Origin of the sequence: Streptomyces sp. NPDC050147 (assembly GCF_040660195.1) — a bacterium.
Classification (GTDB): Bacteria; Actinomycetota; Actinomycetes; order Streptomycetales; family Streptomycetaceae; genus Streptomyces.
Genome location: NZ_JBFALJ010000039.1, coordinates 1 through 56,345 on the forward strand (window position 1 = coordinate 1; position 56,345 = coordinate 56,345).

Annotated in this window: 50 protein-coding genes and 10 pseudogenes (1 of these 60 running past the window's edge); 36 read left to right on the plus strand and 24 right to left on the minus strand. The window is 69.1% G+C overall.

Annotated elements, in window-relative coordinates; genetic code table 11:
• Positions 1-361: 361 nt before the first annotated feature.
• Positions 362-950 (minus strand): annotated as a pseudogene (locus AB0I94_RS39005) (transposase); the annotation flags it as partial.
• A gap of 105 nt (positions 951-1,055) precedes the next feature.
• Here AB0I94_RS39005 and AB0I94_RS39010 point away from each other — a divergent pair.
• The 9 genes and pseudogenes from AB0I94_RS39010 to AB0I94_RS39050 form a co-directional block, all read left to right on the plus strand.
• Positions 1,056-1,448, plus strand: a pseudogene (locus AB0I94_RS39010) (leucine zipper domain-containing protein); the annotation flags it as partial.
• A gap of 66 nt (positions 1,449-1,514) precedes the next feature.
• Positions 1,515-2,808, plus strand: a pseudogene (locus AB0I94_RS39015) (IS3 family transposase).
• 162 nt (positions 2,809-2,970) lie between these two features.
• Positions 2,971-3,450, plus strand: a complete 480-nt coding sequence (locus tag AB0I94_RS39020) for a hypothetical protein (RefSeq protein ID WP_363314555.1) — start codon at positions 2,971-2,973, stop codon at positions 3,448-3,450.
• A gap of 202 nt (positions 3,451-3,652) precedes the next feature.
• Positions 3,653-4,474: a DUF1963 domain-containing protein gene (locus AB0I94_RS39025; RefSeq protein ID WP_363314556.1), complete on the plus strand. Its 822-nt coding sequence runs from the start codon at positions 3,653-3,655 to the stop codon at positions 4,472-4,474.
• 718 nt (positions 4,475-5,192) lie between these two features.
• A pseudogene (locus tag AB0I94_RS39030) lies at positions 5,193-5,294 on the plus strand (winged helix-turn-helix domain-containing protein); the annotation flags it as partial.
• A pseudogene (locus AB0I94_RS39035) lies at positions 5,291-5,500 on the plus strand (IS630 family transposase); the annotation flags it as partial. The pseudogenes AB0I94_RS39030 and AB0I94_RS39035, both read left to right, overlap by 4 nt.
• A 414-nt stretch (positions 5,501-5,914) precedes the next feature.
• A complete protein-coding gene (locus tag AB0I94_RS39040; protein WP_363314557.1) occupies positions 5,915-6,772 on the plus strand; it encodes a lamin tail domain-containing protein in 858 nt (285 codons plus the stop codon).
• A 178-nt stretch (positions 6,773-6,950) separates the two neighbouring features.
• Positions 6,951-7,568, plus strand: coding sequence for a dihydrofolate reductase family protein (locus AB0I94_RS39045; RefSeq protein WP_363314558.1), 618 nt, complete (start codon positions 6,951-6,953; stop codon positions 7,566-7,568).
• 7 nt (positions 7,569-7,575) lie between these two features.
• Positions 7,576-8,418 carry an alpha/beta hydrolase gene (locus tag AB0I94_RS39050; RefSeq protein ID WP_363314559.1) on the plus strand — a complete coding sequence of 281 codons (843 nt, stop codon included), beginning with the start codon at positions 7,576-7,578 and terminating at the stop codon, positions 8,416-8,418.
• 852 nt (positions 8,419-9,270) lie between these two features.
• Here the strand turns inward: AB0I94_RS39050 and AB0I94_RS39055 are convergent.
• Positions 9,271-10,031 (minus strand): annotated as a pseudogene (locus AB0I94_RS39055) (SDR family NAD(P)-dependent oxidoreductase).
• Positions 10,032-10,187: 156 nt separating this feature from the next.
• Here AB0I94_RS39055 and AB0I94_RS39060 point away from each other — a divergent pair.
• The 3 genes and pseudogenes from AB0I94_RS39060 to AB0I94_RS39070 form a co-directional block, all read left to right on the plus strand.
• A pseudogene (locus AB0I94_RS39060) lies at positions 10,188-10,298 on the plus strand (helix-turn-helix transcriptional regulator); the annotation flags it as partial.
• Between the two features lie 94 nt (positions 10,299-10,392).
• Positions 10,393-10,596: pseudogene (locus AB0I94_RS39065) on the plus strand (ISKra4 family transposase); the annotation flags it as partial.
• Positions 10,597-10,883: 287 nt separating this feature from the next.
• Entirely contained in the window at positions 10,884-11,327 is a 444-nt protein-coding gene (locus AB0I94_RS39070) for a nuclear transport factor 2 family protein (RefSeq protein WP_363314560.1), read from the plus strand.
• Between the two features lie 90 nt (positions 11,328-11,417).
• Here AB0I94_RS39070 and AB0I94_RS39075 read toward each other — a convergent pair.
• Positions 11,418-11,834, minus strand: a pseudogene (locus AB0I94_RS39075) (transposase); the annotation flags it as partial.
• Positions 11,810-12,043: a hypothetical protein gene (locus tag AB0I94_RS39080; protein ID WP_363314604.1), complete on the minus strand. Its 234-nt coding sequence runs from the start codon at positions 12,041-12,043 to the stop codon at positions 11,810-11,812. The gene AB0I94_RS39080 and the pseudogene AB0I94_RS39075, both read right to left, overlap by 25 nt.
• A gap of 360 nt (positions 12,044-12,403) precedes the next feature.
• Here AB0I94_RS39080 and AB0I94_RS39085 point away from each other — a divergent pair, with 360 nt between their 5' ends.
• Complete coding sequence (locus AB0I94_RS39085) at positions 12,404-12,571, plus strand: hypothetical protein (RefSeq protein ID WP_363314561.1); 168 nt, start codon at positions 12,404-12,406, stop codon at positions 12,569-12,571.
• A gap of 27 nt (positions 12,572-12,598) precedes the next feature.
• Here AB0I94_RS39085 and AB0I94_RS39090 read toward each other — a convergent pair whose 3' ends face one another.
• The 8 genes from AB0I94_RS39090 to AB0I94_RS39125 form a co-directional block, all read right to left on the minus strand.
• Positions 12,599-14,041 (minus strand): aldehyde dehydrogenase family protein, encoded by a 1,443-nt coding sequence (locus tag AB0I94_RS39090; RefSeq protein WP_363314562.1) that lies wholly within the window; start codon positions 14,039-14,041, stop codon positions 12,599-12,601.
• Positions 14,038-15,180: an NAD(P)-dependent alcohol dehydrogenase gene (locus AB0I94_RS39095; RefSeq protein ID WP_363314563.1), complete on the minus strand. Its 1,143-nt coding sequence runs from the start codon at positions 15,178-15,180 to the stop codon at positions 14,038-14,040. The genes AB0I94_RS39090 and AB0I94_RS39095 overlap by 4 nt, the downstream gene beginning before the upstream one ends.
• Positions 15,181-15,261: 81 nt before the next feature.
• The gene (locus AB0I94_RS39100) at positions 15,262-16,848 is read right to left on the minus strand and encodes a bifunctional 3-(3-hydroxy-phenyl)propionate/3-hydroxycinnamic acid hydroxylase (protein WP_363314564.1); all 1,587 of its coding nucleotides are present in this window, start codon (positions 16,846-16,848) and stop codon (positions 15,262-15,264) included.
• Positions 16,845-17,945 (minus strand): alcohol dehydrogenase catalytic domain-containing protein, encoded by a 1,101-nt coding sequence (locus AB0I94_RS39105; RefSeq protein ID WP_363314565.1) that lies wholly within the window; start codon positions 17,943-17,945, stop codon positions 16,845-16,847. Before AB0I94_RS39105 ends, AB0I94_RS39100 begins: the two co-directional genes overlap by 4 nt.
• Before the next feature lie 19 nt (positions 17,946-17,964).
• The gene (locus AB0I94_RS39110; protein WP_363314566.1) at positions 17,965-18,951 is read right to left on the minus strand and encodes a hypothetical protein; all 987 of its coding nucleotides are present in this window, start codon (positions 18,949-18,951) and stop codon (positions 17,965-17,967) included.
• A gap of 48 nt (positions 18,952-18,999) precedes the next feature.
• On the minus strand, positions 19,000-19,731 hold the full coding sequence (locus AB0I94_RS39115) for a dienelactone hydrolase family protein (protein ID WP_363314567.1): 732 nt from the start codon (positions 19,729-19,731) through the stop codon (positions 19,000-19,002).
• A gap of 51 nt (positions 19,732-19,782) precedes the next feature.
• Complete coding sequence (locus tag AB0I94_RS39120; RefSeq protein WP_363314568.1) at positions 19,783-20,502, minus strand: class II aldolase/adducin family protein; 720 nt, start codon at positions 20,500-20,502, stop codon at positions 19,783-19,785.
• 8 nt (positions 20,503-20,510) lie between these two features.
• Positions 20,511-21,491 carry a TAXI family TRAP transporter solute-binding subunit gene (locus AB0I94_RS39125; RefSeq protein ID WP_363314569.1) on the minus strand — a complete coding sequence of 327 codons (981 nt, stop codon included), beginning with the start codon at positions 21,489-21,491 and terminating at the stop codon, positions 20,511-20,513.
• A 170-nt stretch (positions 21,492-21,661) separates the two neighbouring features.
• Here AB0I94_RS39125 and AB0I94_RS39130 point away from each other — a divergent pair, with 170 nt between their 5' ends.
• Together AB0I94_RS39130 and AB0I94_RS39135 are read left to right on the plus strand one after the other, a co-directional pair.
• Positions 21,662-21,964, plus strand: coding sequence for a hypothetical protein (locus tag AB0I94_RS39130; protein WP_363314570.1), 303 nt, complete (start codon positions 21,662-21,664; stop codon positions 21,962-21,964).
• Positions 21,961-22,416, plus strand: coding sequence for a MarR family transcriptional regulator (locus tag AB0I94_RS39135; protein WP_363314571.1), 456 nt, complete (start codon positions 21,961-21,963; stop codon positions 22,414-22,416). Before AB0I94_RS39130 ends, AB0I94_RS39135 begins: the two co-directional genes overlap by 4 nt.
• Before the next feature lie 48 nt (positions 22,417-22,464).
• On the opposite strand, the gene AB0I94_RS39140 is transcribed toward AB0I94_RS39135, so the two are convergent.
• Positions 22,465-23,304, minus strand: coding sequence for a fumarylacetoacetate hydrolase family protein (locus tag AB0I94_RS39140; RefSeq protein ID WP_363314572.1), 840 nt, complete (start codon positions 23,302-23,304; stop codon positions 22,465-22,467).
• A gap of 108 nt (positions 23,305-23,412) precedes the next feature.
• On the opposite strand from AB0I94_RS39140, the gene AB0I94_RS39145 reads away from it, so the two are divergent.
• Positions 23,413-23,907, plus strand: coding sequence for a VOC family protein (locus AB0I94_RS39145; protein ID WP_363314573.1), 495 nt, complete (start codon positions 23,413-23,415; stop codon positions 23,905-23,907).
• Positions 23,908-23,956: 49 nt separating this feature from the next.
• The gene (locus AB0I94_RS39150; RefSeq protein WP_363314574.1) at positions 23,957-24,760 is read left to right on the plus strand and encodes an IclR family transcriptional regulator; all 804 of its coding nucleotides are present in this window, start codon (positions 23,957-23,959) and stop codon (positions 24,758-24,760) included.
• A 494-nt stretch (positions 24,761-25,254) separates the two neighbouring features.
• On the opposite strand, the gene AB0I94_RS39155 is transcribed toward AB0I94_RS39150, so the two are convergent.
• Positions 25,255-25,398: a hypothetical protein gene (locus AB0I94_RS39155; protein ID WP_363314575.1), complete on the minus strand. Its 144-nt coding sequence runs from the start codon at positions 25,396-25,398 to the stop codon at positions 25,255-25,257.
• Here AB0I94_RS39155 and AB0I94_RS39160 point away from each other — a divergent pair.
• Positions 25,397-25,846 (plus strand): hypothetical protein, encoded by a 450-nt coding sequence (locus AB0I94_RS39160; protein ID WP_363314576.1) that lies wholly within the window; start codon positions 25,397-25,399, stop codon positions 25,844-25,846. The two genes, AB0I94_RS39155 and AB0I94_RS39160, sit on opposite strands and share 2 nt — an antisense overlap.
• Before the next feature lie 54 nt (positions 25,847-25,900).
• On the opposite strand, the gene AB0I94_RS39165 is transcribed toward AB0I94_RS39160, so the two are convergent.
• A complete protein-coding gene (locus AB0I94_RS39165; protein ID WP_363314577.1) occupies positions 25,901-26,800 on the minus strand; it encodes a LysR family transcriptional regulator in 900 nt (299 codons plus the stop codon).
• Between the two features lie 130 nt (positions 26,801-26,930).
• Between AB0I94_RS39165 and AB0I94_RS39170 the strand changes: the two genes are divergently transcribed.
• From AB0I94_RS39170 to AB0I94_RS39185, 4 genes are all read left to right on the plus strand, one after another.
• Complete coding sequence (locus AB0I94_RS39170) at positions 26,931-27,059, plus strand: NAD-dependent epimerase/dehydratase family protein (RefSeq protein ID WP_363314578.1); 129 nt, start codon at positions 26,931-26,933, stop codon at positions 27,057-27,059.
• A gap of 98 nt (positions 27,060-27,157) precedes the next feature.
• Positions 27,158-28,126 (plus strand): DMT family transporter, encoded by a 969-nt coding sequence (locus tag AB0I94_RS39175; RefSeq protein WP_363314603.1) that lies wholly within the window; start codon positions 27,158-27,160, stop codon positions 28,124-28,126.
• 68 nt (positions 28,127-28,194) lie between these two features.
• Entirely contained in the window at positions 28,195-29,565 is a 1,371-nt protein-coding gene (locus AB0I94_RS39180) for an amidohydrolase family protein (protein WP_363314579.1), read from the plus strand.
• 772 nt (positions 29,566-30,337) lie between these two features.
• Positions 30,338-30,568 (plus strand): hypothetical protein, encoded by a 231-nt coding sequence (locus tag AB0I94_RS39185; protein ID WP_363314580.1) that lies wholly within the window; start codon positions 30,338-30,340, stop codon positions 30,566-30,568.
• Positions 30,569-31,202: 634 nt separating this feature from the next.
• Here AB0I94_RS39185 and AB0I94_RS39190 read toward each other — a convergent pair.
• The 3 genes from AB0I94_RS39190 to AB0I94_RS39200 all read right to left on the minus strand — a co-directional run bounded on the left by AB0I94_RS39190 (position 31,203) and on the right by AB0I94_RS39200 (position 33,659).
• Complete coding sequence (locus AB0I94_RS39190) at positions 31,203-31,715, minus strand: hypothetical protein (protein ID WP_363314581.1); 513 nt, start codon at positions 31,713-31,715, stop codon at positions 31,203-31,205.
• 30 nt (positions 31,716-31,745) lie between these two features.
• On the minus strand, positions 31,746-32,522 hold the full coding sequence (locus AB0I94_RS39195) for a hypothetical protein (protein WP_363314582.1): 777 nt from the start codon (positions 32,520-32,522) through the stop codon (positions 31,746-31,748).
• Between the two features lie 66 nt (positions 32,523-32,588).
• Positions 32,589-33,659, minus strand: coding sequence for a hypothetical protein (locus tag AB0I94_RS39200; RefSeq protein ID WP_363314583.1), 1,071 nt, complete (start codon positions 33,657-33,659; stop codon positions 32,589-32,591).
• Between the two features lie 433 nt (positions 33,660-34,092).
• On the opposite strand from AB0I94_RS39200, the pseudogene AB0I94_RS39205 reads away from it, so the two are divergent.
• Positions 34,093-34,299 (plus strand): annotated as a pseudogene (locus AB0I94_RS39205) (transposase); the annotation flags it as partial.
• Between the two features lie 8 nt (positions 34,300-34,307).
• On the opposite strand, the gene AB0I94_RS39210 reads toward AB0I94_RS39205, so the two are convergent.
• Both AB0I94_RS39210 and AB0I94_RS39215 read right to left on the minus strand, forming a co-directional pair.
• Complete coding sequence (locus tag AB0I94_RS39210; RefSeq protein WP_363314584.1) at positions 34,308-34,583, minus strand: hypothetical protein; 276 nt, start codon at positions 34,581-34,583, stop codon at positions 34,308-34,310.
• A 184-nt stretch (positions 34,584-34,767) separates the two neighbouring features.
• Positions 34,768-35,409, minus strand: coding sequence for a histidine phosphatase family protein (locus AB0I94_RS39215; RefSeq protein WP_363314585.1), 642 nt, complete (start codon positions 35,407-35,409; stop codon positions 34,768-34,770).
• A gap of 991 nt (positions 35,410-36,400) precedes the next feature.
• On the opposite strand from AB0I94_RS39215, the gene AB0I94_RS39220 reads away from it, so the two are divergent.
• From AB0I94_RS39220 to AB0I94_RS39260, 9 genes are all read left to right on the plus strand, one after another.
• Positions 36,401-37,318: a conjugal transfer protein gene (locus AB0I94_RS39220; protein WP_363314586.1), complete on the plus strand. Its 918-nt coding sequence runs from the start codon at positions 36,401-36,403 to the stop codon at positions 37,316-37,318.
• Entirely contained in the window at positions 37,315-37,647 is a 333-nt protein-coding gene (locus AB0I94_RS39225) for a hypothetical protein (protein WP_363314587.1), read from the plus strand. The genes AB0I94_RS39220 and AB0I94_RS39225 overlap by 4 nt, the downstream gene beginning before the upstream one ends.
• Positions 37,644-38,255, plus strand: coding sequence for a hypothetical protein (locus AB0I94_RS39230; protein ID WP_363314588.1), 612 nt, complete (start codon positions 37,644-37,646; stop codon positions 38,253-38,255). Before AB0I94_RS39225 ends, AB0I94_RS39230 begins: the two co-directional genes overlap by 4 nt.
• On the plus strand, positions 38,255-40,939 hold the full coding sequence (locus AB0I94_RS39235; protein WP_363314589.1) for an ATP-binding protein: 2,685 nt from the start codon (positions 38,255-38,257) through the stop codon (positions 40,937-40,939). The genes AB0I94_RS39230 and AB0I94_RS39235 overlap by 1 nt, the downstream gene beginning before the upstream one ends.
• Positions 40,936-41,310 (plus strand): hypothetical protein, encoded by a 375-nt coding sequence (locus AB0I94_RS39240; protein WP_363314590.1) that lies wholly within the window; start codon positions 40,936-40,938, stop codon positions 41,308-41,310. Before AB0I94_RS39235 ends, AB0I94_RS39240 begins: the two co-directional genes overlap by 4 nt.
• Positions 41,310-44,048 (plus strand): hypothetical protein, encoded by a 2,739-nt coding sequence (locus AB0I94_RS39245; protein WP_363314591.1) that lies wholly within the window; start codon positions 41,310-41,312, stop codon positions 44,046-44,048. Before AB0I94_RS39240 ends, AB0I94_RS39245 begins: the two co-directional genes overlap by 1 nt.
• On the plus strand, positions 44,048-45,217 hold the full coding sequence (locus AB0I94_RS39250; protein ID WP_363314592.1) for a bifunctional lytic transglycosylase/C40 family peptidase: 1,170 nt from the start codon (positions 44,048-44,050) through the stop codon (positions 45,215-45,217). The genes AB0I94_RS39245 and AB0I94_RS39250 overlap by 1 nt, the downstream gene beginning before the upstream one ends.
• A gap of 8 nt (positions 45,218-45,225) precedes the next feature.
• Positions 45,226-45,852 carry a hypothetical protein gene (locus AB0I94_RS39255; RefSeq protein ID WP_363314593.1) on the plus strand — a complete coding sequence of 209 codons (627 nt, stop codon included), beginning with the start codon at positions 45,226-45,228 and terminating at the stop codon, positions 45,850-45,852.
• 280 nt (positions 45,853-46,132) lie between these two features.
• Positions 46,133-48,421, plus strand: a complete 2,289-nt coding sequence (locus tag AB0I94_RS39260; RefSeq protein WP_363314594.1) for an ATP/GTP-binding protein — start codon at positions 46,133-46,135, stop codon at positions 48,419-48,421.
• 65 nt (positions 48,422-48,486) lie between these two features.
• Here AB0I94_RS39260 and AB0I94_RS39265 read toward each other — a convergent pair whose 3' ends face one another.
• Positions 48,487-49,203 (minus strand): acyltransferase, encoded by a 717-nt coding sequence (locus AB0I94_RS39265; RefSeq protein WP_363314595.1) that lies wholly within the window; start codon positions 49,201-49,203, stop codon positions 48,487-48,489.
• 89 nt (positions 49,204-49,292) lie between these two features.
• Between AB0I94_RS39265 and AB0I94_RS39270 the strand changes: the two genes are divergently transcribed.
• The gene (locus AB0I94_RS39270; RefSeq protein WP_363314596.1) at positions 49,293-49,478 is read left to right on the plus strand and encodes a DUF1737 domain-containing protein; all 186 of its coding nucleotides are present in this window, start codon (positions 49,293-49,295) and stop codon (positions 49,476-49,478) included.
• Between the two features lie 137 nt (positions 49,479-49,615).
• Here the strand turns inward: AB0I94_RS39270 and AB0I94_RS39275 are convergent, their stop codons facing one another.
• The 3 genes from AB0I94_RS39275 to AB0I94_RS39285 all read right to left on the minus strand — a co-directional run bounded on the left by AB0I94_RS39275 (position 49,616) and on the right by AB0I94_RS39285 (position 51,800).
• A complete protein-coding gene (locus AB0I94_RS39275; protein ID WP_363314597.1) occupies positions 49,616-50,047 on the minus strand; it encodes a DUF5958 family protein in 432 nt (143 codons plus the stop codon).
• 341 nt (positions 50,048-50,388) lie between these two features.
• Entirely contained in the window at positions 50,389-50,652 is a 264-nt protein-coding gene (locus AB0I94_RS39280) for a hypothetical protein (protein WP_363314598.1), read from the minus strand.
• A 743-nt stretch (positions 50,653-51,395) separates the two neighbouring features.
• Positions 51,396-51,800 carry a hypothetical protein gene (locus tag AB0I94_RS39285; RefSeq protein WP_363314599.1) on the minus strand — a complete coding sequence of 135 codons (405 nt, stop codon included), beginning with the start codon at positions 51,798-51,800 and terminating at the stop codon, positions 51,396-51,398.
• A 1,090-nt stretch (positions 51,801-52,890) separates the two neighbouring features.
• Between AB0I94_RS39285 and AB0I94_RS39290 the strand changes: the two genes are divergently transcribed.
• From AB0I94_RS39290 to AB0I94_RS39300, 3 genes are all read left to right on the plus strand, one after another.
• Positions 52,891-53,823: a hypothetical protein gene (locus AB0I94_RS39290; protein ID WP_363314600.1), complete on the plus strand. Its 933-nt coding sequence runs from the start codon at positions 52,891-52,893 to the stop codon at positions 53,821-53,823.
• Between the two features lie 977 nt (positions 53,824-54,800).
• Positions 54,801-55,799 (plus strand): hypothetical protein, encoded by a 999-nt coding sequence (locus AB0I94_RS39295; RefSeq protein WP_363314601.1) that lies wholly within the window; start codon positions 54,801-54,803, stop codon positions 55,797-55,799.
• Between the two features lie 10 nt (positions 55,800-55,809).
• Positions 55,810-56,345, plus strand: the 5' portion of a protein-coding gene (locus AB0I94_RS39300; RefSeq protein ID WP_363314602.1) for a GNAT family protein. Its footprint extends 16 nt past the window's final position; only the first 536 of its 552 coding nucleotides appear in the window; its start codon is at positions 55,810-55,812; its stop codon lies beyond the right edge, outside the window.

Sequence of the window (56,345 nt, forward strand, 5' to 3'; positions counted from 1 at the left end):
CACGCGAACCGAACCCCGGCCCGCCTGTCGCCCGTACCGACGGACCACCCACCACCCCCGACGGCGGGCGGACGGCAGACGGCCCGCGGCGGGCGGCAGGCGGACGGCGGCAGACGGGCGGCAGGCCACCACCCGCCGCCCGCCGCCCGCCGCCCGCCGCCCGCGAAAAACCGGTGACACACCCTGCACCGCAGACAAAGCCCTCCGACCAAAACCACCGAGCAGCAAAACACCTCACCCAACACACACGGACCCCACCCCACAGGCCCTACAGACCGAACTTCAAGACACCCGGCACCAAGGAAACAAACCTCTGCCGGTGGGGTGTGTCCAGTCAACGGCTGATCTTGGTTGTTGAGGTTCAGTGGCTGGTGGTGGGAGTGAGGCGTCCTTCGAAGGCGATCTGGAAGGCGTTCAGTGGTGCCTTCCAGCGCATCGTCCAGCGGCGCCGGCCCTTGCCGGTCGGATCCAGGCTCGTCAGCGCCATGTAGACGCACTTCAACGCGGCGGCCTCGTTCGGGAAGTGCCCGCGGGCTCGGACCGCCTTGCGGATGCGAGCGTTCACGCTCTCGATCGCGTTCGTGCTGCAGATGACTTTGCGAATCTCGACGTTGAAGGAGAGGAAGGGCACCATCTCGGCCCAGGCGTCGGACCACAGCTTGATCACGGCCGGATACTTGCTGCCCCACTTCTCGGAGAACTCCAGGAACCGCTCGGTCGCGGCGGCCTCGCTCGGCGCGGTGTAGACGGGCTTGAGATCCTTGGCGACCTTGTCCCAGCCCTGGCGGGCGCAGTAGCGGATGCTGTTGCGAATGAGGTGAACGATGCATGTCGGACGACAGTTCGGGCCAGACTGTTTCGACGGCGTCGGGCAGGCCCTTCAGTCCGTCACAGACGAGCATGAGGACATCCTCAATGCCGCGATTCTTCAGCTCGGTGAAGACCTAGATGTGCTGTTCGGGCACGTTGGTGACGCGAGTGCGGTCTTGCATGGGTGAGGGCCTTCTGGTTTCGGCGGTGACTGCGACATCTACCGCCGAGTGCAGGAGGCCCTCATGTGCCACCGTAACGCGCCGCTCACTCCCACCGGCAGGATGCGCCTGGCCTGGTGCATCGTGCAGGACGGCTGGCCGCTGCGGCGGGCCGCCGAACGGTTCCAGGTCAGTCACACCACCGCCAAACACTGGGCCGACCGATACCGCCTCCACGGCTGGAGGGGCATGTACGACCGCTCCAGCCGCCCGCACCACTCACCGGCCAAGACGCCGGCCGGTGTCGAGGAACAGGTGGCACGGCTACGCCAGGAACACCGGATCGGCCCCCAACGGATCGCGGTCCGCAGCCACATCGCGGCCTCGACCGTTCACCGCATCCTGCGTGACCATCACCTGCCGCCGCTGGCCATGCTGGACCATGCCACCGGCCGGCCCGTCCGCCACTACGAACGCGGGTCTTGACCCCTGATGTTGAACACACGAGACACTGGATCCTGAGGATCTGAGGACGGACATCTCGTGGTCATGAAGAACTACCCGCCGGAGTTCAAGGCGGACGCGGTCGCGCTGTACGAGTCGCGGCCCGAAGCGACGATCAGGTCGGTCGCCGCCGATCTGGGGATCAACCCGCAGACCCTGCGGAACTGGGTCCGGGCAGCCGGAGTGAGCCGTCCCCGGGGACGGCGGACGCAGGAACCGGCCCAGCCGCCGGCCCCGCTGGAGGCGGAGAACGCGGCCTTGCGGAAGAAGGTTCGTGAGCTTGAGGAGGAACGCGAGATCCTGCGGAAGGCCGCGAAGTATTTCGCCGGTCAGACGCGCTGGTGAACCGCTTCCAGTGTGTCGCCGACCTCCAGCGCCGTTACGGCGTGAAGCGGCTCCGCCGCATCCTCGGCATCAGCCGCTCGAGCTTCTACTACTGGCGCCGGACGGCCTCGGACCGGGCCGCCAGACAGGTAGCCGACGCCCGCCTGGCCGCCCGGATACGGGCGGTGCACCAGGAATCGGACGGCACTTACAGAGCCTTGAGGATCACCGCCGAGCTCCGGGAGAAGAATGGTGAGGCGGTCAACCACAAGCGCGTCGCCCAGATCACACGGGCGTCGGGGATCGAGGGGGTCCGGTTGCGCCGCCGGCACCGCACCACCGTTCCCGACCCTGCGGCCAAGGGACCGGACCTGACCGGCCGCGACTTCACCGCGGACAAGCCGAACACGAAGTACGTCGGCGACATCACCTCATGGGCAGAGGCGGGGCCCGAGAAGCCTAGACATCACCCAAGCCATGAGCTCTTGAAGGAGCCGCTTGACGGTTCCTCTGCATCGGATGTCTACCTGCCCGTCGAGGGCGGGAAGTCTGCTACCTGGCGACCGTCATCGACCTCGCCTCGCGGCGTCTGACCGGCTGGGCGATCGCCGACCACATGCGCGCGGATCTCGTGACCGACGCGCTGGCGGCGGCGATCCGCACCCGCGGCAGCCTCACCGAATCGATCATGCATACCGACCACGGCCCCCCGTACACGAGCAGGGACTTCGCCCAGGCCCGCAGGTCAGCAGGGGTCCTGCAAAGCATGAGCGCGGTCGGGACCAGCGCGGACAACGCACTCGCCGAGTCCTTCAACACGACTTTCAAACGCGAGACCCTGCAAGGACGAAAGAGCTGGCCAACCAAGCGCGAGGCCCGACTCGACGCTTTCAGATGGCTCCACCGCTACAACGCCCGTCGCCGACACTCCCGCCTCGGACAACGATCACCAATCGCCTTCGAAAACACCTTCCACCTCACGCCAACTACGCTGGCACAAGCCGCATAACCCGTGCTCAGGATTCGGGGTCAAGGCCCAAGGCCCCTCCGCAAACGGGTGTTGCTGGCCACCTGATCAACCACCCGACTCTCGGTGATAGGACTTCCCTCTACGGAAAGATGATGAGAAGGCGACAGTGTGGACGCAGTAGTAGCGATCAGCCTGATCCGCATGGCCGCTGCAGACTTGGCCATGGAACCCTGGCAGCGCCCCTCGGACGCCTACCTGGTCCAGTTGGGTCTGGACGCCCTGATGGCCGACATCGAGGCTCCCTCGCTTCCCCTGCTGGCCGGCCTCGCGCGCGGTGAGTATCGCCAAGCCCGCGAGCTGTTCGACCTTGTGCTGGAAGAGCTGGGTCTGCTGCCGCTGACCTCGGAAGATCTTGCCAAGGCGCGATGGACCGCGGCCCAGTGGTGGGCCGGCCAGATCGTGGCGTGCCAACTCGATCCCGTGCACGGAGCGAAGCTGATCTATGAGGAAGCGTCAGCCGAACTCGACTACCCCGACGCGCTGCAACCCATCGTTGATCTGGCGAAAGCGCTCGACCTTCCGAACGAGCAACCTCCGGACCAGCAGCACATTCGCGACCGGGTCACCTCCGCGGCGCGAGACTTTCCCGCCGCAGAAGCGCGCCAGAACCACAGCCTTTGAGCTACGTCGCACGACCCGCCATGACCGGCTCACGGAAAGCAAAGCGAGCCAGAACCGTGACTCGTGAACAAAGCCATCGCGCTGATCACCCATTCACCGCCTGCCGACATCGCGCTTCGCAGGTCAGTAATGCCAAAGGGCTTTGCCTTGCAGCGAGTTCGGTCCCGCCGCTGCACGCCCATGAGCCCGTTAAGGTGGCCCGGTGACCGATGCGAGCATGGACAGAGTGAACCGCTTCCGAGCCGAGGCAGCATCCCAGAGTCTGCCATCGGAGGAGGTGGAGGAATGGATACGTGTCGCCCGTCCGGCAACGTACTTGGCGGAGGGCGGTGACGGTCCCCTCGTGGCCCGGATCGGCGGCGACCCCATGCTGCCGCACGGCGTGCCGAGACCGTCCGAGCACTTCGTGGCCTCAGTCGACCTCGCGGCTCTTCCGCCGGACGCCACCAGCCTCCCGCTCCCCGCCGACGGCCACCTGCTCCTCTTCTCCGGCACCGATATGCAGGGCATCGGCGGACAGGTGTCCGACGCGGTGCTGTACGTCCCCGCCGGGACCCCGACAACCCGGAGCCCCCTCGAACACAGCTGGCGCGAGCCCTACCGGCCGCGTGAGCTCCGCACGGTCTGGCATCAGCCGAGCGCGCAGATGCCGGAGAGCTTCGCCCTCGACAGATGGGGCGGCTTCCCCGAGGACGAGCAGTTCGAACTCGCCGACGAACTCAGCGACGCCTGGGCACACGTGGGCGGCCACCGTCCTGCCTGGACCTTGCAGATCGGCGGCCACCCGGTCTCGCCCCAGAACGACCCCGTCCACTACGCCCGTGATCCCGAAGATGCCGCTCCCTCCGCGCAGGACGGTACGGCTTACAAAGAGGGCGCCGACGACTGGGCTCTCCTGGCCAGCTGGAGGTGCGGCGAGGACGTCACGGAACTGGACTCCGGCGTGGCCCACTGGGTGATCCGCCCCCAGGACGTGGCGGCCCGGCGCTTCGACAGAGTCCACCGCTACGTCGAAATGGCCTGACCGCGTGGGGCAGGGGCGGCCGGCTCCACGACGCTCACCGGCTGCCTTCCCGCCACGCCCAGCCGGTCCGTGTCCTCACCATGGCGATCGTTCTGCCCTGGAACCCACTGCCCTCCCCCGGCCCAGGCTGCCCGTGAAAGGTATACGGCCGGTAGGCCCGTAGCTGCGCAGGCCGCCTCCTGGCCGGCGGCGTCCCCCCTCGTTGGGCACCCGCGACCGCGGAAGGGTCTTCTGGAACTCGTACAGCTCGGCATAGAGCGTCGCCGCATGGAGCTGCAGGGCGATCAGGTCAGCGGGAAAGTCGAACGGATCAAACTCAGAGACGTTGGAGTCATCGGTCACACCATCGAGATCAGTCCGCATGTCTGACAGTCAAGGGATTCTGCCGTTCGGTGGAAGTGCAGGCGAGCAGGGCGGATCACGGGGCCCTTGCGCCACCCGGGGAAATCCGGCCCTGGCCCCTGCTGTTGGACACACGAGACACTGGATCCTGAGGATCTGAGAACAGACATCTCGTGGTCCGGATCGGGCGCCGTGCATCAACCGAGGAACTGGGGAATTACGTGGCCGTCGACAAGCCGACTCCTCGCAATCGAACATCGAGGCAATGCTGGGCGCACGGACGCGATCGATGCCTGCGGTGAGCGCGTGGAGGCCGCCGGTGCCATCTGCCCCCGAACCAGCCCTTCGCCCTGGCCGGGGATGCAGGCCGCAGTACCGGCACGGCTGGTCCTGGCAGTCACCCGCCCGCCGGGCCATCGAGCGCGGTGAGCACGCGGTGGAGCTGTGGAAGAAGGACGTGTGGCCGCAGGCGGAATGACTGCGGCGGCGCAGGGAGCCTACGTCGTCTTCGAGGACGAGGCCGGGTTCGGGATGACCCCCTCGCACGCTCGCTCCTGGAGCCGGTGTGGGCAGACGCCGGTGGTGCGAGTACGTGGCCGGTCCTGGCGCCGCTACTCGATCGCTACCCTGTGCTGCTACCGGCCGGGCGAGCCCTCCCGGCTGATCTACCGGCCCCGCCGGCACCGCAGCAGATCGATAAGGTCACACAAGGCCGACGACGCGGGGCCTGTGAAACGTGAGGCGGAGCAGGGGCGAAGGCCTGGGGCGGCGGGGACGAGCACCGACGGGATAGCGGACGAGCGGCGCCAACTGATCAATACCGGCGCTCCAGTGCACCCACGAAGCGACGCTCGACGCCGAGTGGCGTCGGACCGACACGCCTGGCCCCAACTGCTCTCTCCAGCGTCGTGGCTGGCAGGTGACAGCACGTGAACGTTGGAGCAATCGGTGCGCACCCGCGAGGAACCGGCCAATCATGGTAACTGCCAGCATAGTGGCGTTATTTGCCTTCCGAGTGGACAGTGCGCACAGCTATGTTCACCTCGCTCGGCCACCCGGCCGGGCCGACTCGCGATCGGCAGAAGAGGAGACCGGCGCATGTCCAAAGTCGACACGTCAGGCACCTGGACCGCCATCACCATCAACCCGCCCAACCTCGAAGGAATGAACAGCGACAACGTCAAGTGGGGCATTCCGGCAGGCGGGGGCAAGAGCGGATATCTCTTCGCAGGCGGCAGCGTCGAGGTGCTGCTCGACGGCACGGAGTTCACGCTGGGGACGTTCACCCACCAGAACTTCCCGATCCAGGGCATGCCGCAGAACCAGTTCGAGATCGACCTTGCCGCACGGGTTCTGTTCGAGGACCAAGTACCGCACAACTTCAGCTTCCGCTTCCAGCACAACGAGACGCCCAACGTCGGCCCCAGCCCGGAAGACATCGTCGACCTGCCCACCAGGGTGTCACCGGAGACGGTGACCATCGACAACACCGAATACGCCGTGGTAATCACGGGGTTCAAACAGGGCGGCCAGATCGTCAACCGGTTCATCAGCCCGGAGAACGGCTCCAACAGCGCCGACCTCGTCGCCGTGCTCGCCCGCACCGGACAGCCGGACGTCCACATCACCACCGTGTCCTTCAAGGGACAGGTCAAGCGCACCCAGGCCGACGAGTACGTGGAGGTCGTCAACCGGGGCACCGCGCCCGCCGACGTCTCCGGCTGGGTCCTCGGCGCCGACGACGCGGGACAGAACTTCACCTTCCCGCCCGGCACCGTCCTCCTGCCCGGTCAACGCGTCCGCATCTACACCAACGAAATACACCCTCAGTGGGGCGGCTACACCTACGGCAGCGGGCGGCCCATCTGGAACGACCGGGGTGACGCCGCCAAGCTGCGCGATAAGGACGGCAGCCTCGTGTCCGAGCACGCCTACGGCTCCGCCGCCACCCCGTAGATCCGCCGCCGCCTCAGCCGACCATCGGCAGGAGGAAGCCGACGGTCACTGGAGGGCCTGGCATGGAGTAGGCCCCGCCGCAGTGGGGCGCGGCGGAGCCTCCTCTGTGCTGTTCGCATCCATCACACGTTCCATGCGTGAGCGATGAGTTTGGTCGGCGGATCGGGTCTACCCAGGCATGACGCGCATCATCGCTGACATCTCGGTCTCTCTCGACGGCTACGTCACCGGGCCCGACCCCAGCCCGGACAACGGTCTGGGCACCGGCGGCGAGGCCCTGCACACGTGGGCGTTCTCCAATGACCCCGACGACCGCCGGTTCCTGAGCGAGGGGACCGCCCGCTCAGGTGCCGTCGTCCTGGGACGTCACCTCTTCGACGTGGTCGACGGGCCGCAAGGCTGGGACGACACGTCCGGTTACGGCGCCGGCGAGGTCGGCAAGCCCTCGTTCGTCGTCGTGACAAGTTCGCCGCCGAAATCGGTGCGGACAACCAACCTCGACTGGACGTTCGTCACCACCGGTCTGCCCAACGCCGTCACCGCCGCGCGCGAGCGAGCCGAGGCGGCGTCATCGGACAGCGGCAAGGACCTCGACGTCATCCTCATGGGCGGCGGCGCCACGATCCGCTCAGCACTCGACACAGGACTGGTCGACACGCTGACACTGCACCTCGCGCCCATCACGCTGGGCACCGGGACACCACTGTTCACCGGCGGAGCACCACGCACGCTGGTGCAGAGGAGCGTGACCGCGACGTCAACCGCGACGCACCTCACCTACGACATCTCACGGTGACCCGACGATGACCACTGTCAAAGCCAATGAAATCGCTTTGGGCATCGAGTCGTTCGGTGACGATGACGCTCCACTCGTCCTGCTCGCGGGCGGGACAACGATGCTCTCCTGGCCCGACACGCTGTGCGAACGCCTCGCCGCCGGCGGGCGCCGTGTGGTGCGCTACGACCTGCGCGACAGCGGCGAGTCAACGACGACAGATCCGGAGGCGCCCGCCTACACCCTCCGCGACCTCGCCGCCGACGCGGCGGCCCTTGCCGACACGCTCAGCGGACGGCCTGCGCACATCGCGGGGATCGGCGTCGGCGGAATGGTCGCCCAGGTGGCCGTGCTCGATCATCCCGGCGCGTTCTCGGCGCTCACCCTGGCCGGCACCCGCGCGGTTGCCCCCGGCCCGCCCGACGACGACCTCCCCGACCATGACCACGCGACGATGAGCCAGCTTTTCGCGCGCCCGAAGCCCGATTGGACCGACCGCGAAGCAGTGGCAGAGTTCGCCGCCGCCGGAGCGGAGATCCTCGGAAACGACCCCGCCGCCGCGCGCACAATCGCCGCACGCATCTGGGACCGCACGCCCGGCACCACACCCGCGGTCCAGATGGCCAACCAGATGGGCATGGTGTTTTCCAGGCTCGACTGCACACCCCGCTGGCGCGAGCGCCTGCCCGAGATCGACATCCCCACGCTCGTCGTCCACGGCCGCCGCGACCCCTTCTTCCCTCTCGGCAACGGCGAGGCCCTCGCGCGCGAGATCCCCCAGGCACAGCTGCTCGTTCTCAAGGAGGCCGCCACTGCCATCCCCCATGCGGTGATCGGCAAGATCACGGAGGCAATGCTCGCGCCCAGATAGAGGACGAGTGCCCGGTACGGACGTATCGACGTCGACGTGGCCACTGGTCACGTAGTGCAGAAGCCCCAGATCGAGTCAGCGACGGCCCATCACATAAACAGCGACCCGGACTCCTTCAACCGCCGCTTCGCGGCCGTGATCGCGCGCTTCCCGTTCCATGCGGACGACGACGAAAGATGCGAGGAGGTGGCCGACGAGCTGCGCACCCTCATCTCCCTCATCGACGAGACCGCTCTCGCGCACAACGGGGCTGTGGGAGACCTTCTGCGACGGCGTGTCGATCGGGGCGTACGCAGACTTGGATGCGTGACTTTGGACCGGTTCCCGGCTTCGGTCTGCCGTCCCGGCTCAGACCGGCGGCAGCGATGCGGCCTTCGGAAAGTATCGAACTCCGTCTCGGCTCCTGGCCCGCAAACGCGCCACCGTCATGCGACTGCGCGACCAGAACACCATCGACGACTCCCGTCCTGCGCCGCATCAAGGCCCGGTTCGGAGCAGTCAGTACGCTCGTCACTCGTGTCGTACTCCCTTCCCCGCATGGCGTCCGAGACGCCCACGATGGCCGCGTGCACGGCAAGGACAAGCCTCGTCGCGCCAGCGGTGGTTGGCGCATCCCGGCCGACAGCACCCCCCCTCTTCCCTGATGGATCTCAGGAATGGCTCCACGCAAGATGGCCGTCCGGACAGATCAACCGAGACACACATGCCGCAGATCGACCGCAGCAACCGCCTCGCCGAGGCTCGGCAGACCTGACAACAACAGGGACGCTCACAGCGATGCGTGTTCCTCGACTCGCTCGGCAGCACCGGTACTGGTGCGGCCGAGGCGAGGGCCATGAGGTGAGGGAGATGTCAGCCTTGGCGGCCGGGGAGCATGGCCAGGGCCTGGGAGCGCTGTGCGATGAGGGCGTTGTAGGTGCCGTCGCGCTCAGCACAGCGGTGCGTGAGAACCCGCTCGACCAGGATCTCGTCAGGGGCGGGGTTCTGCGAGAGCAACCGCATGCCCTCGGCGGCGAAGTCGTCGAGCGGCAGTGCCTACGGGTTCACTTTCTCCTGCCCTGCCGTGGCGACGGCCGGGGGGACGAGCTCGACGACGCTGACGCCGGTGCCGTCCAGTTGCGCGCGCAGTGCCTCGGAATAGGCGTGCACCGCGGCTTTCGAGGCGGCGTAGGTGGGCATCGGCGGGAACGGCAGGAAGGCGATGCCGGAGGTGACGGTGATGAAGGTGCCGGCACCGCGTTGGACCAGGTGCGGGTGAAGGCGTCCACCACCCTGATGGTGCCGACCAGGTTGGTGTCGAACGTCGTCCGCGCCGCCTCGAAGTGCGCCGGGTCGCGCAGGTCCTCCAGGAGCATGACGCCCGGCATGGTCACCGCGGTGTCCAGCTCGGGGTACCGGACGAGTACAGCATCGCGGGCACGTGCGACGGAGTCGCCGTCGGTGACATCAATGCCGAATGCGCCGATGCCTTCGTCGGAGAGTTCCGAGAGCGCCTCTGCGTTGCGACCGCCGACGGCCACGGTGCTGCCCGCTGCGGCGAACCGCCGGGCCAGTTCCCGACCGATGCCGGACGACCCGCCCACGATGAAAACGGTGCGATTAAAGAGAGCCACGAGGTCTCCCCTTCAGTTTGGAGCACCCACGGCGTTCGGGCCCGCGGCGCCGTTCAACAGTGGTCTCTGTCCTTCTCAGACAGTGATCGCCAGTCTTGACCGGCTCGGCGGAGTGTGGCAGTGCCCCCGTCTTCCCTGGCCCAGCCAGGGCCCCCGCGCCGGGAGGAAGTCGCCCTGCTCGCCGGAGTCAGCCCCGACTACTACCTGCGCCTGGAACGAGGCCGCGAGAACCCCTCACCGCAGTTCCTCCCATCACACGCGCGCGTCAACCCGCCGACACAGCACACAGAAGGCCAGAAGACACCCCCGCGCCCTCGCCGCCGGCGACATCGACGACTTCTACCGCCACCACGTCACTGTTCCCGCCAGCCGGGACGTCCTGCTGGTCCTCCAGGTCGACGGCAAGGGCATCGTCATGCGCCCCGAAGCATTACGGCCCGCAATCCAAAAGGCCCGCCTGGCCTCCGCCCCGGGTGGTCATCGCAGCAGACTCGCACCGGGTGAGAAGCCCAACCGGAAACGGATGGCCACCGTGGCCTGCGTCTTCGACGCCCCACGCCTTCCTGCCCGAACAGCACCTGTCCCCATAAGTCCCTAGGCCAGCCTCACCCTCCACCAGGTCCGCAACACCCTCCAGAACGTGCTGAGGTGCTGGGCCGGCAACCGCAGCACCTGCCACCAGCCCCTACCCAGCAAGACACCAAGATCGAGACAGCCTAGGGTGCGTTTCGAAAGTGGATCTTGCTGATGCGCTTGCCCTACTTCGGAGGTAATCGTCTCGGCCGGACTGCGCGGGCTAGGTTGGTGATCTCGCCGCGTGAGCAGGACGCGGACCATATGAAGGGGCCAATCATGTCCATAGCCACATCTACGAACACACGGATCGCGGTTGAGGAGTTACTGCGCAGGATCGGTGAGGGCGACCCCGAGCGCATCGCCGAGCTGTACGCCGAGCGGGGCGATTGGAAGCTGAACTGGCCGGAGGCCGAACACGGTCGCACTGCCACGCCCTGGATCCGTCATCGGTCCACCCGGGCCGACGCGGCCGCCCACTATCGCGAACTTGCCGAGCACCACGTGCCGGAGCAGGTGGCGACGGAGGTCGAGCGCATCCTGATCGACGGAACCGACGCGGTCGTGATCGGTGAGATTCGCCAGACTGCTCGGTCCACCGGACGTGCGTATCGCGCGCGGTTCGCTATGCACCTCACCTTCGAAGACGGCTTGGTCACCCGACACCATATCTACGAGGACAGTCTCGCTGTTGCCCAGGCATTCGACACCGAAGACCAGTGAAAGCCACCAGGACGACGAGCATGAGGATGCTGGTCACAACCACTCGTTGATGGCTGCGACCAGTACGGTCGCTTCGTAGCGGACGGCGAGCTTGTCGTATCTCGTGGCGACCGCGCGGTGCCGCTTGAGGCGGTTGATTCCGCACTCCACCGCGTGGCGCTCTTTGTAGTCGGCCTTGTCGAACTTCGGCGGCCGACCGCCGTGGGAGCCGCGCTTCCTGCGGTTGGCGATCTGGTCGCGCTTCTCCGGGATCGTGCAGTGGATACCACGCTTGCGCAGGTAGGTGGGGTTCGCGCGGGAGCCGTACGCCTTGTCGGCACGAACCTTGTCCGGCCGGCTGCGCGGACGGCCCGGCCCGGGCCGAAGCACTCGGATACGGCCCAGGACCACCTGGAACTGCGGGGAGTCTCCGCGCTGCCCGGCCGTGATCCCCAGTGACATCGGCTTCTGGGCCTGCTCGACCGCCAGGTGGAGCTTGGTCGTCAGCCCGCCCCGGGAACGTCCGAGCCCATGGTCGTCCGGCTCGGTGAAGACACCGCCCGGCGGCTCGACCTGCAGATCCCCTTTTTGCGGGCCCCCGCCGCATGCTGGTGGGCACGGGCGATGGTCGAGTCCACCGAGACGTCCCAGGTGATCAGCCCCTCGGCGTCGGCCCGGGCCTGGAGTTGCTCGAAGATACGGTGCCAGGTGCCGTCCCGCTGCCGGTGAGAGGGCATGAGCCGAAGGGACAGCGAATCGCCCAACACGGTCGACCTGCCACAGAGGCTTTGGGCCTGGTTCGCCGACCATGAAGAACGCCTGCAGTCCCGCGGTATCACGGGTGACGTCCAGCGGTCGCCCAAAGACGGCCGCGTCAAGACCAGCACCTGGACGACGCTCAAGAGCCATAACCACGAAGCCGTGCCCATCGTCTGGAGCAGTGGGGAAGCCGAGCTGGAGTACGGAGACCTGACATCAGGCCTTATCCGCCCAGAGCACGGGGACCTGCACACCTTCCAGGACCTCCTTGGGCCATCATGTCCATCCACGAGTGGACCCGTACGAAGGCCGAGCCGTCCCTGGACGGGTGACGACTTGTGGCGAAGTCGAAAGAACTGGGGGTCGGCCGGGCACGCACCGATGCCGGGATGGACCGGATGCGTGCCCCGCTGGGTAGGGCCCGGCAGGCGGAGGAGTTCTTGGCGGCGCTGCGGCGGGTGAGTGATGAGTTCGACGTGCCCGAGACCCCGCCCGGCCAGCTGTGACCCGGACGGTGACGGTCGAAGCGTGGGTCAGCCGGCGCGCACGGTGTGCACCAGGTGCTTGATCTCCTGGAACTCGGCCAGCCCGCGGGCGCCGTTGAGGCGCCCGACACCGCTCTGCTTCATGCCGCCCTCCTCGAACTGGTCATAGATGATGCCCCAGTTGTTGATCCAGACGGTTCCGGCGTCGAGGCGGGTTGCCAAGCGCAGGGGCCGGTCCACGTCGCTGCTCCACACGGACGCGGCGAGGCCGAACTCGGTGGCGTTGGCCCGGCGCACGGCGTCGTCCTCGTCGTCGAAGACCTCGAAGGTGGCGACCGGCCCGAACACCTCCTCCTGGACCAGTGGTGCCGACGGATCCTCGACCTCGACGAGGCTCGGCCTGACGTAGGCGTCCTCGCCCTGGGGGTTGAGGAGTCCGCCGCGTACCAGGACCGTGCCGTAGGCGCTCGCGCCGACGACGAGGGCATCGATGCGCTGTGCGGCGGCACGGTCGATGACCGGTCCCATCGTCGTGGCGGGGTCGTCGCCCGGGCCGACCACCACTGCGTCGAGGGCGGCAACCATCCGGGTACGCAGGGCGTCGGCGATGCCGCGCTGCACGAGGATGCGGCTGCCCGCCATGCAGAACTGGCCGGCGAACGTGGTGATGGCTGCGGTGAGGACGGGCACTGCGGTGGCCAGGTCGGCGTCGTCGCACACGATCATGGGTGTCTTGCCGCCGAGCTCCAGGGAGCACGCCTTCAGGTGCTGGGCGGCCTGCGCCATGATGACGCGGCCGACCATGGTCGATCCGGTGTAGCTGATGACGTCGGTGCCGGGGTCGGAGACCAGCAGTGGTGCGCCGGTGTTGCCGGACTCGGTGAAGGCGTTGACGACGCCCGGCGGCAGGGCTTCCGTCTCGGCGATGATCTCGTACAGCAGTCCGTTGGTGAGCGCGGTCTGGGCCGGCATCTTCATCGCGACGGTGCAGCCGGCGGCGAGAGCCGGGGCCAGGGAGCGCACGGCGAGGATGACGGGCGAGTTCCACGGCACGATGACGGCGGCGACGCCGGCGGGCTTGTGGAGCGTGAACGAGTAGCTTCCGGGCACAATTTCGGCCGCACGGCCGGTGTCGGTGAGGGCGAGGGCGGCGTGGTAACGGAGTTTGGCGATGGCCGCGCCGATCTCTCCCTCGGCCTCGGGCAGCCGCTTGCCGTTCTCCTGTGACAGAAGGGCGGCCAGTTCACTGTGCCGGGCGGCCATGCGGTCGGCGAACTCGGCCAGCGCCCGCGATCGGGCCGTGCGGTCGCGCGACCAGGAGGTGGTGGTGAAGGCGCTCCGGGCGGCATCGATCGCGGCGCGGGCGGTGACGGCTCCGGCGTCGGCGTAGGTCCCCAGGGGCCGGCCGGTGGCCGGGGCCAGAGAGGTGCCGGTGGCGTGGCCGCCGTGCCACTGGCCGTCGATCAGGTTGCGGGCGTGCGGCAGGCTCACTTCTCCCCCAGGTTCTCGGCGGTGTCGAAGCAGATGACGGGCTTGATGGTGTGGCCCGAGCGGGCGTCGGCGACCGCCTGGTCGAGTCGGTCGGGTGTGTAGAAGCGGATGAATCTGTCGAAGGGCAGGCGGCCCTGGCGGTGCAGGTCGATAAGGGCGGGGATGAAGGTCAGCCGGTCGCTGGCGCCTTCGGTGACGCCGCGGATGGTGCGCCCGTCGATGAGGGAGTTGATGTCGAAGGAGGCCCGGCTTCCGGCGGCCGGGGCGCCGACGACGGCGACGGTGCCTCCGACGCCGAGCTGGGAGACGGCCAGTTCGAGCAGGGCGGGGACGCCGGTCGTTTCGACGATGTGTGTCGCGCCGGCGTGCCGGGTGATGTCCGTGATCCGCTGGGCCAGGTTCTCCTGGCGGCTGTTCACCGTGTGGGTGGCGCCCGATTCTTCGGCGGTGTGCAGCCGCTCGGAGACGATGTCGGCGGCGATGATGGTGCGCGCACCACTGAGCCGGGCGGCCATGACCGCGGACAGACCGACCGCGCCGGCGCCGAGGACCACGACGGTGTCGCCGGGCTGCGGCTTGAGCACGTTGAGGATGGCCCCGGCTCCGGTCTGGACGCCGCAGCCGATGGGCGCGAGCAGGGCGAGTTCGTCGTCGTCGGCCACGTCGACGCGCACCACGCTGGGAGCGGAGACCACGGCATGGTGGGCGAGCGAGGACTGGCCGAAGAAGAGACCGCCGAGGCGTGCACCGTCCGGGGTGCGGATCGGGCTGCTGCCGTCGGGGCGTGCGGCGCCGAAGTTGCGGGGGAAGTAGGTGGTGCACCGTGTCGGTGCTCCGGTGCGGCACCTCAGGCAGTGGCCGCAGGAGTTGAAGGTCAGCAGGACGCGGTCGCCCGGCGTCAGGCCGGTGACGTCCGGGCCGACGGCCTGGACGATGCCGGCGCCCTCGTGGCCGAGGACGGCGGGCAGTGGTGTGGGCAGGCGTCCGGCGAGGACGGACAGGTCGGTGTGGCACAGGCCCGTGGCGACGAGCTGGACGAGGACTTCGCCGGGGCCCGGGTCGTCGAGCAGGACGGTCTCCCAGTGGAAGGTGTCCTCTGCGGTGCGGGCCACGGCGGCGCGGGTGGTGAGCGATGGCACGGTGTTCTTCTCTCGGCTCTGCCGGACCGGCGGGTGCCCTGCCCCAGGGGCGGCGGGGCACCCGGCGGTGTGCGGTCGGGGTCAGGCAGCGAGCTCGCGCAGGAGCGCGCCGACCGCCGGGATGTTGTCGGGGCCCATGACGGCGGCGATGTAGCGGTCCGGTTTGACGAGGACGAACCGGTTGGCAGCGGCGCGCAGAGCGGCCTCCAGCCGGCCGTCGGCGTCGGCCACGGCCGGGCGCGGGCCGTCGGGCTGTGGGAGCCGGTCATTAAGGACGATGTCGACCCGGTGCAGGTTCATGGCGTGCCACTGGGGGGCGTCGAAGAGCGTCCAGGCCGCGTCGGGGACGTTCACGCCGAGCAGGGCCAGGCCGTCGCCGAGGACCTCGTCGAGCAGTCGCGGGTGCAGGGAGGGCGGTACAAGCACCCGCGGCTGCGGGAGTTGTGTACCCGTGAGCGGATGGTCTCCGACGACGAGCCCGGCCCGGTGGCGGGCGATCGGCCGGAACCGCATCTCGCTGAGGTAGCGGCGTCCGGGCGCGGTGCGCTGCAAGGTCCGAACGGTGACATCGCGCAGCAGGGCGCGGCGCCGGTCGGTGGTCATGACGACGTCGCCGAGGCGTTCGGAGAAGCGGACCATGGCGGTGGCGTGCGGACGGCGTTCGGCTTCATAGGTGTCCAGGAGGCGCTGGTCGGCCCGTCCGCGCCACACTTCGTCGATCTTCCAGGCCAGGTTGGCGGCGTCGCGCACTCCGGAGTTGAGGCCCTGGCCGGCGAACGGCGGCATCATGTGCGCGGCGTCGCCGAGCAGGAGGACGCGGCCGTCGCGCCAGCGGTCCGCGACGACCGCGTTGAAGGTGTACGCGGTGCAGCGCTCGACCTGGTCCTCGGTCAGGACCCGGTAGGGGGCGACGAGTCGGCGTACCGTCTCGGAGTCGGGCTCGACGCCCTTCTCCCCTTCGCCGGGCTTAAGCATGAACTCGTAGCGGCAGCGGCCGCCTCGGCCGGGCACGATGACGGTCGGCCGATCGGGCGTGCCGTGGTGCATGCCGTAGCGCTCGTCGTGGTGGTCACCGGTGGTGTCGGCGACCAGCCAGACCTCCTGGTGGCTGGTGCCGGTCATGCCGATGCCGAGCAGATCGCGCACCGTGGAGCGGCCGCCGTCACAGGCCAGGACCCAGCTTGCGGTGAGGGTTTCGACGGTGTCCGAGTCACTGCCCGTCGGGCGCAGGCGGGCCACGGTGGCGCTGCCCTCGGGCTGTTCGTCCAGGGCGAGCAGTTCGGTGGCGAAGCGGATGTCGGCCTCGGGCCGGGACTTGAGGGCGTCCAGCAGGACGCGTTCCAGTTCCGGCTGTGCGAACTGGTTCTTGAACGGGTAGCCGAGGCGGTAGGGCTGGGGGCCGCGTGCGTGCAGGAGCGGGCGACCCTTGCGGTCGTAGTAGCGGGTGCCGGTGCCGGGCACGACGATGTCCAGGACCCGTTCGGCGAGTCCGGCTGCTTCCAGGGTACGCAGCGACTCGTCGTCGAGGCTGATGGCCTTGGCCTCGTCGCTGGTGGAGGGGTTCCGCTCGATCAGGACGAGCGGAATACCGCGTGCGGCAAGGAGGTTGGCGGCGGTCAGGCCGACCGGGCCGCCGCCGATGATGAGGACGGGGTGTGGGGTGTTCACGGGTTCACCACCGCCATCCAGATCGGCTCGGCGCGGCTCTGGAGCGCGTCGACAGCTTCGACGGCGGCGGCGAGCGGGTAGCGGTGGGTGATGAGGTCGTCGGCCGACAGTCCGCCGTCCGCAAGGAGGGCAAGGACTTCCCGGGCGTCGGTGCGGGTGCAGGCCCGGGTGCCGATGATCCGCCAGCAGTTGACCATGACCGCGGCCATCGGCAGCGTCAGGGGACTGCGGTTGGCGCCCATGTGGACGAGGGTGCCGCCGGTGGCCAGGGCGGCCAGCGCCTGGGACATGGCGGGCCCTTCGGGCACGAAGTCGAGGACCGCGTCGGCGCCGTGGGGGGCCAGCGCGCGCAGGGCTCCGGTGAGCCCGGCGGCGGTGCCCCACTCGGCGGGCAGTTCGTCGAGGGCGACCGTGTCGACCTGCACGTCGCCGGCCAGCGCGCTCACAGGTGCAAGACGCTCAGCGCTGCGGCCGACCAGGATCAGCCGTCCGACCCCGAAATGGGAGGCCAGCTTGATGGTGGCGGTCCCCATGGTTCCGGTGGCCGCGGTGACGATCAGGGTGGCGCCCAGCGGGAGGCCGGCCAGCTTCAGGGCCCGTACGGCGTTGGCGAGGTCGTGGACTTTTGCGCCGACGTCGTAGGAGACGTTGCCGGGCAGGACGTCGACCAGGTGGCCGGGTACCCGGATGTACTCCGCAAGCCCTCCGTCGTGGTAGCGGTCGTACAGCGGCATCGGGACGGGGCTGAACGCGGCGTGTCCGATCATGGCTTGCTGCGGGCACATCATGTCGCGATCGGAGCGGCAGTATCCGCACGCACGGCAGTTGAGGTTGGGGTGGACCCGTACCCGGGTGCCGACGTCGATACCGCTGACGCCGCTGCCGACGGCGGCGATGGTGCCGGCGGCCTCGTGGCCCAGCGTGGTGGGCAGATGCTTGAAGGCGCCCTGGGCGAGCAGGGTCATCATGCCGGGCGCAAGGCCGGCCGAGGCCACCTTCACCAGGACATCGTCCGGTCCGGGTTCGGGTATGGCGATCTTGTGCAGGTGCAGCGCTTCGGAGCCCTTGTGGGCGCGCGCCGCCAGCATCGCGGTCATGGTGCGGCTCCTCGCTCGCTCAGCCGTTGAGGGCTGCGGCGAGCCGTTCGGGGGTGTAGGGGTCGGCGGTCCTGGCCGTGTCGGCGATCTGGGGCAGCTCGCGGTCCGAGAACAGCGCGATGTGCTCGGACTCGTCGGCGCAGACACTGGCGTGGGCGATGCCGAGGGGAACGCGGACGAAGTCGCCGGGGCCGAGTTCGGCGATGCCGCGCTGAGTGATCAGGGTGCGCCGGCCGCTGATCTGGTACTGGATCTCGTCGGCATCCAGGGTGCGGCGGTACGTGCGGGGGCTGTCCGGCAGCAGGCGGACGCTGCCGATCCGGAAGCCGCGCGAGCGGTACAGCCAGGTCATGCCGGGATCACACAGTGATGTGATCACGTGCAGCCGGTTCTTCTCGGCGTGCACCTGTTCCAGGAGGGTGCGTTCGTCGGAGGGGGCGACGGTGATGTCGTGACCCGGGGTGCCCATGCACTGGGTGACGGCCTCGTTGACCGGGCCCGGTGTCCAGCCTTCGAAGGGCGGGAAGAGGGGTTCGGACGTGCGCTGTGCGGCCCGCTCCTCGGTGACGGGGGCCGGGGTGTAGAAGAGCAGGTGGCTTTCGCGGCGGCCGTAGTTGTCGTGGGCGATGCCCCGCGGGATGCGGGAGAATTCGCCCGGCCGGTGCTCGATGGTGCCCAGTTCGGTCATCAGCGTGCGCTCGCCGGCGATCTGGTAGGAGATTTCGTCGACGTCGCAGTTGCGGTGGTAGAAGGGCTGGCGATTGTCCATCGTCTGCCACTCGACGCGGACCTGTGCGCTTTCGTAGACGGCGCGCGGCGGCGCGAACGGGAGGGCCTCGTAGCCCTGCGGGAAGTGGACGACGGGCAGCGGCTCGTGGTCGTGCCACAGCTTCACCGGGAAAGGGTTGGGATGCGGCGGCGACAGGAGAAGATGCTCGTCGCGGGAGACGGTGCGCGGCGGCTCGTCGGAGCAGACGACCGCGATCACTTCAGTGACGGTACCCATGACAACTCCGTTGTTATGTCGGGGTGTTGCGTGTCCGCGGCGGGGCGCTCAGGCGGCCGGGGGCAGGTGCTTGTCGAGGAAGGTGTGGGTGCGCTGCCAAGCGGCTTCGGCGCTGTCCTCCACGTACATGTGGGGCCGGGCGTCGCAGGCGAAGGCGTGGCCCGCGCCGGCGTACACGTAACTTTCGAAGTCGACGCCGCTGCTGCGCAGTGCGTCGTCGATGGCTGCGACCTGGTCGCCGGGGATGGTGGGGTCCTCGGCGCCGACGTGCAGGAGGACGGGGGCATCGATGTGCCGGGCGCGGTCGACGACGGCGTGTGGTCCGGCTGCGATGCCGGGGCCGTAGAAGACGACGGTGGCGCCCAGGCCACGGATGGCGGTGGCAGCGGTGAAGGCGGCACGGCCGCCGAAGCAGAAGCCGTTGACGGCGGTGCGCGCCGTGGTGACGCCTTCGTGTGCGGCCAGGTGAGCCAGGACGGCCTCGACGTCGGTGACGATGGCGTCCGGTCCGATGGCGCCGATCAGTGGCATGGCCTCGGCGTGCTGGCTGTACTCGAGGGTGCCCACGCCGTTGCGGTGGAACAGGTCGGGGGCCAGGGCGAGGAAGCCGTGCGCGGCGTAGCGGCGGGCGATGTCCTGGATGTGGTCGTTGACTCCGAAGGCTTCCTGCAGGACGACGACGGCGCGGTGGGCGACGCCGTCGGGGCGGGCGACGTAGGTGTTCATCGGGCCGTCGGCGGTGGGGACGGTGATCCAGGAGGTGGGCTGCTGGGCGTTCATGGTGTGCCTCTCGAACGGGTGGTGCGTGTGGTGCGGACGCCGGGTGGGCGGTCAGGGGCGCAGGAGTTCGGCGCGGCGCAGGAGTTCGGCGCGGCGCAGGAGGTAGTTCCAGCCCGCCTCCAGTTGGGTGTCGGGCCAGCACTCGGCGTGTTTGGCGCGGGCCTCGGCCTGGTCCGAGTGGACGCGGACCGGCCCGGCCGCCGCTGCTGAGAGCTGGGCGGTGCAGGCCCGGTCGAGCAGGACGGCGTGCATGACGGCGGCAGGCACGCTGTGCCCTGCCGCGACCAGGCCGTGCTTGGGCAGCAGCGCCGCGGGCGCCTCTCCAAGAGCGGCGGCGAGGGCCTTGCCCAGAGCGGGGGTGCTGATGAGCTTGCCGGTCTCGGTGAACCGTGGCACGTCGCTCCCGGCGAACAGGGATCCCTCGTGCGAGATGGCCAGCAGCGGTGTACCGAGGGCCGCGAAGGCGACAGCCGCGGTGGCGTGGGTGTGCACGGAGCAGACCAACTTCCGGTCAGCAGCGAGCACTTCGAGGTGGATGTGGCATTCCTTGTGCGGTTTGCCGTCACCTTGGAGCACGGTACCGTCGTGGCCGACGAGTTGGAGGCGCTCCTCGGTGACCTCTTCCAGGCCCCACCCGGGCGCCTTGATCCAGATTCCCCGACCGGCGGGGTCGCGTACTGCCGCGTGGCCCCACACCATGTCGCCCTGCCCGGCTGCGGCCAGGGCCCGGCCGGCCTGGATGGTCAGAGTACGGGCCTCTTCGGGCGTCATTTCGGGTGTCACGAGGTCGGCAGCGCTTCGTAGTAGCGGGCCGCGCCCTGGTGCAGCGGAACCGGACTGCGGCCCATGGTGTGCGGGTCGAGCGGGTAGGTGATGGGGCTGCGCTCGGGCGACAGGTGCCGGTACTGGCCCTCGATGATGTGCCGGGTCTCGCCGAGCACCCAGGCGATGGCATAGGCGAGGTCCTCGGGGAGGTCCGCGCGGGTCACCACGAGGAAGTCGGAGAAGTCGAGGGTGGTGAACGCGGCCCGGTCTGGGAAGTATCCGTCGTCCACGACCGCGTCAGGCCAGCCGTAGTCGGCGGCCAGCGAGTCGAGGACGTCGCGCTCGACCTCCAGGAAGTTCAGGTGCCGGCCGATCTCCTGCCAGGCGGGCAGCATGACCGCTTCGTGCACGATGGCGTCGGCCCGGCCCTCCTTCACGTGATCGAGGGACTCGAACGGCCGCTCGTCCTCCAGAAGTTCACCGCCCCAGCCGGTGATGTCGACGCCGGAGCGGGTGAGGACCTCGTGTGCGGCGAGCCCGACGTGGTTGACCCTGTCGTGGATGGACGTCGCCAGCTTCAGGGCAGGCTTGTGCGCGCGCAGTTCCGCGAAGCTGGTGATGTTGCGCTTCTTGTCCACGGCGACGACGAGGCGGTCCCGCTGCGGTACGACGCCCAGGGCGCGGAGGTCGGGATAGTGCTCATGGGCGTAGACGCCGCGGCCGTCGAGCGCGGCGGCCGCGAAGGCGGCCGGGGTGGTGAGGGCCACATGGACCTCACCACGACCGACGGCGCGCACGGCGTCGCTGAATCCGCGGCTGTTCCAGGTCGCGATGCGGGTGTGGGGGCCGCAGCGGTCGGCCAGTTCCTGGGCGATCCATCCACAGACGCGGTGCAGGTTGGCGCTTCCCCAGTCGCCGCGCAGGTGCAGGGTGAGGGACCGCTCGATCCTCGGTTCCGCCGGGCGTTGCCCGTGCGGGTCGTGGGGTCGGCTCATGACTAACACTCCAGTCCTGACAAGAGGGACACACGTCCTGCATATCGATCACCATAGGAGATCCGACGAGCGCTGGCGAGAGGGAGGTGCAATAAATCTAGCGCTATACCTCTACCAGCAGACCTACTTGCGACGGGCGCCGGCCTGCACGGACGCATCACTCGCCCGCTTTGGTCCGCGACCCCCGTGTCGCCTACGCCGCCAACCACCTGCCGCCCGGTGGCTACGACAGCCGCTTCGAGACCCGCTCGCTGCAGGTCAAGGGGAAGGCATCCCTGGTCACTGACCCTGACGAGATCGCCCCCACCGTCAGCGACCCGGAGTTCGCGAAGATCGCGGGCGACTACCCGGACGGCACCGCGTGCACCCGTCAGCCGGTCCGCCCCAAGGCCGTGGCCGGGCTCTGCGTGGCAATGCCGCGGATTTCATACGACAGCGATACCTATAGAGGTAGAGATAAGATGGGTGCGTGAACGAGCGCCCCGCCGAAGAACTCCCCATCGACCTGGTCCGGCTCACGTGGACCCTTCACCGGGCGCTGCGCCAGCGCCAGTCTCCCCCGTCCGGTGAAGCGGCCCGCCCGCTCGCCCAGGTCGAGGTGCTGCGCCTGATCGACAGCCGGCCAGGAATCAGCGTGCGGGAGATCGCCCAGACCCTCGGCATGCAGCCGAACAACGTCAGCACGCTCGTCACACACCTGCACCGGGACGGGTTCCTGGAGCGGCGCCAGAACCCGCTGGACAGGCGCTTCGTGGAGTTGCATCCCACCGGGAAGATGATCGCCGCCGGGGGTGAGGTGAACGACAGCCTGCAGAAGGAGATCGGCTCGGCGTTGGCCGAGCTCTCGCCGGAGGCGGTGGAACGCATCACCGCCGCCGTTCCCGATCTGTGGGGTCTGGCCGCGGCCCTGGCCCCGCCCCGGTAGACGGGCGGGGGCGAGAGCGTCATCACTCAGCCCTCACCCGTGCCCGGATCAGACGGACTGCTCGGCCACGCACAGGTTGCGGGTCTCGCCGAGCCCCTCGATCACCGTCCGCAGGGTCTGGCCCGGCTCGAGGTAGACCTTCGGCTCCCGGCCGTCGCCGACGCCGCCCGGGGTGCCGGTGCAGATGACGTCGCCCGGCAGCAGCGTGATGATGTCGCTCAGGTAGGAGACGATGTCCGCGATCCCGAACAGCAGGTCCGAAGTGCGTGAGAACTGCATCACTTCCCCGTCGACCTCGCAGCGGATCTCCAAGTCAGGTTCCTGACCGCCGAATTCGTCGGCCGTGACCAGCACGGGGCCCACCGGAGTGGTCGCCTCGAAGGTCTTCCCGGACAGGAACTCCCGGGTACGCCGCTGATAGTCGCGCACCGTCACATCGTTGACGACCGTGTAACCGGCGACGTGATCCAGCGCCTTCTCCTTGGGAACGTGTCGCGCCGCACGGCCGATCACGAAGCCGAGCTCGGCCTCCCAGTCCACCCGGTCGCTGACGCACGGCAGCGTGATCGGATCGTGGGCGCCGATGAGGGAGCCGTCGTACTTGGCGAACAGCGTCGGGTACTGCGGGGTGTCGCGCCCCATCTCCTTGATGTGGCTGGCGTAGTTCAGCCCGAGGCACACGATCTTGTTGGGGTGGGGCACGAGCGTCGCGAACTCGGCCTCCTCGACCGGGATCCGCTGCCCGCTACCCGGCCCGGCCGCCTCGGACCAGCCCTCCCCTGATGCCAGCAGCTCACCCACGTCACGGGAGGGCAGCAGGGCGTAGAAGTCACCGTCGAGCCGGGCTGCGCGGGTCTCGTCCCCCACCCGGAGTGTGGCCAGTCGCATGGTGATGCACCTCTTCTTTCGTTGACCGATACCGCGTAACGATCGTACGCTAGTTGCGAAATGCAGGATAGCTGTCCTGTTACACGAGACACTTAAGGGGTTGGCGACATGGCCATCACCGGACTCGGCCACACAGGCCTGTGGGTGTACGACCTGCCGAAGATGCGGGACTTCTACGAGCGCGTCATGGGACTGCCCGTCACCGACGAGGACGAGAAGCTGCAGATCGTCTTCTTCAGCGCCCGCCCGGACGAGGAGCATCACGAGTTCGTGCTGCAGACCGGCCGCACCTCGGCGATCGGGGACAAGCAGCAGCACCAGATCTCCTGGCGGGTGGAGTCGCTGGAGGATCTGCGCGCGTTCCACCGGCGCTTCGAGGCGGAAGGCGTGAAGGTCCAGCAAGAGGTCACCCACGGCAACGCCTTCGGTATCTACTTCTTCGACCCCGAGGGCAACCGCAACGAGGTGTATCTGCGCATCGAGCGCGACGTGCGCCAGCCCTTCCGCAAGTCCATCGACTTCGGCCTGAGCCCGGACGAGATCTACACCGAGGCGGACCGCCTGCTGAACGACGACTCCGACGCCTACCAGCCCGTCCAGTAGCCGGGCCCACAGGATGATCGCCCGCGCATGCTCCTGGTAGGTTTCCTGTATGTCAGGAATTACTCCTCGTGAAACAGGAACCAGCCAGGGGTATCGCGGGCGTAACTCCACGGCCGACCGGGCCCTGGACATCCTGCTGATGTTCAACGACGACCAGCTGGTGCTGCCGGCCACCGAGGTCGCCAAGCACCTCGGCGTGGCTCGCTCCACCGCCTACCGCTACCTGCAGAGCCTCACCTCCAACGGCTTCCTGGAGGAGAGCGAGGGTTCCGGGTTCCGGCTCGGCCCGCGGGTTCTCGACCTCGCCCGTCTGGCCCGCAAGGGGGTGGGCCTGTCCGACCTGGCGCGGCCGGTGATGCGCGCTCTCGTCGAGCGGACCGGGACGCCAGTCCTGCTCACCCGCAGGACGGGCGCGGCCGTGGTCTGCCTGGAACGCGAGGAGGCCAACACGGCACTTCGACTCTCCTATGAACGCGGACAGGTACTGTCGGTCAATGCCGGGGCCGCCGCGCTGGCCCTGCTGGCCTGGGCGCCGGAAGCGGAACTCGACGCCCTGCTGGCCGTCCCGCTCCCCCGCTACACCGACGCGACGCACACCGAGCCTGGCGAGCTGCGTGCACACCTGGCCGAGATCCGCGAGCAGGGCTACGCCGTGGGTCGCGGAGAGCTGGACCCGGACGTCCTGGGTATCGGTGCCCCCGTGTTCGGCGAGAGCGGCACTGTCACCGCCGCCATCAGCCTCGCCGCGCTGTCCCACCGGGTGCCCGACCGGGATGTACCTCGCTACGTCAAAGCTGTTCGGGAAGCCGCGGACGACCTGTCCGCCCAAGTGACACGCCTGAGCGTGGCCTGACGTTCTCCGGCTGCCCGCAGACCAGCACGTCCATGTCAGGCTCCGCATAATCCCGGGATCAACTGACCACCGCCTTCGTGATGCGGCACGGAGGCGGATCCCAAGCCCCCCGCCAGGCTCGATCTGGCGGGGGGGGGCGGCAGCCGCCGGGCACCATAGGGACGGGAAACACCGGCGGCGTTCTCCGGCGAACAGCCGCAGAGCGGCGCGGCCGTGCAGGGGCATGTGTCGGCGTACACATTTACGTGGCCAGCCCTGTACGCGCGACCACCCTCGGCTGCTTGGCCGCCGCATGGTCGGGGCCGGCCGATAGCCGGCCAGCCTCGGGACAGGGCGATCGGTCCAGGGGGCGGAGCCTCATCGCACAGCGACGCCCGTACGGCTCCCCCTTGACGGATCGTCGTGTCCCGCACCCTCAGAAGTCGGGTGGCCCCGGTGTGAAGCCGGAGCCACAAGCCACTCTGTGAAGGGGGCGCAGGACGGTGCGGCAGGTATCAGTCGCCCTGGCTGTTCGCGTGCTTCGGCATACAGAACATCAGTGCCCACATCACCACGAAGGCACCGCCGGCCCACCAGAGCACGCTGGCCGTGGCTATGCAGACCCTCCTGCGGGGCTTCACGTCCCAGGCTGTGGACATGGCCCAGGGCGCCTTCGAGCGGGCCGACGGCCGGGCCGTCCCCCGCGTGCTGGCGTTCACCAAGCTGATCGAGGCCCGCGCTCACGCCCGCCAGCACGACCCCAGGGCCGCCTCCAGGGCTCTGGCCGTCTCGGAAAATCTCCTCGATCAGGCAAAGGACAACAGCGGCGACGAACCCGCATGGATCGACTTCTACACCCACTCCCGCCTCTCGGCGGACGCCGCCGAAATCTTCCGCGACCTGAACAACCTCACGATGGCGCTGGCCTGGAACAAGCAGGCCGCCACCATGGCACCCGGGTCCTACACCCGCTCCGTCGGCATGCGGCTCGCGATCGTCGGCACCGCCCATCTCCAGGCCCGCGATCCCAAACACGCCCCCCAGGCCATCGCCAGCCTGCTGTCCCACCAGCGGTCCGTGGACCTGAGCTCGACACGGCAGAAGTGAACGCAGGCCCCACCAAAGTTCTCGACGTCTCACCGCTTGCCGTGCACGAGCTCGTTAGAACACGCGGTCGCGCCGGATGTGGTGCGGGATGAGGTCGAGGAAGGCGTGCAGCGCCCGCGTCGGCGGATGCGTTGCCGAGGCGACCGCGCTGAGCGTCCAGGACAGACGGGCGTCCGCGAGGGGGACGCAACGCACCGCGTCCCCGGCCGCCTCCGCGAAGTCCGGGGGCAGCAGCGCCACGCCCAGATCGTGCGCCACGTACTCCGCGATCGTGGTGATGTCCGACACCTCGATCAGGACACGCCGCGACAGCTCCGCCTTCGTGAAGGCGTCGTCCACGATCTGGCGTTGTCCGAACCCTATGGGCATGTCGACGAAGGGTTCACCGGCAACGTCCCTCAGCCGCACGCTCTTACGGAGAGCCAGTGGGTGACCGGCAGGAACCAGCAACTGGATGCGGTACCTCTTGACGGCCCTCACTCTGAGGTGTGCGTCCGTGATATCGGCTCCCACGAAGGCCACGTCGACGTGACCTTCCTTGATTTTTTCGATCAGCCCCGCGGTCCCCCGCTGGGAGGTCTCGGTACGCAACCGGACCTCCGGATGGCGCCGATGGAAGTCGCCCGCCAGCGCGGGCACGTCGATGACGGTCAGTCCGCTGAGAACGCCCACGGTGAGGCTGCCGCGCAGCCCCGAGGAGAGCGGCTCCACCGCGGCCCTGGCCCGGTCGAGTGCCTCGATCGCGGTACGCGCCTCGGGCAGGAACGCCGAGCCGGCCTCCGTCAGTCTGACCGATCGTGTGGAGCGGACGAGCAGTTCGGCCCTCAGGTCCTGCTCCAAGGCCTTGATGCCGGCCGAGAGCGTGGACTGTGTGACGTGCAGCTGCTGGGCCGCCCGCGTGAAGTTCAGTTCCTCGGCGGCCGTGATGAAGTACTCCAGTTTTTTCTGATCCACCGATGCCTCATTCATCGAAGTTCCCGATTGGGTGTTCGGAAACATTCGTTGGACACGATAGCCAGCCACGGCGACCGTTGTCCTGCGGGCCACCGCCCCGGCCAGGAAACGTCAGTGAAAGAGGATGACCATGCGAGTACTGCTCACCGGCGGCACCGGCTACATCGAAGCCTCGGTGCTCGACCGGCTCATCTCCAGTGGACACCAGGTGACCGCCGTGGCCCACTCCGCCGAGAAAAGCGATCGGGCTTCGACATGACCATCCCCACCGCACCACCCAGCTCAGGTCGCCGTCCTGGCGGTCCCGGTCCGCAGTCACCGGGACACTCCCGCCCGGCGGCGCCCCGCGGCGGTTCCCTGGCCGTCGCGGCGGCCATCGCCGCCGGAATGGTGGTACCGGTACAGGCCCGGCTCAACGGCGAACTGGGTCACCGCCTCGATGACGGCATCGCCGCGGCGGCGATCAGCTTCGCGGGTGGCTTCGTCCTGTTGTCCCTCATCGCGGTCTTCTCCTCCGGACTGCGTGGCGCGCTGCGCAGACTGGCCGGGGCAGCCCGGGAGGGCCGGCTCCCCCGCCGGTACCTGCTGGCCGGTGTACTCGGCGGCACGTTCGCACTCGCCCAGTCCACCGCGGCGCTGATCACCGGCATCGCCGTGTTCACCGTGTCGGCCATCGCCGGTCAGACCCTCGCCGGTCTGGTCGTGGACGCCCGGGGCATCGGCGGAGGCTTGAGACAACACCCGGGCGCCGCCCGGCTCACGGGAGCCGCCGTCATCCTGGTGGCCGCCGTCGTGTCCGCGGCGCCCCGCTTCGCCGACACTCCGGCGCCCGCCACCATCGCCCTGCCCGCCTTCGCCGCGATCGCCGCCGGCTTCCTGCTCGGCACGCAGCAGGCCCTGAACGGGGCGTCGACCGCCGCGTCGGGCTCACCGCTCGCCGCGACCTGGCTCAACTTCTGCGTCGGAGCGGTGTTTCTCACCGCCGCCTGGGGCGTGAAGGTACTCGTCCAGGGCACGTCGGGGCACCCGCTGCCCACCAGCTGGTGGGTCTACCTCGGCGGCCTGTGCGGCATGGTGTTCATCGGCGTCTCGGCATTCCTCGTGCGCCGGATCGGTGTCCTGCTGCTGAGCATGGCTTCGATCGCGGGACAGCTGGCCGGCTCGATCGCCCTGGACTTCCTCGTCCCCTCCGGCGGCCAGTCCCCCTCCCTCCTCACCGTACTCGGCGCGTTGCTCACCTTCGCCGCCGTCTGGATCGCCTCCCGGCGCCCACGGGCGCGACCGGGTAGTGCCCCACATCCGCTCCCGGACCGGAAGCGGACCTGACCAACCGTCCCCTTCTTTCCCCGCAGACAAGCAACACAGTGCCGCCCGCGGCACGAAAGGAACAACAGGTGTCCCACAACCAGCCGCAGAACAAGGAACGCATCCTGATCAAGGGCGCGTACCTGATGACGCAGGACGACGAGCTCGGCAACTTCGTGGGCGACGTCCTCGTCGCCGACGGCAGGATCAACGAAGTCGGCCGGGACCTGTCCGACGACCTGGCCCGGGTCATCGACGGCACGGGGAACGCCGTGCTGCCCGGCTTCATCGACACCCACCGCCACAACTGGCAGGGGGCGCTGCGCAATCTGGGTCCCGCCTGGACCTATGAGGAGTACCGCAGCAACGTGCAGATCGGCCTCGGCCAGCACTTCGAACCTCGGGATGTCCACGTCGGCAACCTGGCGGCGGATCTGATGTCCCTCGACTCCGGGGTGACGACCGTGCGGGACGAGTCCCACATCAGCAACAGCCCCGAGCATTCGGACGCGGCGATCGCCGCGCACTGGGAGTCGGGCATCCGTGCCGTCTTCGACCACGGCTGGCCGTCGACGGAGGCCGAGCAGTGGCAGTTCGGCAGCAACCGTACACATCCCGCCGACATCCGGCGCATCCGCAACGAGGTGCTGTCCGACGACTCGGCGCGGGTCACGCTGAACGCGATGCTCCGCGGACCGGAGCTGTCCACCCCTGACGTGGCCGAGCTGGACATCCGGCTCGCCCGGGAGCTGGGCCTGCGGATCAGCATGCACGTGGGCCTCGGCGAGTGGGGGGCGGAGCAGCAGGCCATCCGGCAGCTCGCCGAGACGGGGCTGCTGGCCTCCGACATGACGTTCATCCACTGCTGCACGTCGACTGACGAGGAGCTGAGGATGCTGGCCGCGCACGGGGCCACCGCGTCCGTGGCCGGCGCTCTGGAGGTCTTCATGCCGGGCCTCGGCCAGCCTGCCACCAACCGGCTCCTGGCCGCCGGTGTCCGCCCGAGCCTCAGCGTGGACACCGAAACGATCGTGAGCGGTGACATGTTCGGCGTCATGCGGGCAACGCTCGCCTACCAGCAGCTGATCCTCGCCGGCGCTGCCGGACCCATGGACCGGGCCCCCGGACTGCCTACCTTCGACGCCGCCGACCTGCTGTCCTTCGCGACCATCGAGGGCGCACGGGCCGCAGGCATCGACAACCGCACCGGCAGCCTGACAGCCGGCAAGGAGGCCGACCTGATCATGATCCGCCTCGACCACGCCAACATGCTGCCCGCCACGGACGTCGCAGCGACGATCGTCGCGGGCGGCCACGCAGGCAACGTCGACATGGTCGTGGTGGCCGGTGACGTCCTCAAGGAGAACGGTTTACTGAAGGCCGGGGACACCGTCTTCGACGAGGCTGCGGCCTCCCGTGACCGACTGTTCCACGCCGCTGGCCTGCCGCTCCCCGCCTGAGCCGACCGGCCGGCCACACGCGCGAACGCGAACGCTGGCCGACCGACGGATGCGCGCCACGGCGGCGGCCGGCAGAGTCCTTGCCTGGTACAACGACCAGCCCGAGGGGCGGATGCGAGGGCGGTCAGTCTTCCTCAGGATCTCTGCGGAGGTCATCGGCCAGGTGGTCAATACGCGGTGCTGCTGGGCAAGGTGGCTGGCCTGCTTGATGTCGAGGCCGGGTTGGCGGCCATCATCAGTCGCTCCCCGGAGACGTCCTAGATGCCACCTCGGGCCTCGGGCCTCGGGCCTCGGGCCTCGGGCCTCGGGCGACAGGACGATCCAGCGGGCCAGGTGACAGCGTCAACGAAACCGGTTCAGGCGACGGATCCAGACGGCGGTGCCGGGCGGGCAGACTCGGAGGAGGCGCTGTTGCTGCCCCTTCCGCCGCTGGTGGACGACGACAAGGTGCGGCGTCTTCTCGACCCGTCCCCGCGCAGCCAGGCCAGGGAGCCCTTCCTCAACTGTCTTCGTCCGCGCTCTGTCGTGGCTGGCGACAACGGCGTCGAGGTGGTCTGGGCGGAGGGACGCACCCGCGTCTCGTTCGAACCTTGGGGCGACGCACGAGGCCGGCTAGGCCCGGCTAGGCCCCCGCTCGACGCATGGCCTCCCATTGTCCCGACCGGTACTCCCCCGGCCCGGGCCCTCCCTCAGGCGCGCGTCTCCGGTGGCGCGCCGTCCCCATCCCGGTGACGCTGGCTACTGTCCCGGCACCAGTGAGAAGGAGTTCCCCATGCGCGATTCGTCGTGGGCCGTCGTCCCGGCCCTGACCTTGTCGCTACTGTGCGCCGCTCCGGCGGCGGCCGCCGCCGAGCCCCGGGCCACGCACCTTCCGGGCGATGTCACGGCGAACCAGTGCATCCGGGGCGGCGGAATGATCATCATCTCGGCGGACAGCGAGGGAACGGGCCGCCTCAGGGCACGTTGCCAGGGCGGCATCCACAACGGGGAGACAATCACCTGAGTCGGCCGTCTCCGTTTCCCCGCTCCCATGCCTTGAGTCCCAAACGCTGTCGGCGTACACGTGAACGTGGCCCTGGCAGAATGGCCGTCATGAGCCTCGACCCGACCGGTGCCGGCCGCAAACGCTGGACCATGCGCTGGAAGACCGCACTGAACGCCTTCGACGTCACCTTCGACGGCCGCCTCTCAGCGGCCCGTCAGTAACCCCAACTACCCCAGTTACACCGCTCGTTTGACAGACCCCTCCAGAGCTGGGGTGGCGAGGCCGATCGGGGTGGCTTGTGCCTGTCACAGCGTCACCCACCGGATGGGTGCGGGGCTCGACGCGCCGCGCGTCGCATACGTCAAGATCGGCAGCTATCTCACTCAGCCGACCTTGGCGGGCTCCTCCACCCGGGCTCGGGTGCTGGCGAGGCAATAGGCGTCCCCTCCCGGGCATGGGCAGGCCTAGGACCAGCCCGGCTGATCACGGGCGGAGCCAGAGCCGGATCGAGGCGAGGGTGGCGGACCCGCTTCGAAGCGCTAAGGGCCGCCGCCTGACGGCAACGGGCCTCGCAAAGGGCCTTTGCCCACCCGTGTCCCGCCAGGGCTGGCCCCTTCTTCGTTTGCCGCCCACGAGGCGGCCCGCTTCGCGCCTACCCGATGGCTGGCAGGAGGCCTGCGCCGGGCCAGAGTGCGCGCCCGGCTTGGGTCGTGCGCAGGTTCTCAGTGAGTTTCGCCAGGACGGCGGCGCGCTGATCGGGGCCGTGGGTTTCGCGCTGCCCGGTGTCCGGATTGAAGTTGATCACGCAGGCGTGCGGGGCGCTGCACATCAAGGCCCTCTCGAGGGCGGGCAGTCCCAGGCCGAGGGAGTCGCACGAGCCGAAGCGGGCCAGGGTGAGGAGGTCATCCACCACGTTCTCCCAGTGGGCGCTCTGCTCCCATCCGGCACCGCCGTCGAGTTCGTGGGTGAGGGTCGACAGGGGCACGATCTCCCCATCCGTACGCTGTCCTTGGTGGAGGTAGCGGTGCATGCGGGCGCCGTCGGGCTGGCGTACATGAGGGTGCAGCAGCGTGTCGGCCGCGACGATGGTGGTGTTGACCTCGTGCAGGCCGTGCGGCGGGTAGTACGGCTCGTGGGCGAACAGGAAGTGGATCTCTTCAGGCACGGCGTCTCCTTCGACGGGGTGTCATAGGGATCAGTGCGGGTGGGCCGGGCTACGGGCCGTGGTTTCAGCGGTGGCCGCGGGCCCGGGCGTCGGCGAGGTGTTGGCGGTGGCCGATCCGCTCGGTGCGGCGAGGGCGCCCATGGCGCGGTCGGCGTCGTCGGCCTGGCGGGCGAGGTGGTCCAGCAGGCTCTCCAGGGCGAGCCACCTGCAGGTGGTATCGGGGCTGCGGTCGGGGGCCGTGATGATCGTGGCGATCGACCACAGCACGCGGTGGCCGAGCTGGGCCGCATACGCGAGCTCGGGGCAGGGGTGGGATGCGGCGGCGCGCGTGATGCCGGCGTGCTGGGCGGTCAGCCGCTGCAGGTACCCCAGCCCAGGTCCGGCGTCGATGATGCGCACGTAAGCGCGGGCTCGGGCGTCCAGGTGGGCGGGCAGGTGGTCGACGAGCAGCGGCAGCAGGATCGCCAGCGGCAAGCCGACGGCGACGGGAAGGCCGGCATCGATCGCCCAGCTCATGGCGAGCAGGGCGCCGGCCGCGGTCAGCAGGGTTGCGCCGGTGACCGAGCCACCGTGGTCGAGGTAGAGGCGTAAGGGCGGGCGGCGGGTGAGCCAGCGCTGCGCACACCGTGCGCGCAGCGAGCGGCCGGGCGCGCGGATGCCGATCTGCAGGAGATGCTGCGGTGCCCCGTCGGGGGCGGCCGGGCTCCAGCGCAGCCAGCCCCACGCCGTGCGTTCGCTGGCAGGCAGCCGCCTGCGGCCGGGCGGGAGGTGTGTGGTCGATGCGGGGTGGGGTGGCGGGAGAGTCATCGGTGCCTCGATCCGGTGGACGGCGGTGGGAATCTGGGATGTGTACGGGATAGGTCCTGTCGGAGATCAGGTGGCGCAGACGCTGCAGAGGCCATTGCCTGCGGGGTCGGCGCGGCGTGGAGTGGGTCCGGTGCAGGCGGTGCAGGCGGGCCAGTTGAGGCAGGCCGGACAGAGGTCCTGGCCCGGGGCACGGCCGGGGCTGCCGCAGCCGCCGCATTCGACCAGCGCCCGGTGAAAGACCGCGTCGGCTACGGTGCGGCCTGCTGCGGCCGACGGCCCGGGCTCGGTGGGCGGGGCTGTACTGCCTGGCGCGGGGGTGGCCCGTGCCGTGCGCAGGCGAGCGGCGATGATCGCGCCGACTGTGTGGTGCAGCGGCCGGGGCAACGGCCGGTCGGCGATGACGTGGCGTACCTGCTCCGGCGTCCAGCCCGCCTGCAGAAGGTCCTGGACGACGTAACCCTGATCGGTGAGTGCCTGACCGGTGAGCAGCAGATCGGGATGCTGGGCGCCGAGCGACAGGAGCAGCTGCTGGCCAGCGGTGGGCGCCGGGCCGGTGGCCGTGGCGGGAGCTTGTGTCCGTGTCTGGCCCGCTCGCCCTCGCTGCTGGTTCGGTGCGTCGATCTCGCGGGTGCGCGCGTCAGGGACGGACGGATGGACGGAGTTGGTGTTCGGCTTCTTGGTGTTCTTGCTCTTGGTGTTCTTAGGTGTGCGGTTCTCCAGCGCTGGAAAATCCTGCGCGGGAAAAACTGATTCTGGTTGCGACCTGCGGCTTTGCGCTATGGCGGGTGGGGTGGGGGCGTTGTCGCCCAGGAGGTCGTACAGATGGGCCGGGGCGTCGGTGATGGCGTAGATGACCTCGCCGAAGGTGCCGTCCTCGCGGCGCTCGCGCTCACGTGTGAGGTAGCCATACGTCTCCAGCTCTTCAAGACCTGAGCCCACCGCGCTGCGGCCGTCGGGACCGCAGCGCGCGAGCGCGGCCACGGTGATCCGCCACCCGTCGCGGTGTGTCGAGATCAGCCCGAAGATCCCCTTGGCCTTGAACGAGATCCGCTTGTCCCTGAACAGCGCGTTGGCGATCTGCGTGAAGCGATCGCCCGCCATCTCGCCGCGCCGGATCCCGGCGCCGTAGCCGGTCATCGCGGGGTTCCGGCCGGTGTGGCCCGTGTCCGTTCGCGGCGATGGCCGCCGGGCGTGGCCACCGCGGCGGCTGGCCCAGGCCGGTTGAGGAGCAAGGGGTGTGCGTGGTCCATGCTCTGAGACAACCCGGCGGCCCCGACCGGTTTGTCGACCACTGCACCCCGACCACCATCACGAAGGGGTCACAACACGCTCTCCGCACGGTGGTGGACCCGACCACCGGGCCATCGGTTGCATCGAGGTCAGCCCTGCATCGACGGGGGCTCCGTTGTAATGACTGCCGGACACCGTGAGCGAAAGAACAGCGGCGTGATCAACCGCGGGACAGGCGCTGCTTCTCGCGCGTGCGGATCACCTCAGTCAGCACGAGGAGGCCAAAGACCGTGGCGCCGCCGCCGGCTGCCCAGAGGGCCGGGTACTCCCGCGAGGTATCGGCGCCGTCCGGCAAGACGACCTCCCCAGCCTGCACACCCTCGCCGCGGGCATCGACCGTGACCGCGATGCCGTCATCGCCGGCCTCACCCTGCCCTGGAACTCCGGCGTCGTCGAAGGACACGTCAACCGGATCAAGATGCTGAAGCGCCGGATGTTCGGCCGGGCGGGCTTCGATCTCCTTCGCAAGCGCGTCCTGCTCTCGTGAGTCACAGATCAGACCGCGTCGTCGAGGAGCCCGAAGCCTTCCGGGAACCCTTCCAGGAACTCGCGCCGCGCCGGGTCGGACTCGGCTTCAGCCATCGTCCCCAGGAGATCGATGAACTCGCTCCGCTGACCACTCGACAGCTTGCTGACCAGGTGGCCGACGCCCTCCAGGACCTTGACCGCGTCGTCCGGATCCATCTGCTCGTCTTCGCAGCCCTCGATGAACCACAGGAGGTCGACCAAAGCCTCGGCCAAGGCGTGGGTCAGAGACGAGTACACGGGCATCAAGGCGGACTCCCAGCAGGTCACGGCAGCAAGGTTCGGCTATCCCACCACACCCCACTGACATCACACTCCGTCAGACCTCCACGGAACGGAAAGTGAGCCAGAACCCGAGAAATGACGTCAGCGCATGGGACGGCCCGCCGCCTGTGAGGGCGGCGGGCCGTCGAAGCGGGCCAGGTTGACGTCAGCCAGCCTGGGCGGAGTCGAGATGGCGGGTGTCACCGAGGCTGACCACTTGGCGGTTGTGGAAGAAGTCGTCTTCGCGCAGCGTGGTGATGCTGCCGGAGGGGGCCTGGAAACTGGCATAGCCAGCCGACTCGATCGGCATCTTGATCCAGGATGCAAGGACGAAGGTCAGGGAGCCGCCGTGCGTCACGATGATCTGGTGTTCGCAAGGGTTCTGCAGGATCTCGTCCGTGGCCGCGTAGATGCGCTGCGCCCACGCAGCCTTGGTCTCGGAACCCTCCACGCCCTCGTCGTGTTGCATTCGCTCCCCGACAGCCGGCGGGGGGACGAAGCGCCGGTCCAGCCACTCCTGCGGTTTTCCCCCCGCCTCACCGTAGGACTTCTCCCGCAGCCTGCGGTCCAGGATCGGCTTCACGCCGAACAGTTCGGCTACCTCCTCGGCCGTCCGCAGGGTGCGCAGCAGATCCGAGGAGAACAGCTCCACCTCGGCGCCGTCCGGGATCTGGGCCCGCAGCGCCTGGGCGATGGAGACCGCCGCACGGACGCCGGCGGGCGTCAGCTGCGAGTCATGCCATCCGCCGACGACTCCCTCGACGTGATGCGTCGCCTCGGGATGGGTGACGACGTAAAGAGTGCGCATGAGCGCGTGCCCTCCTGTAGGTGGCGTGCTGGACACCGCCGGGCCATGAGCCGGCGGCCCAGCGCGAGACGTCCTGCCCCCACATCTCCTTGCCGACAGCAGGAACGGTGAAGAACGCGGTGACCATGACCGCCACGGCCAGGCAGTTGGCGTAGCTTCCTCGCATTTCAGCAGGTTCAAGTGGGGGCGCTGAGGACCCCGTCGTGCGAGCGGTGGTCGGGGCACACACGGCGGCGTCGCCGTCGGCGCCGTCGCCCGTGTGCGCAGGCGTGTCAGTGTGCGCAGCCGCGTACGCAGTGCGCAGTGAGCTCTTCGGTGCGCCGTCATTGCGCAGTCACCGTGCCAGGGGCCATGGCTCATCGCTCCGTGGGGGCGCCCATCGTCGTCGGGCACCGGCGTCGGTGTGGTTGTGCAAGGGCAGTGCCGTGCCGATGGTCTTGAGATGTGTGGTGGTAGATACCGACCACCACCGTCGGCGGCGCCCCGACTACCGTGCTGTTAGCCCCGACCACCGCAGGTCAAAGGATTGCGCAGTCGGCACTGCCACGTTTTAGGCCTTTGCGGTGCGCCCTGACGGTGAACGACGCCTCGGTAGCTGCGCAGCCACCGGTGTGCAGCCTGCCCCCGTCCTTCTGGCCCTGCCAACGGCGGCGTCCGCGGCAGCCATGGCGTTGCGCACCGCTCCCCGTTGGTGTTCTGCGGGAAGGGTGCGCAGCGTGCCGGTGCGCAGGGCTGGGCTGTGCAGGAAGGGGCTGCCGACTGCGATGCGTATCGCTGTCCGGTCGGTGCGCACGCAGGTACGTCGCCGCCGGTCCCCGGCGCGCTCCTCCTTCGGGGGGTGGTCGGGGTGGTGGTCGGTGCTACCACCACCCCGACCACGGGTTCGTGACGGCTTCGTCACCGTGGTCGGGGCTTGGTGGTCGGCAAAGCGGTCGGGGCCAGCGGGTTGTCTCAAGGCATCAACCCCCTGAGACCTCCCGGGAGATCCCGCATGTTCCGATCCACAGCATCACCCGGCGCCGGGAAGTACCCGGTGGCCGCCGGGGTGGCGCTGACCCAGATGCGGCGGCGTGTGCGGTTCGGCCGCGCCGGTGTGTGGGCTGCGCTCGCTGCCGGTCCGCTCGCGCTGGCCGTCGCTATCTCTCAGCCCTCGGCCACCAGCGCAGCCCCGCCCGCATCCAAGCCACAGCGCACCGAGCGGATGGCCTCGGTGGCCGACCCCTCGGGCTATGCCGCCCAGTTCCTCGACGCGTGGCTGCGCAGCAGCGACGACGCGAGCAGCGAGGCCGCGCGCCGTGCGCAGTCGATGGCCCCTGACGTCACGCTGCCCTCGCTCGAAGAGGGTGCGCCCGCTCCACGGCGGGTGACGCCGGTGCGCAGCATCCCGAAGAAGGGCGGCCAGTGGTCGGTGACGGTGGCTGCGCAGTACGCGCATGCGGTGCGCTACTTCGCCGTACCCGCGATCACCGCCGCCGGCGGCGGCTCGTTCGCGGTGACGGCGCCGCCCGCACTGGTGGCCGCCCCTGCACTGCATGCCGCACCCGAGTCCGCGTATGGAGTCACGGTTGAGGAGGGGCCGCTGACGGCCACGGCCGGGGAGTTCCTGTCGGCGTATCTGGCCGGGCGCGGTGAGGTCGGCCGGTATCTCGCACCGGGCGTGAGGATGCCTGCCCTCTCCCCTGCGGCTGCCCGCTCGGTGGAGGTGGAAGACGTCCTTGCTCGTGAGGAGAGTGCGGCCGGCGAGACGGTGCCGCGGGACGGTACCAGGGTGCACGTGCTGGTGACGGTCGAGGCCCGTGACGGTTCGGGCCGGTGGCCGCTGGCCTACGAACTCACGCTGTCCTCGCGGGGCGGCCGCTGGGAGATCGCCGCACTGGCGTCGGGCACGACGGGCGGTGAGCAGCGGTGAACACGCTCAACCAGGTGGTGATGGCCGGTGAGTTGGCCGACCTGGGCGACTCCTGGATCGGCACCGCCAAGGACTGGGGGTCCAAGGGCCTGCAGGCGGCGCTGATCGTGATCGTCGTCGTGATCATGATTCAGCGGTTCTCGCTCAAGGCGGGCATCGGCGCCCTGATCCTCATGGTGATCGCGCTCGGCCTCTACAGCTCCCGCAATGATCTGGCGGACATGTTCGAGGACGAGGTGAAGAACCCTGCCAAGGGCGCCCCGGCTTTCGACCACCCCTACCGTGACCGCAACTTGTTGAAGGTCCGCGCCCTGGGGAGGCGGGCGTGAGCGCGGCCGCCGCGCCCCGAACGGCGCGCTTCTACACGGCCGCGCGGCGGCATCCGTGGGTGATGGGCAAGCTCGCCGACTGGCGTCTGCCGCTGGGCCCCTACAACGCGGCGCAGATCGCCCTGGCCGTCGTGGGCGGTTTCATCCTGGTCAAGACGATCTCCTTGTGGAGCGCGCTGGGCCCCATCCCGATCGTGGCCTGGCTGGTGGCCATCTGGCTGCTACGACGGCCCAAGATCGGCGGACGTAATCCCATGGCGGCAGCCATGGGCATGGTGGCGCTGTTCGTGCAGCCCGGTGGCGGCCGGATCGGCCAGCGCGCCGCTCGGGATCCCCGCGCCCGCAGCCTGGGCGGCGGCTTTACTCTCGAAGGCCTCACCGACTGGGCTCATTTGGAGGCTGCCGCGGTGCCGAGGCCGCTCCGGAGGCGCACGGTCCGGACGCGCATCGGCCGGCCCCCGCGGGCACGCACCGTTCAGCCTGAGCGGGCAAAACGCAGTCCGGATGTGCCGACGCCGACGGCACCCACCCCAGCAGAGGTGTCGCCCGCGGCAGCACTGCTGGCTCGGGCCCAACTCCGCACACAGAACCAAAAAGGGGAACTCTGATGCGTGTTCCCGTTCGTCACATCGCCGGGCATCTGCTGTGGTCCACCCACGGCCACGTATGGGCCCTCTACCGCCTGCACCCCGGCCCGGATGCCGATGGCCGCAGCCAGGAGACCGTCCCGGGCACCTACGTTCCCCCGGCAGTCCGCGACGAACTCCTAGCCAAGATCACACACTTGGTGCGGTCCCTGTCCGGAGCGCCGCGCCTGTTCGGTCTGTGTGCGCAGGTCGATCCCGCCGAGGTCGCTTGGCGGATGGCTGAGGGCCTTCAGGACGCAGACAGCGGCGACGGACTCATGCCTGCGGCCCGCCCCTGGCTGGAACACCTGAATGCCGCCCTCGAACTCCTGCAGGGGCAGGAGATGCACCAGCGCACCTGGTGGCTGTCCGTCCCGCTGGAAGCGGACAACCAGGGACTGAAGGCCGCGAGCGCGCTGTGGGCAGAGGTCTCCCACACCTTCGGCATGCGGGCCGCTCCCGTGACTCGAACCGAGGTCAACTCTGCCCGTGAGCAGGCCGGCCAGGTCGAGGCACAACTGGCGGGCGGTGCCTCATACCGCCCGGCCCGCCCCGCGGAAATCGTGTGGATGATCCAGCACGCAGTGCACCGAGGGCTGGCCGAGCCGCTGCTGGGCGAGGCCGCTGTGAGCGAACTGTATGGCGGACAAGTCCGCCAGGGGGTGCTGCGCTCGCCGAGCTACGCCGATCTCGGTCAGGTCCGCCTCGAGGAAGGCGGCACGGATGCCGCCGTCGAGGACCGGGACGAACCGGCGGGAGGCCGCGAGCGCCGTGGCAGTGGCCGGGTGCGGTGGTGGAAGGCGCGGTCAGGCTCACCGCTGCGGCGGCGTTGGTTGCAGGTCGAAAGCGAGATGGGCACCGGCTATCAGGCGCACCTGGCGCTGGCCGAGTGCCCGCCCGCCATCTCCCAGGAAGCCGCTGACCTGTTCGCGCAGCTCGACGTCCTGGACTTCCCCGTCGACTTCACCATCGACCTGACCCTGGTGCCCGCGGAGAAGGCCCGCGCGCAGGTGCAGCGCAAGAAGACCGAGCTGGTCGACCAGGCTGATCAGTACGACGCGCGGCCCACCGGCATGCCCGCCTCCCTGCCGGATGCCGCCCGCGATCTGGGCGAGCTGGACGCGCGGCTCTCGCGCACCTCGGTGGAGGTGGAGGTCCAGGCGGTCACCGCACTGACCGTGTGGGGCCCGAGTGCCCAGCTGTGTGACGCGCGGGCCCGCGCCCTGGAAAAGCTCCTGGCGGGCGCGGACTACCGGGCGGTGCGCCCCGCCGGACTGCAGGCAGACCTGTTCACCCTCGGGCTGCCCGGCGCGGTGCGCGCGCACCGGCTGCGGGAGTTCACCCAGCACCAGGTCAGCGAGGACTGGGCCCTGTCGGGGGCCTTCACCCACTGTGAGGTCGGTGATCCGACCGGGATGCTGCTCGGTTTGGACCTGGACTGCGGCACCACCCGCCCCGTCCTGATCAATGTGGCCGACGCTCCCAAGCAGGACGCTTCGGCCTCCCTGGGCGTGGTAGGTGATCTAGGCGCCGGGAAGAGCGTCATGCTGAAGCTGATCAGCCAGTCGGTCGTGGACCGCGGCGGCCGCGCCATCTGCATCGACCGCACCCCGGTGCGCGAGTGGGCGTCCTTCGCCGAAGCAGCCGCACCCGGCCGCTGCCAGATCATCGATGCCGCGCAGGCCGCCTTGTCGATCGACCCCTTGCGTCTGTTTCCCGGCGCGGAGGGACGCCACTACGCGCTCAGCTACCTCACCCTGCAACTGGGCATCGGTCCCATGACCACCTCCGGCGAGGTCCTGCACCACGCCATCGAACAGGCAGGGGCCTCCCCTTTGCCCTCGATGAGCGGTGTCATCGACGTCCTGCGGCAGATGGCCGCCTCCGAAAGCGGCAAGCGCCAGGACGCCGCCGCCACCCTGGCCGGACTGCTGCGCCTGGTGGAACAAAACCACCTGGCCCGCATGGTCTTCGATCCCACGCTGCCGCCGGTGAGCCTGGACGGCACCGGCGCCTCCGACTTCATCGTCATCACCACGACGGGACTGAAGCTGCCGCCCAAGCAGGCCTTTGAGCACGCCGAGATCCTGCATCAGCAGCCGCTGGAGGCGCTGATCGGCCGCGCGGTGCTGTATCTGATCGCCGCGATAGCCCGCCAGGCCGCCTTCTCCACGCCCGAGCGGTTCTGCGCGGTCGCCCTGGACGAGCTGTACTGGCTGACCTCGTCCGCCGAGGGCACCGCCCTGGTCCATGAGATCCTCCACGACGGCCGCAAGCACGGTGCCGGACTGATCGCAGGCGCTCACGACGCCACCGAACTGGGGCCCGACCGCGGCCTGATGGCCTACCGGGCCCTGGCGCGTACCACCGAGCGCGAGCGCGCCCGACGCGGCCTGGACTTCATCGGCCTGGACGCAGCCGACACCGACCTCGTGCGGATGGTCACCTCCGGCCTTTCTCCCGTCGGGCACAAGGACCGCGCCGGCGAGGTCCTGCTGACCGGGCCCCGGCAGAACACCGGCCGCGTCAAGGTCGTCATCCCCGGGATCGCTCGCATTACGTCCCGCATCACCACCACCCCGGGCCAGCGGCCGCCTACCCAGGCGCCCGGCACTGGAGCGGACCTGGCCAAGTCACCGCCAGCCACCCGAGAGGAGGCCCGGTGATCACCTATGAATGGCGGCGCGCCCAGCGCCGCACCATCGTGCGCCGCGCGGGCAGCCTCCTCTCCCTGGCCTGTCTACTGCTCGCCATCGTCTTCAGTGCACTCGCGCCGGCTTCCCCTTCTGCTCGGTCCGCTCCCGCAGCAGCTCCCTGTGCCCGGGACAGCCGCGCCTCCTTCAGCAGCGAACGGGATGCGTGTGCCGCGATCGCGGGACCGGCGCAGGACCACTGCAAGCGCACGATGCGCACCGCTGCGGCCCCGCGGGCGGCGAGCCAGGAGGAGGACATGCCTGTCCCGGTGGTGGCGCCAGCAGCCACTGCCCTGCTCGCCCTGATGGCCGCGCGGCGTCTGGGAAGGCCGGAACACTCGTGATGACATGGCGTATTGAGCGCGGCAGGCTGCGCACCTTGCTGCACGCCCTGCTGTTGGCGGTGGTTTTCCTGGTGGTCAACGCCCGGGTCGCCTACGCGGCCGACGGCGGCGGGGACATGATGGCCCCGCTGAACGTAGACAGCTCCGAGGGCGTGCCCCTTGACGGCTACGAACTGTCGGCCGAAGGCGGAAGCGTCTTCGCCCTCAAGACCAACGCCTATGCGTTCCTCATGAACGGCCTGTTCACGCTGCTGCGCCTGGTGGTGGGTCTGTCCTGCTGGGCCATCGAGTTCGCCCTGCGCTTCCCACTGATCAAAATGCTGTCCGACCCGGCGCAGAAGGTCTGCGACACCTACAACGAGCTGGTCGTCGACACCCTTGACCTCAAAGGGCTGTTGCTGAGCTGGGCCTTCGTCTTCGGCGGAATCCTCCTCGTGCGGGGCAAAGCCAGCAAGGGGCTCGGGGAGATCGTCCTGACGCTGCTGATCGCCGCCTTCGCAGCCTCCGCGTTCGTGCGCCCCGACTACCTGCTGGGCCAAACCGGGCCGCTGGCCCAGAGCCAGCAGGCGGCCTCCGAAGTCGCCCAGGCCACCGTCGACTCCCACGACTGGGGCGGCAAGATCGCCAGCGGGAACGCGGGCCCGTGCGGCGCGGGCCTGTCCGGACCGGCGCTGGACAAGTGCTATCAGGCCGAGGAAGACACGCCGCACTCCGCGTCCGAAGTGGCTAAGCCCATCCAGGACTCCCTGACCAACGTGGCCATCGTCAAGGGGTACATGCTCGTGCAGTACGGCCGGATCCTCGACCCGGGAAAGAAGCCCGACCAGAAAGCCTACGCGCTGCACCTCAAATGGGTCTCCGGCGGCTACAAGCCCAGCCCCGAGGATCAAAAGGACGCCGAAGACAAGTGCAAGAAGGTCCCGGGGCCGGCCAAGAAGTACTGCATGAAGGGCCAGCAGGACAACGCTCAGCCCTCCGATAATGATGCCCCGGATCTGCCCGAGCTCACCCCCGGCGGTCAGCTGCTGGACTCCTTCACCCCGGTCCTGAGCTCACAGGACCAGCAGTTCGCCGCGTTCCTCAAGGACCTGAAGAAGGCCGGGCCGGTGGGCAAGGCAAGCGCCGAGTACGCCAAGGAGCCGACCGGCTGGCGAACGGCCGGAGTCCTGATGCTGTTCTGCGCCGCGCTGATGATCTCCGCGATTCCGCTGTCGGCCAGTTTCGTGCTGTTGGGCATTCAGGCCGCCGATGCCGCAGCGGCCGCGATCGGAGGCATCACGCTGGTGTGGGCGATGCTGCCCGGCCCCAACCGGCAGGCCGCCTGGAAGTGGCTGGCCCTGCTGGGCATCTCGGTCGCGGGCATGTTCGCGATCTGCATGTTCCTGCCCAGTTACGGCATCGGCATCGATGTGGTCTTCACCGACGGCCCCGACGTCCCCGCCGAACGCCTCCTGGCCCTGAACGCTCTGGCTCTGGCCGCTCTGGCCTTCCACCGCAGACTGCTGGCCGGTATCACGTCGGCCGGACAGCGGCTGTCGCTGCGGATGCGCTACGCCAAGATCGGCGGCACCCATCTTCCCGGCGACACCTCCGAGATCGGTGCCGCGATGGCCGTCCACGGCAGCGGCAGTATGGGCGCGGGCGGCAGGTTCGGGCTGCGGGCGCTGGGCGGCGGGTACGGCAGGCTCGGCACCCGCCAGCGCATCATGCGCTCGCTGGCCGCGCTGACCGACGGCACCGGGATGCCCGTGGACACCGGGCGGCTCCTGTCCGATGCAGGTGCCGAAGCCTCCCGCGGTCTGGCGCCCTTCGCGCTGGCTGCCACCGGCGCCTCACTCGGTGCCCGGGGAGCGTGGGGGCTGCTGGTCGGCAGGCACCCCGGCGACAAAGCTCTGGAGCGGATGCGTAAGCCCACCGCCGAGGGTGATGCCCCGGGCCGCGGCCCGCACGACGACGGCGCGCAGGGCGACGACACCTTGGGGCCCGGCGGGCCGCGCGGTCCGCACCGCAACGGCCCACCGGACCGCTACCGCGAAGAAGACGGCAAGATCGCAAACCGGAAGAGCGGAGAGACACTCCACGACCAGAACAGCGACCGCACACTGCTGTCCACCCGGGCACACAACCGCCTCGTGCGGCTGCGCGGATACCGCATCCTGCACCGCGGCGGCCGCGTCGCCTACGGCGCCACACTCGGCCTGCCCACCACCACCCGACGCGCCCGCCAAGGCGCCTCCGAACACACCCAGGACGCCAAGCAGCAGCTCGCAGTGCGCAACACCGTGCGCGAGGACGGACGTTCGTGGCGCAGGCACGATGAGACACCCGCCCGCACGGGCGGCGGGGAGTCCGACGGCGGGGGTACTGCACCGTCCTTGGGCCGCGTTCTGCGCACCACATCTCCCGGTGCGACGCGCGCGTCCACTTCCCCGCGCCATACGCCTGCCCCAGCACCTCCTTTCGACCCTGACTCCTCCGCTGGCCACGGGCCCGGCGGAGCATCCGGCCCCGCCAGCGGGCTCGGGGCCTCCGCCAGCCGCGAGCCCGAACGCCGCGCAAGCGATCTCGACCTGGGGCCGGGCGGGCCCATGCGCTACCCGCTCGGCACCAGAGACTCCCCCACCAGCTCACCAACCGCCTCGCCGCGACGAGCGGACACCGATCCTGACGAGGTGCGCCGCCGCATTCGCGCGGCGCTACGACGCGGCGAGGACCCCGATGCGGGGGGTGAGGGCTGATGAGGGCCCGACGTCCCAAGCCGCGACGACGGCGCGCAAAGTGGGGGTGCCTGCTGATCGTGCTGCTGACCGCCGCGAGTTGCGCCGCCCCGTTCTCCGGCCTGCTCTCGGCCACCGCGCAACTCGCCAACCAGGAAGAAGAAGGGAACGGCGGAATCCAACTGGGTGGCAGCGCCGCGGACATTCCCCCCACCATGCTGGCCGCGTACAAGAAGGCCGCCCAGCTGATCGGCCGCCACGCACCCAAGTGCCACGGCATGGCGTGGCCGGTCCTGGCGGGCATCGCGAAGGTGGAGTCCAACCATGCTGTCGGCCGCACCATCGCCAAGAACGGCGACATCCACCAGCCGCGGATTCTGGGCGTGCTCCTCAACGGCTCCGGAGCCGGTGGCAACACCACCACCTTCCCCGACACCGACGGCGGGAAATGGGACGGCAGCGCCCAAAGGGAGCGCGCCGTGGGCCCCTTCCAATTCCTGCCCTCCACCTGGGAGTCCAACGGCCGCGACGCCAACGGCGACAAAGAACGCGACCCGCACAACGCCTTCGACGCCGCACTGGGCGCTGCCGTATATCTGTGCGGCAACGGCCGCGACCTGACCAAGACCCGCCAGCTCAAAACAGCGATCTTCCAGTACAACCACTCGAGCGAGTACGTGAACAACGTCAGCAACTGGATCAACCAGTACCGGGCCGCCGCGACCGGCTCGGGCAAGGGCGTAGACCTGGGCGGCGTCTCGGGCAAGACGAGGAAGGTTCTGCAGGCAGCCCTCTCCCAGCGCGGCGTTTCCTACTCCTGGGGCGGCGGCAACACCAAGGGCCCCACTACGGGGACCTGTTGCTCACCCAGCGGGAAGAGCGGCGCGGGCATCAAGGGCTTCGACTGCTCGGGGCTGACCCAGTACGCGTTCGCCCGGGCCGGAATCCGTCTGCCCCGCGTCGCCTCCGCGCAGGCCGCCAAGGGCCAGCGCATTACGTCCAAAGCCTCGCTCAAGCCGGGCGACTTGGTGTTCTACGGCTACGCCCCGGGCGCGGATTCGACGATCTACCACGTCGGCATCTACGCCGGGAACGGACAGATGATCAACGCGGCCCGGCCCGGAACCAAGATCCGCCTGGACCCCGTGGATGCCATGTCAGGCTTCGCGGGAGGGGCCAGAGTCCTATGACACCCAAGATGACCGGTTCACGGCCCGCTGCGCGTGGGGCGTGGCTGCTGCTGGCCTGCAGCCTGGCCCTGGCCGTCTGCGGATATCTCCTCCTGGACGGCGGCCAGGGCACCACTTCTTCCGGCGTGGCCGCCGAGTCGTCCCGCTCGCAGGAGTCACCGCAGCCCCGTCCTCCCAAGCAGCCTTCCCAGGACACCCCGGCACCCCAGCCGTCCGTCTTGTCTACGCCCCCGCCGACTCCGCCGCCGCGTGGCGAGGGACGCGCAGCGGACCGGCAGGTCCAGCAGCTCCTGGAGAAAGCCTGGCCCGCGGACCTGCCCGCGTCCCAAGAGCAGCAACTGCGCCGCGACGGCGCACTGCTGCTGCGCGCGGACACCACCGGGGTGGGTCGCGACCGTTTCCCCCAGGTGTTCGGCGACCGGGCGGACAAGGCCGTGGCGCCCGCATTCAGCCGCTTCCGTATCCAGGCCGCCATCGCCCGCAAGGACACCCGCGCCGGCCAGGCGGTGGTGCACCTCGTGTGGGCCGCAGCCGACCGCGGCGGCACCTACAGCGACGGGCGCATCGCCGATCTCATCTTCCACCGAACGAAAGGACACGGCCCGTGGACACCACTGCCCCGCCCCCGGCCGTGACCTCCCACGCAGGCGGCGTCATGCCCGCCGCCTTCGACGTCGCCCTTGAGATGCTGGGGGTATCTGATCGCCCTGGGGCTGGCTCTGGCCTCCGCGGCAGGCCAGTGCGTGGTGCGCCACCTGGCCGCCAAGGCCTCCCAGGAACGGATGGCATTGCAGTTCACCCCCACCCCGCACTTCGACCCCGGCCACGAAGAGATCTTCCGCCGGGGCGTGGAGCTGACCCGCGCATGCACCGCGCTGCCCTGGTGGGCGCCGCACCAAGACCGTGCGCATCCGCATGCGTTCGGATGGCACCGCGCCCTTCGCCTACCGTCTCGAGGGGCCTGCCGGGGCCGAACGCCTGCTGACCACCACACCGTTCGGGCCGGGCGTCCGCGTGACCAAGGCACCCCCGCTCAACGACAAAGAGCGCAGACATGAAGTGCGCGCGGAGTTCATCCTGCGCGGCAACCCCGTCGCCTCCCTGCGCGAGGTCCCCCTGCAGCCCGACCCGCTGCAACCGCTGGTCGATGCCGTCGCCGATCTGCGCGCCGACCTGGGCGACCTCGCTGAAATCTGCGTCGACCTGCAGCGCTCCCCCAAGTGGGCGCTGCGCAGCCGCCGCTGGACACTGATGAACAAGGCGCGCCGCAGCGAGCAGCGTGAAGCGGCGCGCTCCACACGGTGGATGCACCGTGACGGGGCCCGCCTGGACGACTCGCTCATCGGCCAGCTCCACCAGCTGATCACCCCCGGCCGGGGCGGGCCTGGTGGCCGGGGCATGGTGATGTCCGCGCCGCCCATCCGGGTCGACCGGGCCCAGACCCTGGGCAAGCTCGCCGAGGACGCCCATCTGGTGCGGGTGCAGATCCTGGTGCGCTGCGCCTCGGACATTAAGGGCCGCGCCGAGGCGCGCCTGGCCCGCATTCAGGCCGGTCTCGATGTGTTCGGCGGCTCTGCCCGGTGGGCGATGAAAGGTCTGCGTCTGGGGCCGTGGCGGCTGGGAGCCGACCGGTGGCCGCACCGCACCCGCTTCAATCTGCGGTGGCGCACCGGGCAGTGCCTGCCCCCGGCAGCGAACTGGGTACGCCTGGAAGAGCTGTCGGGGCTGCTCAAGCCGCCGACCATGTGGTGCCGGGTGCCGCTGTTGCCCGTCAACCTGCCCACCTTCGTCCACGGAGACCCTAACCTGCTGCTGCAGGGCTGGTATCGCACACCCGATGGCCGACGGCGCCTGGTGGCCACCCACGCCGAGCAGACACTCTTCGAGATCGGCGTGGGCAAGGCCGGCGGCGGCAAGACCGAGCGAGCCGCAGCCCAAGCCGTCGGCTACGCACACGCGGGCGGCGGCCTGCTGTTCATCGACCCCCACCACGACTCCTGGCGGCGCGTGGCACCCTTCCTCGCCCACGATCCGATCATGGAACGCATCGCGCGGATCGACCTGCGCGCCACAGGCCGCGGCCCCCATCCGCGGATCAGCTCCTGGAATCCGATCGGCATGCACCACCAGCGCCAAGCGGCCTACGAGGTCGTCGAGGATGTCACAGACGCCTTCGCGACCGCGTTCGGCTGGGACGACACCAACGCCCCGCGGGCCATCGCCATCTTCACCCAGGCCCTGACCGTGCTGACCGCGCTCAACGAGCTGGCCTGCCGGGCCGGACGCGGCGCCGACCAGGCCACCCTCTTCCACATCCAGCCACTGCTGACCGATCCTGACTTCCGCACCAGTGCCCTGACCGCCACCGAACCGGTCCTGGACCCGGACTCGCGCGCCTGGTGGCAGAGCACCTTCCCCACCTTCCCGCCCGACGCCTTCAACGTCCTGCTCAACCCGCTGACCCGGCTGGCCGCCAACCCCATCACCCGCGCCTTCCTCGGCCAGCCCCAAGGCGTCTACAACATCCGCGCCGCCATGGACCACCGCATGATCGTATGGGTGAGCACCGCAGGCAACGGACCCACCGATCGCCTGCTGGTCGCCCTCCTCAACCGCGACCTGCTACGCGCCGGACGCTCCCGCGCCGACACCCCCGAAAACCAGCGGGTGCCCTTCCGCGGCTACTTCGACGAACTCACCACCCTCGCCAGCTCCAGCGCCAGCATGTTCGAGGACTTCCGCAAATACAAAATCCAACTCCATGCCCTCACCCAGCTCCTGGCCCGCCTGCCCCTCCCAGTACGTCAAGCACTGGTGCAAAACGCCTCCACCCTCTCCACCACCCGAGGCTCCAGATCCGCCATCAGCCCCATCACCGAGGAATGGGGAGAAAGGCCCAGCACAGCCCAGGTCACCGACCTCGACCAATACGACCACTACAGCTCCTTCACCATCAACGGCCGCCCCCTCGGCCCCGTACTGATCCACGGCCCGCACCTGGAAGAAGTCTTCGCCGAGCAATACCAGCCCGCCCGGATCAACGCCCTGGAACAAGCCGCCGACCACAACGCCCACACCCAACCCCTCAACCAACTCACCCAGGCCGCCGCAAACCAGCTGGCCCGGGTTAGTGCCTTCCTGAGCGACCACCTCGCCACCCACACACAGCCCGACGCCCTCACCAAAACAAGGGACTACCAGTGATCTCCCCGTCTCCCGCCCAACAACCCCAGCCGTAAGGGCCATCCCCGCGGGCGCGGGGGGCAGCGCTAGCCGAGATCCAGAACCTCATCGTCCGCGTGCCTGCCGAACTCGGCGACGCGCACCTCCGCGATGTGCTCGTACCGGCTGATCCGGTCGGTCCACTCCGCGTCGACGCCGAACGCCACCTGCGCGAAGCCCACCCGCCGGACGGCCTCGGCCAGGCCCGGATCGCCAGGGGCCAGCAGTCGCACCGGCGCGTCAAGCGCCACGGTGTGCGGCGGCACAAAGTACTCGTCCGGCAAAACGGTGCGCGCATGGACGAGCGCGCCGACAGCGACAACCGAGCCGGCCCCCAACCGTGCGCCCTGCAGGACCGTCGCCGCGGTCGCCACATAGACGCACCTGCCAACCTCGCAGCCCAGTAGCGTGGCATGCGGTCCCACGAAGACGTGGTCGCCGACAAGCACCGGCTGATCGCCGGCGACCGCAGACCCGCGCAGCACCGCGTTCTCGCAGATCACCGCCGCCTCCCCGACGTCGATCCGAGACCCCTCGGCATCGAGCACCGCGCCGTACATCACCCGCGCCCTTGGCCCCACGCGGACATCACCGACGAGCGTGGCCGTCGGGGCGACGTAGGCGGTGGGATGGACCTGCGGTTCATGCCCGCGGTGCCGGATGCGGATTCCCTGCGCTTCAGCGATCATGAGCGGATTCTCGCCCGACCGGCCGCAAGCATGCTGGCGGATTTCCGACATCACGTTCGCCGAGACCTGGGCCATCGGCGATCTAACAACCTGGGGAGCGATTGGCCCTCGGGAATACTGGTCGCCTGGCTGGGTGGACGGGTGCGCATGAGATCTTCCTCTTCATGAGTACACCACCAGATGGATTGCCTATCTACCGAGTCTTGACCGGCCCGGACGACGCCGCGTTCTGCCATCGTGTGAGCGAAGCGATAGCTCTCGGCTTCGAACTGCACGAAGGCCCTGCGGCCACTTTCAACAGTGAAAGGGTCATCGTCGCCCAAGCGGTGGTATGGCCAGCACAGTCGTAAGACTTGAGGTCGCGATCTGCCCCTGACACGAGAAAAGCCGTACGGGCTAGGCGAGTTATGACGCTTGCCTGGGCCCGTGCGGCCTGTTCCTGACGGCCCTTGGTGGTTGTACCGGCTCAAGCTGGGAGTAGCCGCGGCTACAGTTCCACGGTGAGCGTGGGCGGGTGATGCCATGTGTGTCCGCAGGTGCCTTTGCAGTGCGTCTTTCTGCGGCGGGTGTCGGCAATGGTGAACACGGAGACGAGTACACGAAACGCCTTCACGTGCTCGTCGGCGGGCAGGCCGGCGAAACTGTAGCGGGGCGGGTCCATGCAGATCATTACTGAGGGGTTGGCCGTGGGCTTCACCCCGGACCGGGTCACTCCCGAGCGGCCGTCGGCGGGCATGATGTTGGCTTGCATGGCGCAGCCGGCGACCTCTCGTAGCACGTCCTGCCGACGCGCCGGGGAGAGGCCGGAAAACCAGGCCGCCCCGTCGTCCAGGGTGCGGAACTCCTGGGCGATCTCGTTGACGACCTGCTCGGTCTCGCGCCGAAAAGAGCCACCGTCCGCACTGCTGACTTCGGTCACCTCCGGATCATTCCATGCTGCCGGTTCCGGGTGAGGACGGCTCACGCAGGGGCTGTCGCGTCCAGGGCCCGCGATCGGGGCGACGCGCGGATTGAGCGATCCCCGACACCCTCGCCGCCCCGGCTGCCCCCTGGCGGAGGTGAGAACGTGGTGACGCTGACGTGTGGCCCCATGTCACGAACAGCCCGTCACCCGCCCTGCGCGGTTGCAGTGCGACCTGGGCAGCGGCAGCCAGGTCCTCGTTCGGCATTGCGGTCACCTCGCGGAAGGGGCGAAGGCAGGGAATTGCTCGTCTATGGCCTCGGCAAGCGGACGGGCACGTCGTGCACAGGCCTCCTGTGTCAGGGAGCGGGTGTGTGGAGGCGGAAGCGGCGCACCCCCACCCCGATCGGGCGCACTCCCGGAAGGGCCCTGAGCCTCAGCCAGGCTGGCCGGCTGGAGCGGGTGGTGTCGGCGAATCCCTCCTGATGGTGTTCTGAAGACATCCACTCGGACAGGTTGACCACCCGCCGGCCGTCCGTGCTGACGTGAAAGTTGGCCGAGATCCCCCACGGGTGATGCGGCTCCGGGTCCGCCGCCAGTGCCTGGGTGACGGTGTCGAGCATGCCCTGGGCCGCCTCTGCGTCGTCGACGTCGATCTCGGCGAACGCGATGACACGGGAGTGTTGTCGCGGGTGACATGTGGTGATCCCTGCGGTAGGTCGGGGGTATGCGGTTCGCGGGGAGGCGGAGTGACTGGCGCGGAGTCAAGGGAACTTTGGATGGCCGGCGAGCTGGCTCACGACGATTTCCAGGACTCTTCATAGATGTCGTCGTCCTGGTCGACATAGGCGAAGGGGCACCGGCGGCTGGAAGTTGGACGGAAGCGCGTTCTCAGTCGATCGCAAGTGATACCCATGTCGACCCTACGTAGCCAGGAGTGGCTTGATACCGGTCCCCGTATCCGACCGGCGTCCGCGGTGCTGGTGCAGTGCACTCGCAACTTGTCTTCCGAGAAGCTCGGGGTACACCCGGGCCCTGGCAGGCCGTCACAAGGCTTGCCGGGGCACATTGATGGACAGCGGTTTTGCTCCTGTGCCCACGTCAGTTCTGCGCTGCCGTATGCGGCAGCGGCTGGCGCATCGGCTCAGGCCGGACCGGTAGCGGTCAGCCACCTGGCGTTTGCTGCGTCCGGCTCGCCCCGAGTGTGCGACTTGGCGAAGCGAAACTCCGTGCCGTGCTGTGGGGTCCTGGCCGTCGATGGCAGGAATCGCTGACTCGTGAGGCGGCGAGATGAGCTTCCGGGGCGTCGCGTATTGCTCCGCCCCGGGGCTGGTGCGGCAACGTCACTTTCCACCGGTCAGATGGGTCAGGGCCGGTTGTACCGCACGCAGTTGATTGGGTTCGCGTTTGCATCGTCAATGCAGACGATGACATACGCGGCCCCACCGGGCTTATTCGCAGAGAGATCGGCATTGAGCGGATACGTCGTGTTGCACTTAGTGCTGGTACTCGCGTCGTCGAGCTTGTTGTTGGAGGCATCGTACGCGCCGAACCACGCCCTGCGGCAGCCGACGGCCCGGAGCGTCCCTTCGACCCCGACCCACCGGTTGGACCAGGTCAGTGTGCCACTGGCGTAGCTGCCGACCCCGTCGGGGACGTTGAATTCGCGGACCGAGGCGGGCGTCTGCGCGACGGCGGGGCCGGGAGCGACCAGCAAGGTGCCCGCGGTCAGCGCGACGGAACCGAGGGCGGCGGCGAAATGAGTCTTCATGCGAACTCCAGGATGGGGTCGGTTGAAGTGAGCCGGTTGCGGCTTCACATCCTGGGCTGGCCGACCACCTGCGGCCTACCTCTTAAGCCACGGCTTAAAGGGGGCGGGACGGCAGGCGCGGCGCCTCGCGCACCTGGGCACGCGTGTCCGGTGGCACCCGAGCAGGGCGGCGCCGCGCTCACCGGTCTGACGCCGCGGTGTCCTCGGGCCTCACGGTTGCGTCAGGGCACCGGTGCGCAGCAAGGCCAGCCCGAGGGGGGGTGATGAGGTGCAGCACGGATCCGCCTCGGCGGCTGGTGGTGATGAGGTCCGTGTTCCGCAGTACGGTCGCGTGCTGACTGGCCGCTGCGGCCGTGACGTTGAGGCGGCGGGCCAGTTCGCTCGGCGTGCAGCCTTCTGCTGTCACCTGCAGGGCGGCAGCTCGCGTGCGGCCGAGCAGAGACTCCAGGTTCCGCACTTCGGAGCCGTCCGTTTCCTCCGGCCCGGTACCGGTCAGCGGCCGGCAGAGAGCCGGCACGGTCAGCCGGGGTGGCTGGGCGGTATCGAGCGGGTCCCGCAGAAAGCTCACCGGGTGCTTCGAGAAGACCGTGGGCGTGATGATCAGTCCCCTTCCCTGGAGACGCACCTCAACTCGGCGCGGGTCGGGGGCTTCGAGCACCGGCGGACGCCAGCGGACCAGTGGTGCACAGATCGAACGCAGCAGGAGATCGGTGCCTCCCTCCAGCACCAGGTTCGCGCAACGGGTGGACAGCGCGACCAGTTCGGACGGGTGTAGCTCTCTTCCGGGGACGGCCCCGATGGTTTGAGCTGGGAGATCGTGGTTGTGGGTGATGGTGGCGTGGTCGGGTCTCTACCGTGTGGGTGGAGGAGGCGATGCTGATGGGGTTGTTGATCGGGGAGTTGGAGGCGCGGGAGGCGGCGGCTCGGGCCCGGGTGCGGTCGCCGCCGTCCTCGACGAGTGACGGAACCGCCGGGGCCGCACGGTGCCGGGGGCCGAGCGGGGCGGGCCGCCCACCGACTAGCATCGCTGAGTTCGTGCCACCCGCCGGCCCGGGCATCGCGGCGCGGCGTACAGGGGAGCTGACACGGCATGAGAACGAAGAGCGCAGCGGCGTGGGCGGTAGCGGTGCTGATGCTCGGCGCAGCCGTCGGCGGCTGCGCCGGGCAATCGGACAGGGGACCGTCCGGCAGCAGCGCGAAGCACACGAAGTCCATCCGCGAACCCGAGGACAAGCCTGATTCACGGGTCGTCGAGGACGACGACGACCACACCGTCCTCGAACTGTCCGACGGTCGGCAGGTGTCCCTCCGCTTCACTCGTCGCGGCCTGGAGGCACAGCATCGCGACGCCTCTGACGACGCCTGGTCCGCCCGGACGAAGGTCTATGAGACCGGCACCAAACCGTGCGGCGGCATCAGGGCAAAGGCGTATCGGGACACCGTGTGGCTCGCGGCCGGCTTCGGCGTGTACTGCAGGGACGGCGAGGAACCGCAGGAGGTGATCGCGGCCGTCGTCACCGGGGACCTCTCCTCCTGGACCACCGACCCGGCCAAAAACTACCTCGTCTGGCCGAAGGTCCGCATCCGCGACGGTGGCGCCCGAGTGGACTTCGTCGATCGCAGCATGCTGCAGACCACCACGCTGACCTGGCGCAAAGGCTCCGGATTCGCCGAGGTGGCCACGGAGTACAAGCCCATCCACCCCTGGTTCGTGGGCCGGTGGCGAGCCAGCGACGGCAGCCAGCAGCTGACCTTCCACCAGGTCGAGCCGGGCAGACGCGCACGCGTGGTCATCGAGTCCCGCACCGGCCCGCGATGCAAGGGCAGCGCCACTGTCTCCGGCATCGACCAGCACGGCCTGTCCATGAGCAACTTCAAGCTCGATCAGGGCACCAGGACCGTCAACTGCCCGCCGGAGGAGCTCAAGTACGACTTCGACGTGAAGTCCTCGGACGGCCCGCTGCGCCTACGCACGATCGGCAACCACCCCATGACCGTCCTTACCTATGAGCGGGCGGGCTGACGTACGACTGCGCATGAGGGGCGGCGGCGTGGTCGGGTCTCTACCGTGTAGGTGGAGGAGGCGATGCTGATGGTTGGGACGGGCGGCACGGTCGTGCAAAGGACAGCGATGTGGGCCGACGAGCAGGGTGGGGACGGCCGCTGGCGCATAACCCGGCCGGCAGCTTTCGCTCTTGGCCGGCAGCGAGTGCCCGACAGGTACTTAAGTGCCTGGAGAGGCGCATGACCAGAGAATCCCAAGATTGTCAGGTTGCTCAGACGCAGGTTTCGGCCATGCAGCAGACGAGCGTCGCCATCAGTGACCGGACCGGCTGGGCGCAGCACTCAGACGGTGCGCCGCCAGGGCTCACCCGCTCGCAGTCACGTGTCTTGGGCAAGTGGAACAGGGCCGCTGCCCTGAGCGGAAGCGGGCGGACCTTGGCGTGCAGGCGGACGGTTGAACACGAGCCAGACCAGCCGAACGGTCCGACGACGAAACGCACGACCGCTCACCACGAACGCATAGCGAGACCTTGCATCGGTACTGTCATGCCGGCCGGGCACCGTGACACGATCTTCTTCATGAACAGCGATGCCGCCCGTCGCACCGGGGCCACCGCTACCCGACGGAAGGACACCGTCAACTTGATTGTGGGATAGGCAGGCAAGTTGAGGCATGCTGATGGTGCGCAGGTGCCGCGAGGGGAACTGCGTTCAGGCGTGCAAGGGCGTCCCGGTGGCGGTCTTCCAGACGCGGGATCATTCGGCCAGTTCGGTACGGCGAAGACCATCGAAGGATGGATCTACGAAGGGCGGAAACCTCAGCGAGCGTTCCGCCCGGTCATCGTGGAGATGCTGGGGTACAGCATCGAGCAGCTTTGGTCCGAAGTCCCCGAAGACGGTGCTACGCCGTCCTTCATTCCGATGGCAGGCGCGTCACCGACGGCACTCCACGCCGATACCGGCGTGGACCTGGACGAGATGAAAAGGACGGGCGCTGTGGCAGTACGACGCGCGAAAGACTTCCTTCTGGGGGCAGACCGCGAGCGAGTGGGCGACGACACGCTCGGCTTGCTTGACGACGAGGTTCGGCGCCTTGTCGCCGAGTACCCCCGCGAACCTCTGTCAACGGTTTGGCCCGACCTCCTGGAGACGCAGGACCAGGTCTTCCGCCTCCTGGAGGGCGGTCGGGTCCGGCCGTCGCAGCTGCGTGACCTGAACGTCGCGGGAGCCGTCCTGAGCTTTCTCGTTGCCAAGGGCTTCCACGACATGCAAGATCCTCACGAAGCCCTGACGATGACCCGAGTCGCAGCGGCCTGTGCCAGGGACGCCGAGCACCCCGGCCTCATCGCCCTCACCGACGGCCTCAAGTCGCTCATCGCGTACTGGTCAGGGAAGCCCGCGGACGCCTATCACTACGCCAGCAAGGGCGCCGAGATCGCGCCCGGCAACCATGGGACGGCAGGTCTGTGGCTGCTCGGCCTCCAGGGGCGCGCCGCTGGTGTGCTCGGCGACGTGGAGACGGTGCGCACCGTGAGCCAGCGTGCCGCGCATCGGCGAGAGCACGTAGTCCCAGACGACTTGGACGAGCTCGGTGGGCTCTTCACCTACACCCGCGAGAAGCAGCTCTACTACACTGTGGAAGCCTCAACACTCCTGGGCCAAGGCGGAGAGCAGCTCTCCGCTCAGGCGGAGGAAGCGGTGATGGGCTTCCGTGACCCAAGCGCCCCGAGCTGGGCGTTCGGTGACCTTGCAGGAGCCCGATGCGACCTCGCGCTCGTACGGCTCTTCAGCGGCGACGTGGAAGGCGCCGCCGAGGCTATGCGGCCGGTACTGGACCTGCCTGCCTCCTACCGCAACAACGGGATCATCGTCTCCGCCCTGCGCGTCAGGAACTCCCTGACCACTGGCCCCACTCGATCGGCCGTCGCTGCGCGAGACCTGTGCGCGGAGATCGAAGCGTTCCCATCTAGCCGGCCGGCACTGCCCCGCGGGTAAGGTCCGGGGCATGCACCCGGTCACTCGATTCAGCGCACGTCTCGGCTTGCGAGAATTCGACAGCGCAGACGTGGAGGCGGTACTCGCCATCTACGGCAGCTCCGTAGCCACTGAACATCTGTCCTTCGAGCCGCGCAATCGCGACCAGGTCGAGCAGATCGTGGCTCGATCCATCACAGCGGCTACAGCGACGCCTCGCACAGAGTATGCGCTCGCCGTCGTGGAGCAGGGTGCGGCCGAGCTCGTCGGGTTCGGCCGCCTCGCCCTTGACCCCCACCAACAGCGCGGAGCCACCATGGGCTTTGCGCTGCGACCGGACGTGTGGGGGCAGGGCTACGGCGCAGAACTAGTGCGGCTGCTGCTCGGTTTCGGATTCCATGACCTTGGCCTCCACCGCATTTGGGGTGCGCGATCCCCGCTCAACGAGGCCTCCGCGAAGGTCATGGCGGCTGTCGGCATGACCGAAGAGGGCACGATCCGTGAGCACGTTCTCAAGGCGGGGAAGTGGCGGGACTCCGTCGTACACGCGATCCTCGACCGCGAGTT

Bases quoted from the DNA above. Each gene is read 5' to 3' on its own strand.
- AB0I94_RS39020 (WP_363314555.1), top strand. From the start codon at position 2,971: ATGGCCGCTGCAGACTTGGCCATGGAACCCTGGCAGCGCCCCTCGGAC.
- AB0I94_RS39040 (WP_363314557.1), top strand. From the start codon at position 5,915: ATGTCCAAAGTCGACACGTCAGGCACCTGGACCGCCATCACCATCAAC.
- AB0I94_RS39045 (WP_363314558.1), top strand. From the start codon at position 6,951: ATGACGCGCATCATCGCTGACATCTCGGTCTCTCTCGACGGCTACGTC.
- AB0I94_RS39050 (WP_363314559.1), top strand. From the start codon at position 7,576: ATGACCACTGTCAAAGCCAATGAAATCGCTTTGGGCATCGAGTCGTTC.
- AB0I94_RS39070 (WP_363314560.1), top strand. From the start codon at position 10,884: ATGTCCATAGCCACATCTACGAACACACGGATCGCGGTTGAGGAGTTA.
- AB0I94_RS39080 (WP_363314604.1), bottom strand. From the start codon at position 12,043: ATGCCCTCTCACCGGCAGCGGGACGGCACCTGGCACCGTATCTTCGAG.
- AB0I94_RS39105 (WP_363314565.1), bottom strand. From the start codon at position 17,945: ATGACCGCGATGCTGGCGGCGCGCGCCCACAAGGGCTCCGAAGCGCTG.
- AB0I94_RS39110 (WP_363314566.1), bottom strand. From the start codon at position 18,951: ATGGGTACCGTCACTGAAGTGATCGCGGTCGTCTGCTCCGACGAGCCG.
- AB0I94_RS39115 (WP_363314567.1), bottom strand. From the start codon at position 19,731: ATGAACGCCCAGCAGCCCACCTCCTGGATCACCGTCCCCACCGCCGAC.
- AB0I94_RS39120 (WP_363314568.1), bottom strand. From the start codon at position 20,502: ATGACGCCCGAAGAGGCCCGTACTCTGACCATCCAGGCCGGCCGGGCC.
- AB0I94_RS39125 (WP_363314569.1), bottom strand. From the start codon at position 21,491: ATGAGCCGACCCCACGACCCGCACGGGCAACGCCCGGCGGAACCGAGG.
- AB0I94_RS39140 (WP_363314572.1), bottom strand. From the start codon at position 23,304: ATGCGACTGGCCACACTCCGGGTGGGGGACGAGACCCGCGCAGCCCGG.
- AB0I94_RS39145 (WP_363314573.1), top strand. From the start codon at position 23,413: ATGGCCATCACCGGACTCGGCCACACAGGCCTGTGGGTGTACGACCTG.
- AB0I94_RS39150 (WP_363314574.1), top strand. From the start codon at position 23,957: ATGTCAGGAATTACTCCTCGTGAAACAGGAACCAGCCAGGGGTATCGC.
- AB0I94_RS39160 (WP_363314576.1), top strand. From the start codon at position 25,397: ATGGCCCAGGGCGCCTTCGAGCGGGCCGACGGCCGGGCCGTCCCCCGC.
- AB0I94_RS39155 (WP_363314575.1), bottom strand. From the start codon at position 25,398: ATGTCCACAGCCTGGGACGTGAAGCCCCGCAGGAGGGTCTGCATAGCC.
- AB0I94_RS39170 (WP_363314578.1), top strand. From the start codon at position 26,931: ATGCGAGTACTGCTCACCGGCGGCACCGGCTACATCGAAGCCTCGGTG.
- AB0I94_RS39185 (WP_363314580.1), top strand. From the start codon at position 30,338: ATGCGCGATTCGTCGTGGGCCGTCGTCCCGGCCCTGACCTTGTCGCTA.
- AB0I94_RS39195 (WP_363314582.1), bottom strand. From the start codon at position 32,522: ATGACTCTCCCGCCACCCCACCCCGCATCGACCACACACCTCCCGCCC.
- AB0I94_RS39200 (WP_363314583.1), bottom strand. From the start codon at position 33,659: ATGACCGGCTACGGCGCCGGGATCCGGCGCGGCGAGATGGCGGGCGAT.
- AB0I94_RS39210 (WP_363314584.1), bottom strand. From the start codon at position 34,583: ATGCCCGTGTACTCGTCTCTGACCCACGCCTTGGCCGAGGCTTTGGTC.
- AB0I94_RS39215 (WP_363314585.1), bottom strand. From the start codon at position 35,409: ATGCGCACTCTTTACGTCGTCACCCATCCCGAGGCGACGCATCACGTC.
- AB0I94_RS39220 (WP_363314586.1), top strand. From the start codon at position 36,401: ATGTTCCGATCCACAGCATCACCCGGCGCCGGGAAGTACCCGGTGGCC.
- AB0I94_RS39235 (WP_363314589.1), top strand. From the start codon at position 38,255: ATGCGTGTTCCCGTTCGTCACATCGCCGGGCATCTGCTGTGGTCCACC.
- AB0I94_RS39245 (WP_363314591.1), top strand. From the start codon at position 41,310: ATGACATGGCGTATTGAGCGCGGCAGGCTGCGCACCTTGCTGCACGCC.
- AB0I94_RS39250 (WP_363314592.1), top strand. From the start codon at position 44,048: ATGAGGGCCCGACGTCCCAAGCCGCGACGACGGCGCGCAAAGTGGGGG.
- AB0I94_RS39255 (WP_363314593.1), top strand. From the start codon at position 45,226: ATGACCGGTTCACGGCCCGCTGCGCGTGGGGCGTGGCTGCTGCTGGCC.
- AB0I94_RS39260 (WP_363314594.1), top strand. From the start codon at position 46,133: ATGCGTTCGGATGGCACCGCGCCCTTCGCCTACCGTCTCGAGGGGCCT.
- AB0I94_RS39265 (WP_363314595.1), bottom strand. From the start codon at position 49,203: ATGGCCCAGGTCTCGGCGAACGTGATGTCGGAAATCCGCCAGCATGCT.
- AB0I94_RS39270 (WP_363314596.1), top strand. From the start codon at position 49,293: ATGAGTACACCACCAGATGGATTGCCTATCTACCGAGTCTTGACCGGC.
- AB0I94_RS39280 (WP_363314598.1), bottom strand. From the start codon at position 50,652: ATGCTCGACACCGTCACCCAGGCACTGGCGGCGGACCCGGAGCCGCAT.
- AB0I94_RS39285 (WP_363314599.1), bottom strand. From the start codon at position 51,800: ATGAAGACTCATTTCGCCGCCGCCCTCGGTTCCGTCGCGCTGACCGCG.
- AB0I94_RS39290 (WP_363314600.1), top strand. From the start codon at position 52,891: ATGAGAACGAAGAGCGCAGCGGCGTGGGCGGTAGCGGTGCTGATGCTC.